This is a genomic window from Microcoleus sp. D3_18a_C4, from assembly GCF_036702415.1.
Lineage (GTDB): Bacteria > Cyanobacteriota > Cyanobacteriia > Cyanobacteriales > Microcoleaceae > Microcoleus.
Genome location: NZ_JAUBTI010000045.1, coordinates 1 through 50889 on the forward strand (window position 1 = coordinate 1; position 50889 = coordinate 50889).

At 44.4% G+C, this 50889-nt stretch carries 46 protein-coding genes and 1 pseudogene; 10 read left to right on the top strand and 37 right to left on the bottom strand.

The genetic code is table 11. From position 1 onward, the window contains the following. Nucleotides 1-257: 257 nt before the first annotated feature. From QUB16_RS19190 to QUB16_RS19295, 23 genes and pseudogenes are all read right to left on the bottom strand, one after another. Complete coding sequence (locus QUB16_RS19190) at nucleotides 258-845, bottom strand: zf-HC2 domain-containing protein (RefSeq protein ID WP_333318483.1); 588 nt, start codon at nucleotides 843-845, stop codon at nucleotides 258-260. Between the two features lie 140 nt (nucleotides 846-985). Beyond that, entirely contained in the window at nucleotides 986-1645 is a 660-nt protein-coding gene (locus QUB16_RS19195; protein ID WP_333318484.1) for a sigma-70 family RNA polymerase sigma factor, read from the bottom strand. A 163-nt stretch (nucleotides 1646-1808) separates the two neighbouring features. Beyond that, the gene (locus tag QUB16_RS19200; protein ID WP_333318485.1) at nucleotides 1809-2237 is read right to left on the bottom strand and encodes a hypothetical protein; all 429 of its coding nucleotides are present in this window, start codon (nucleotides 2235-2237) and stop codon (nucleotides 1809-1811) included. Nucleotides 2238-2260: 23 nt separating this feature from the next. Further along, the gene (locus QUB16_RS19205; RefSeq protein WP_333318487.1) at nucleotides 2261-4153 is read right to left on the bottom strand and encodes a phage tail protein; all 1893 of its coding nucleotides are present in this window, start codon (nucleotides 4151-4153) and stop codon (nucleotides 2261-2263) included. Continuing rightward, complete coding sequence (locus tag QUB16_RS19210) at nucleotides 4135-5127, bottom strand: hypothetical protein (RefSeq protein WP_333318490.1); 993 nt, start codon at nucleotides 5125-5127, stop codon at nucleotides 4135-4137. Before QUB16_RS19210 ends, QUB16_RS19205 begins: the two co-directional genes overlap by 19 nt. Before the next feature lie 3 nt (nucleotides 5128-5130). After that, nucleotides 5131-8730: a baseplate J/gp47 family protein gene (locus QUB16_RS19215; protein WP_333318492.1), complete on the bottom strand. Its 3600-nt coding sequence runs from the start codon at nucleotides 8728-8730 to the stop codon at nucleotides 5131-5133. Nucleotides 8731-8736: 6 nt separating this feature from the next. After that, on the bottom strand, nucleotides 8737-9123 hold the full coding sequence (locus QUB16_RS19220) for a GPW/gp25 family protein (RefSeq protein ID WP_333318494.1): 387 nt from the start codon (nucleotides 9121-9123) through the stop codon (nucleotides 8737-8739). Continuing rightward, nucleotides 9123-9830 (bottom strand): phage baseplate assembly protein V, encoded by a 708-nt coding sequence (locus tag QUB16_RS19225; RefSeq protein ID WP_333318495.1) that lies wholly within the window; start codon nucleotides 9828-9830, stop codon nucleotides 9123-9125. The genes QUB16_RS19220 and QUB16_RS19225 overlap by 1 nt, the downstream gene beginning before the upstream one ends. Beyond that, complete coding sequence (locus QUB16_RS19230) at nucleotides 9827-10894, bottom strand: hypothetical protein (RefSeq protein ID WP_333318498.1); 1068 nt, start codon at nucleotides 10892-10894, stop codon at nucleotides 9827-9829. The genes QUB16_RS19225 and QUB16_RS19230 overlap by 4 nt, the downstream gene beginning before the upstream one ends. Nucleotides 10895-10906: 12 nt before the next feature. Further along, nucleotides 10907-11560, bottom strand: a complete 654-nt coding sequence (locus tag QUB16_RS19235) for a CIS tube protein (RefSeq protein ID WP_333318500.1) — start codon at nucleotides 11558-11560, stop codon at nucleotides 10907-10909. Further along, a complete protein-coding gene (locus tag QUB16_RS19240; protein WP_333318502.1) occupies nucleotides 11551-13833 on the bottom strand; it encodes a hypothetical protein in 2283 nt (760 codons plus the stop codon). The genes QUB16_RS19235 and QUB16_RS19240 overlap by 10 nt, the downstream gene beginning before the upstream one ends. A gap of 15 nt (nucleotides 13834-13848) precedes the next feature. Beyond that, nucleotides 13849-14316: a phage tail protein gene (locus QUB16_RS19245; protein ID WP_333318503.1), complete on the bottom strand. Its 468-nt coding sequence runs from the start codon at nucleotides 14314-14316 to the stop codon at nucleotides 13849-13851. 47 nt (nucleotides 14317-14363) lie between these two features. Further along, nucleotides 14364-14510 (bottom strand): annotated as a pseudogene (locus QUB16_RS33625) (DUF6760 family protein); the annotation flags it as partial. A gap of 17 nt (nucleotides 14511-14527) precedes the next feature. Beyond that, nucleotides 14528-14890, bottom strand: a complete 363-nt coding sequence (locus tag QUB16_RS19250) for a phage tail assembly protein (protein ID WP_333318506.1) — start codon at nucleotides 14888-14890, stop codon at nucleotides 14528-14530. Between the two features lie 11 nt (nucleotides 14891-14901). After that, nucleotides 14902-15345, bottom strand: coding sequence for a phage tail protein (locus tag QUB16_RS19255; RefSeq protein WP_333318509.1), 444 nt, complete (start codon nucleotides 15343-15345; stop codon nucleotides 14902-14904). 2 nt (nucleotides 15346-15347) lie between these two features. Beyond that, nucleotides 15348-16520, bottom strand: a complete 1173-nt coding sequence (locus tag QUB16_RS19260) for a phage tail sheath subtilisin-like domain-containing protein (protein ID WP_333318511.1) — start codon at nucleotides 16518-16520, stop codon at nucleotides 15348-15350. A 30-nt stretch (nucleotides 16521-16550) separates the two neighbouring features. Continuing rightward, nucleotides 16551-17843, bottom strand: coding sequence for a phage tail sheath C-terminal domain-containing protein (locus QUB16_RS19265; RefSeq protein WP_333318513.1), 1293 nt, complete (start codon nucleotides 17841-17843; stop codon nucleotides 16551-16553). 41 nt (nucleotides 17844-17884) lie between these two features. Further along, nucleotides 17885-18799, bottom strand: a complete 915-nt coding sequence (locus QUB16_RS19270) for a carboxypeptidase regulatory-like domain-containing protein (protein ID WP_333318516.1) — start codon at nucleotides 18797-18799, stop codon at nucleotides 17885-17887. 20 nt (nucleotides 18800-18819) lie between these two features. Then, complete coding sequence (locus QUB16_RS19275; protein WP_333318519.1) at nucleotides 18820-19395, bottom strand: DUF4255 domain-containing protein; 576 nt, start codon at nucleotides 19393-19395, stop codon at nucleotides 18820-18822. Nucleotides 19396-19587: 192 nt separating this feature from the next. Next, entirely contained in the window at nucleotides 19588-19830 is a 243-nt protein-coding gene (locus tag QUB16_RS19280) for a hypothetical protein (protein WP_333318520.1), read from the bottom strand. After that, nucleotides 19827-20996: a hypothetical protein gene (locus QUB16_RS19285; RefSeq protein WP_333318522.1), complete on the bottom strand. Its 1170-nt coding sequence runs from the start codon at nucleotides 20994-20996 to the stop codon at nucleotides 19827-19829. The genes QUB16_RS19280 and QUB16_RS19285 overlap by 4 nt, the downstream gene beginning before the upstream one ends. 106 nt (nucleotides 20997-21102) lie before the next feature. Then, a complete protein-coding gene (locus QUB16_RS19290) occupies nucleotides 21103-23055 on the bottom strand; it encodes a hypothetical protein (RefSeq protein WP_333318524.1) in 1953 nt (650 codons plus the stop codon). 795 nt (nucleotides 23056-23850) lie between these two features. Then, complete coding sequence (locus QUB16_RS19295) at nucleotides 23851-26004, bottom strand: ATP-binding protein (protein WP_333318525.1); 2154 nt, start codon at nucleotides 26002-26004, stop codon at nucleotides 23851-23853. Nucleotides 26005-26070: 66 nt separating this feature from the next. Between QUB16_RS19295 and QUB16_RS19300 the strand changes: the two genes are divergently transcribed. Beyond that, nucleotides 26071-26553, top strand: a complete 483-nt coding sequence (locus QUB16_RS19300; protein ID WP_333318527.1) for a hypothetical protein — start codon at nucleotides 26071-26073, stop codon at nucleotides 26551-26553. Nucleotides 26554-26738: 185 nt separating this feature from the next. Here QUB16_RS19300 and QUB16_RS19305 read toward each other — a convergent pair whose 3' ends face one another. Together QUB16_RS19305 and QUB16_RS19310 are read right to left on the bottom strand one after the other, a co-directional pair. Further along, nucleotides 26739-29201 (bottom strand): DUF4157 domain-containing protein, encoded by a 2463-nt coding sequence (locus QUB16_RS19305; RefSeq protein WP_333318528.1) that lies wholly within the window; start codon nucleotides 29199-29201, stop codon nucleotides 26739-26741. 423 nt (nucleotides 29202-29624) lie between these two features. Then, complete coding sequence (locus QUB16_RS19310) at nucleotides 29625-30116, bottom strand: molybdenum cofactor biosynthesis protein MoaE (protein ID WP_333318530.1); 492 nt, start codon at nucleotides 30114-30116, stop codon at nucleotides 29625-29627. A 636-nt stretch (nucleotides 30117-30752) separates the two neighbouring features. On the opposite strand from QUB16_RS19310, the gene QUB16_RS19315 reads away from it, so the two are divergent. Beyond that, nucleotides 30753-31157 (top strand): SH3 domain-containing protein, encoded by a 405-nt coding sequence (locus tag QUB16_RS19315; RefSeq protein WP_333318531.1) that lies wholly within the window; start codon nucleotides 30753-30755, stop codon nucleotides 31155-31157. 137 nt (nucleotides 31158-31294) lie between these two features. Here QUB16_RS19315 and QUB16_RS19320 read toward each other — a convergent pair whose 3' ends face one another. Continuing rightward, the gene (locus tag QUB16_RS19320; RefSeq protein WP_333318533.1) at nucleotides 31295-32275 is read right to left on the bottom strand and encodes an aspartate carbamoyltransferase catalytic subunit; all 981 of its coding nucleotides are present in this window, start codon (nucleotides 32273-32275) and stop codon (nucleotides 31295-31297) included. A 32-nt stretch (nucleotides 32276-32307) separates the two neighbouring features. On the opposite strand from QUB16_RS19320, the gene QUB16_RS19325 reads away from it, so the two are divergent. Together QUB16_RS19325 and QUB16_RS19330 are read left to right on the top strand one after the other, a co-directional pair. Further along, nucleotides 32308-32466 carry a hypothetical protein gene (locus QUB16_RS19325; protein WP_333318535.1) on the top strand — a complete coding sequence of 53 codons (159 nt, stop codon included), beginning with the start codon at nucleotides 32308-32310 and terminating at the stop codon, nucleotides 32464-32466. A gap of 461 nt (nucleotides 32467-32927) precedes the next feature. Beyond that, entirely contained in the window at nucleotides 32928-33146 is a 219-nt protein-coding gene (locus tag QUB16_RS19330; RefSeq protein WP_006631282.1) for a DUF4327 family protein, read from the top strand. A 179-nt stretch (nucleotides 33147-33325) separates the two neighbouring features. Here QUB16_RS19330 and QUB16_RS19335 read toward each other — a convergent pair whose 3' ends face one another. From QUB16_RS19335 to QUB16_RS19370, 8 genes are all read right to left on the bottom strand, one after another. Further along, complete coding sequence (locus tag QUB16_RS19335; RefSeq protein WP_333318537.1) at nucleotides 33326-34567, bottom strand: protein kinase domain-containing protein; 1242 nt, start codon at nucleotides 34565-34567, stop codon at nucleotides 33326-33328. A gap of 937 nt (nucleotides 34568-35504) precedes the next feature. After that, on the bottom strand, nucleotides 35505-37808 hold the full coding sequence (locus tag QUB16_RS19340; RefSeq protein ID WP_333318539.1) for a serine/threonine phosphatase: 2304 nt from the start codon (nucleotides 37806-37808) through the stop codon (nucleotides 35505-35507). A 481-nt stretch (nucleotides 37809-38289) separates the two neighbouring features. Next, nucleotides 38290-40845: a DHH family phosphoesterase gene (locus QUB16_RS19345; RefSeq protein ID WP_333318541.1), complete on the bottom strand. Its 2556-nt coding sequence runs from the start codon at nucleotides 40843-40845 to the stop codon at nucleotides 38290-38292. 118 nt (nucleotides 40846-40963) lie between these two features. Then, nucleotides 40964-41779: a PD-(D/E)XK nuclease family protein gene (locus QUB16_RS19350; RefSeq protein WP_333318543.1), complete on the bottom strand. Its 816-nt coding sequence runs from the start codon at nucleotides 41777-41779 to the stop codon at nucleotides 40964-40966. Between the two features lie 15 nt (nucleotides 41780-41794). Beyond that, complete coding sequence (locus QUB16_RS19355; protein ID WP_445251140.1) at nucleotides 41795-42163, bottom strand: DUF433 domain-containing protein; 369 nt, start codon at nucleotides 42161-42163, stop codon at nucleotides 41795-41797. A gap of 139 nt (nucleotides 42164-42302) precedes the next feature. Then, entirely contained in the window at nucleotides 42303-42608 is a 306-nt protein-coding gene (locus tag QUB16_RS19360; RefSeq protein WP_333318545.1) for a type II toxin-antitoxin system RelE/ParE family toxin, read from the bottom strand. A gap of 8 nt (nucleotides 42609-42616) precedes the next feature. After that, the gene (locus QUB16_RS19365) at nucleotides 42617-42859 is read right to left on the bottom strand and encodes a type II toxin-antitoxin system ParD family antitoxin (protein WP_333318547.1); all 243 of its coding nucleotides are present in this window, start codon (nucleotides 42857-42859) and stop codon (nucleotides 42617-42619) included. A gap of 185 nt (nucleotides 42860-43044) precedes the next feature. Continuing rightward, the gene (locus QUB16_RS19370) at nucleotides 43045-43713 is read right to left on the bottom strand and encodes a Uma2 family endonuclease (RefSeq protein ID WP_333318548.1); all 669 of its coding nucleotides are present in this window, start codon (nucleotides 43711-43713) and stop codon (nucleotides 43045-43047) included. Here QUB16_RS19370 and QUB16_RS19375 point away from each other — a divergent pair. After that, the gene (locus tag QUB16_RS19375; protein WP_333318550.1) at nucleotides 43712-43846 is read left to right on the top strand and encodes a hypothetical protein; all 135 of its coding nucleotides are present in this window, start codon (nucleotides 43712-43714) and stop codon (nucleotides 43844-43846) included. The two genes, QUB16_RS19370 and QUB16_RS19375, sit on opposite strands and share 2 nt — an antisense overlap. Before the next feature lie 14 nt (nucleotides 43847-43860). Here the strand turns inward: QUB16_RS19375 and QUB16_RS19380 are convergent, their stop codons facing one another. Next, nucleotides 43861-44121, bottom strand: a complete 261-nt coding sequence (locus tag QUB16_RS19380; RefSeq protein ID WP_333318552.1) for a hypothetical protein — start codon at nucleotides 44119-44121, stop codon at nucleotides 43861-43863. 163 nt (nucleotides 44122-44284) lie between these two features. Between QUB16_RS19380 and QUB16_RS19385 the strand changes: the two genes are divergently transcribed. Then, nucleotides 44285-44524: a helix-turn-helix transcriptional regulator gene (locus QUB16_RS19385; RefSeq protein WP_333318553.1), complete on the top strand. Its 240-nt coding sequence runs from the start codon at nucleotides 44285-44287 to the stop codon at nucleotides 44522-44524. 429 nt (nucleotides 44525-44953) lie between these two features. Here the strand turns inward: QUB16_RS19385 and QUB16_RS19390 are convergent, their stop codons facing one another. Together QUB16_RS19390 and QUB16_RS19395 are read right to left on the bottom strand one after the other, a co-directional pair. Continuing rightward, nucleotides 44954-45538, bottom strand: a complete 585-nt coding sequence (locus tag QUB16_RS19390) for a PAP/fibrillin family protein (RefSeq protein ID WP_333283136.1) — start codon at nucleotides 45536-45538, stop codon at nucleotides 44954-44956. Nucleotides 45539-45857: 319 nt separating this feature from the next. Beyond that, a complete protein-coding gene (locus QUB16_RS19395; protein ID WP_333318555.1) occupies nucleotides 45858-47534 on the bottom strand; it encodes a glycosyltransferase family 4 protein in 1677 nt (558 codons plus the stop codon). A 413-nt stretch (nucleotides 47535-47947) separates the two neighbouring features. Here QUB16_RS19395 and QUB16_RS19400 point away from each other — a divergent pair, with 413 nt between their 5' ends. The 4 genes from QUB16_RS19400 to QUB16_RS19415 all read left to right on the top strand — a co-directional run. After that, nucleotides 47948-48187, top strand: coding sequence for a DUF3134 domain-containing protein (locus QUB16_RS19400; RefSeq protein WP_006631296.1), 240 nt, complete (start codon nucleotides 47948-47950; stop codon nucleotides 48185-48187). A gap of 129 nt (nucleotides 48188-48316) precedes the next feature. After that, nucleotides 48317-49432 carry a phospho-N-acetylmuramoyl-pentapeptide-transferase gene (gene mraY / locus QUB16_RS19405; RefSeq protein ID WP_333318558.1) on the top strand — a complete coding sequence of 372 codons (1116 nt, stop codon included), beginning with the start codon at nucleotides 48317-48319 and terminating at the stop codon, nucleotides 49430-49432. A 325-nt stretch (nucleotides 49433-49757) separates the two neighbouring features. Continuing rightward, on the top strand, nucleotides 49758-50465 hold the full coding sequence (locus QUB16_RS19410) for a L,D-transpeptidase (RefSeq protein ID WP_333318560.1): 708 nt from the start codon (nucleotides 49758-49760) through the stop codon (nucleotides 50463-50465). An 82-nt stretch (nucleotides 50466-50547) separates the two neighbouring features. Continuing rightward, nucleotides 50548-50889 (top strand): glycosyltransferase (locus tag QUB16_RS19415; RefSeq protein ID WP_333318562.1); only part of this gene is annotated, 342 nt, incomplete at its 3' end.

Here is a 50889-nt window from a genome sequence, read left to right on the forward strand (position 1 = left end):
GTCTGACCAATTCTTTTTTAAGAACTCTCCGAAAGCCTCTTGACAAAAGACTTACAGCCTTAACTTGTCACCAATGCTCGCTACCTACTAGGATATTAAGATGCGATCGCCCCACAATTCGTCATTCAAAGCCGAGAAAGCGTCAAAGGATATATCCACCTTGAAAAACTGGGAAAAACGGCAAAAAGCCCCCTTTTTTAGGGAGCTGAGCAACTTCAGTTATGCTCAAAACAGAAATCCTACTGCGCCTTTGGCAATTACTTTTGAGGGGTTGCTACACCAACTTTGGGAATCTCCATTATCGGTGCATTCACCCCAAGCATCAAATCGTTAGGATTAACCATCTCCACCAGAGGCTCGTTCAAAGCCATAATCAAACCGTCTGATTCAGCAGGAACGGGCGATCGAGCAAACTGAGGAGCAAACAATTGGCGGCCGCCACCGACACCAGACACCACCGCAACCAACAAAGCTGCGATCGCACTGCCACCCAAAATCCAAGTTCGTTTCGGCTTGCGTTCCACCCGCTGCAAAACCTTCGCCGCCAACTCCTCGGCAGATTGTTCCGCAGCCGGCACCGGCATTGCCTGAAAACTCTGCTGCATCATCAGCAGTCGCGAGTACAAACGTTTCGTAGTGGGGTCATTTGTCAGCCACTCCTCAACTTGCCGGCGTTCTGTCGCCGTCACTTCACCGTCGAGATAGGCACTTAGCAATTCAAAGCGATCGCGCATCATAGTAGTTACATTGCCCTGGGCATAATTGTTGTTAACTTCAGTTTCAGCGAGTGCATCCCCCACGCCTTGCTGATTCTGATTTTTATCGGATTCAAAGTTACCACTCATAATTTCAGACTTGCTCTAATTGGGGAATCACGCACTCGGTATTAGAATGATTTACTGCTTACTTATATTTTAAAAGAGAAGTTTTGATGTCACAGCAAACTTCACCAAATCTTCTTAACCCGCCTCTGAAATTACTCTTGCTAATTACCATCGAGATATTTTTGCAATTCCAACTGCAATCTTTGGCGAGCTCTAGCAATTCTCGACTTGACAGTTCCCAGAGAAACTCCGGTCATTTCGGCTATTTCCTCATAGGCTAAACCTTCTATTTCTCTCAAAACAATTGTCGTGCGGAATACTTCCGGCAAATCTGCGATCGCCACCCGCAACTGGTCGTAAAATTCTCTAGTCGTCAAATCTTCATCAGGCCCCGGACTGTCGGCCGGAATTTCCCAATCAACCTCGCCATCTTCCAGAGTACGGGGTACGTCGAGCGACAGCGGAGTTCGCACCCGCTTGCGCTTCCGCAACTCATCGTAAAACAAATTAGTGGCGATGCGGCTCAGCCAGCCCCGAAATTTAACAGGCTCTTGCAAGCGGTTAATATTGCGGTAGACCCGAATCCACACTTCCTGAGCCAAGTCTGCTCGGTCTTGCCAGTCAGGGGCCAAGTGATAGAGAACCCTGTCTACGTGGGACTGATACCGCTTCAACAGTTCTGAAAAGGCCGTGGTCTCAGGTCGATTTCCTTCCTGACACCGCAACACCAAGTCATAATTAGAGAGTTTTTCGGCTGGCAATTGCACTCTTTGAACGGTCGCCACAACCGCAGACCAGGACACGGAAATAAATTCGCTCATAGGTGGAACTGGCTCATCGAACATTCCACTGTTTATGACGCAGGGCGATCGGTAGAAGTTCCCCTCAGTATGTAACAAAAGTATGTAACAAAACATTAAGTAGGGTGATTCGAGTTAAATTGAACACGTTATATAGTATAGTCCATCTTCCTTAAATTATGTTTTAAGTTCCCTTGACTTGGAAGTTCGTAGTAATAAAAGAACCAGTTCCCGAATATTGAGGAGTAGCGTCGGGAATCGGCCCTGCTGGAGTCGGTTGCTGCGCTGGAGCTGAAACTTGAAATTTCGCCTTAAACGTACCTCCTTTCAATAAAACTGGTTTACCGTTAGCTTTCGTTTTTTGCGCTTTCTGATTAGCGGCTAAAGATTCAATAGAAAGGATACCAACACCGGGAATGTTATGTGTTGAAGTAATGTAGGCACAACCGGGAACGATGACGGTTTTCTCATCACCATCAACGCAGACTATTTTTTTGTTAACCATGTCTTTACTAGACCCGGTTATATTGCCAGGAAGTACGGTGACAATTGCTTGTCCAAATACGGGGTTGAACACAGCTATATCACCTGTAATTAAGATAAAATCCGCCATAGCGATCGCCCTTCATAATTTAATCAATCTACCCAAGCTTCTTCCTGAATTGTCAAAGACCTTAGCATTTGTGGAGTAACTCTACCAATAATGGTATTGCCTTTTACTTTTTCCCTGTTATCCCTCCAACAAATCTCTAAAACATTTACTCTCGGACTCAAATTAAACTCTGTTTCTACAATCGCTTGAGAAACGGGAAGCTGATTGAGATTAAAGTTAAGGTTGATAGTAATTTTACCTGCTACGGGGCAATCATTGATATTAGATAAAACCACATAAAAACCTTTGGAATTATCCAAAAACCGCTGATAGCTAACCTTGTGTTTCCCTCGCATTCCTTTAGAGAAAAATTCCATTTTTGGCATCAGAGGACTAAAGGGTGAGGAACAGGACTGCATTCGCAACGTTAACAGCCTTGCTATTTTTTCTCCTTCATTCTCAGCCACTCCCTCCAGTTCAACAATTGCTTCTATTTCTATTTTATTTTCAGCCGGAGCATCAAATAATTTAAACCCATAAATCCTCTCCAACCATTGCGAGTTAGGACTCAAACGCATCGTTGCACCCAGTTGTGACCCCAGACGAGTATTCCCGATCTTGTATTCTTGATTTTGAGAGTAAATTTTTAATTGGGAATTATCCGCACCTGTGGGAAGTTGAATCGTCTCACCAACTCTAGAACCGAGGCGAGTATTACCTTGCATTCCTTCAAAAATGGTTCTGGGTTTATAAATTCTCAGTCGTGCATCGTGTACTAAACGCATAGTTTCACCTACTCTAGAACCGAGACGAGTATTTCCATCTATCGACTTCATTTTAGCCTGATAAATGCTTAAAGCTGGATATTGGCGGAGGCGAAGGGTTTGCTCTATATCGGAGTCAATGCGAGTATTTCCTGGCATTAATTCTAATTGATTAAGGGGGCGATAAATCCTTAAGTTAGGTTCTAAATCGAAGGGAAGAGAATCGAATATAATCAGAGAATATTGTTGATGATTGAGATGAAAGTCAACTTTAACTTTAATGGTTCCTGTAAGTTGGCGATCGCTCAAATTGGCAAGAGCAATAAAAAAACCATCAGGATTCCCTAAAAACTGCTCATAAAAAACAGTTTGCTTGACATTTGGACCGAGTTGACCTCCATTCGGTTCTAGAGGTAAATTTTTCCCCTGAATTCGGATCAGTATTTGTTGTTCTAGATTATCTTCTGGTACTGCGTTATTGAGTTTAATTACTGCCTCAATCTGAAATTTTTGCTGAGGCGGCGCATCAAACATCACAAACGGATAACAACATCCCCATGCTTGAGTAATCTGCATGGTGAGCGTCAATATTCTCAGCGCGTAATAAGTATGAGCAGGTTTTTCTTGGTCAATAATGCCTTTAGCAATGCGGTATTCTCGCCAATATCTCTCCGGGTGAATCACCTGATTGCTGGGTAAGACAAGTTGAATTTGAAAGTAATGGGGTTTGTTGTCAAATTCAAATATAGAAATCGTCCGTCCTGGATAGCTTAACCCGGAACTTTCCATATAAATTTGCAACATTTTCTTCATTCCGAAAACAGTGCCTCGGATTTGGTAAAGCGGCACCATTTGGCTAATAAATTGCTTCTTGACTTCCTCATCCCAATCATCTCGCAAACTCAATGCTACCCATCCCGCCAACCAAGGTAAAAATTCGGTTGGGGTTTGGTGCGGATCGAAATAATTATGGATCTGAGAGATGAGGGTTTCTAAACCTAAAATCTTCTCTGTATTTCCACCCGCGATCGCGCGGTTAATAGTTGCTTCTTTCTCTTTAGAAAAACCGCTGAGAATACCCTCAAAAGCCAGTAACAGCCGATCCAAAAACAGATCGGTTTGCAGGTAAGCGGGTAGATATTCTGTATAACTACTTAGTTGTTGCTTTTCCATGTGTCTCCTTGACGTTGCATTGTGACAATTGTAATGCGATCGATCTCCATTGCGACTAATTCATGGGGTTGCAAGGAAATACCGATCGGTTTGCCTTGTTCGTTGACTAGCTCTCGGTGTTCTTCAAAATCGGTGAGTTTAACCTCCTCGACATAATCCACTCCCGGCACATCGTCGAATAATTGATACAGCTCGGAAATATAGATATCCGCGCCAAATGGATAGCCTTTACCTTGCCAGTAATCTTGGGAATCTAGGGGAGAAAAAAAAGCTTTAATTCGGCGGGTAGCTTCGGTTTCGACTTTCTGAAAATCTGCACTATCGTGTAAATATAAAATAGCGGAAACTTTTCCTTTCACGTAGTTGGGATCGATAACGTGGAGACGAGTAGAAATCAGCCGTCGTTGATTGAGAAATCTTTTGATTGTTTGTCGGAGATTTTCAGTATTTGTATTGGGTTCGCGCGGTAACACTACTAAGGTAATATGTCCTTCCACAATCTCATTAATATTTGAGTTTTCCAGATCGCGTTCCGCCAAGCAGTTTACCCGCGCAATGATGCCAGCCTTTCCGAACTCTCTTTGAATAGTGTTAGTTTTTGACCAGTCTGATAAAATTAGTTGCTCAAAATCTTTCGCGGTAACGGCTCGATATGGTCGTCGCAGTTGTGCTAATGTTTTTTGAATTTCTGCTTGCAAGATGGCATTTTGCTCGGCGGGAGATTTGTCGGCGGGTAGCGTCCAAGGTTGTCCTTTGAGCAGAGTTAAAAAGGCGGCTTGGTTGCAATCGGGGATTTGATTTACGCGATACAACACCATTTCTGTTAACCACGCTAATAATTCAATTAGTACAATACCTGTATCGGAAGGATTGCGATCTGTCCATTCAGGGGCTTCGATGGGAATGAGAGAAATGGCTTCTTCTACTAAGTCTGCGTAGGTGCGATCGTCGAGATTTGGTAATGGTAATGGCATGGTTTAATCTGTGCCTCCGGGTAATTTCAAAGTGACGATATGTTGACCTGAGTAAATGAGGGTTTGAATATCGATCGCAGCAGCGGCAAATTGGATATTTAAAGCGCGAACGTATTTCACCCCCGGCACCTTTTCTAGGACAGCATAGAGGTCGGAATTGTGAGGTTGGCGCCCAAAACTCCATCCGAGTCCGCGATCGCCACCTGTGAGAGGATGGAGAAAGCTGTGTATGCGATCGAGTGCGGCTACTCTGACAGCATCAGCACTTTCCACAGCAACAGGCACAATTTCAGTAGTAACTACGATCTCTTGCCATTTAGGACCAGTTACTAACAGTTTCATTGTGGGAACAAAACGCGCTTGTAAATAAGTTTCTACGCGATTGAGTAATGCTAAATTGGGGGTTGGTTGGCGTTCCTGACTGTGGGGAACGACGATGGCTAAAACTCGACCTGCTCGAATTTTGCGCTCGAAAATTTGGAGGCGATTTCTTTCGATGACTTGCACGTTGGTAGCACTAGGCGTACCGTCAGGATTTAGCCATAGTCCTTCTAGCAAGGGATTGTAATTGGCAACCATCATTTCCGGGGTGATTATTTTCACTCTGGCGATATCTACAGAAGATTCATAAATTAAATCTTCAAAATCTTGGGCGGTTACGGCGCGATCGCGGTGGCGCAATCGTTGAGGCGATCGCTCTTTTAGCTTCTCTAAAGATTCTTCATCGTTTCCTCCAGTGGCGGATTCCCAGTTAATTACGCTGTCAATGTAAGGAATAGTTGTTTTGAGTTCGGCGATTGTTTCGGCGGCGCGATCGCCTTTAATACCGCCTCCAGTGCAATATTTACTCAGACGAATATTGTTACGTCCGCGCGGTGGAATCATCCCTGCTTGTCCGTCACCGAAATAAATTTTTCCAGTTTGGCGATCGACAACATAGTGACGATCTTTAGGTTCAGAACTATAAAAGTCTGGCACTTCTTGCCACCTTACCCAAACTTCTACTAACTTACCTGTTTCATCTTCAACAGGCGCGATCGCATCTGCACCCAATCGCTGTTCGATGATTTGTCGTTCCTCATCGGCGGGTATTCTACCTTCTTGAATGTCTAATTTTTGTCCTTGGAGAATAGGGAAATTAGTGGTGGAATATACTTGTTTCGGATCGTTATTGCTAGAACCTAAAACTTCATTTTCTAAAGTAATAGTTTGACTCGCCCAAGTTGTATTCGTTCGCACGGTTAGCAGGCGGGGATGTACGGAAAAATCAACAGAACCTGCTAATTTCAGAGCCAGATAGCGGATCGAACTGTACAAGTTTAATTGTTGAAATCCTAAAGCCCACTTCAAAACATAGAGCAATCCAAAAGGAATGTTTTCCCAATCATTGGGTTTTTTCCTAGCACGCAGCCAATAAAATTCCTTGCCAAAGTAGGGCGATGGAATCGAGTCGGTCGGCCCGATAAATTTAATTAAGCCTTTCTCAGCAAAGGCTTGGGTTTCATCTTCTACAACTAGGGTTTGCCATCCGTTGGAACTCGCATATTCCCAAGCAATTCGCTGTAGGTTAATGTCGCTTTGTCCCCGGTTCGCATGAGGTGCAATTTCTTCCTGTTGCGGAGGTTCTACTTGCAAGTAAAGAGTATTTGGGCGATTTGGAAATGGTTTGTTAAATCCCAAATAAAGTGCAGACTCGGGGTTGATTTGAGGAGTTAAGGGGTGAAAAGAACGAATTACTCTACTTCCTCCGTGATGATAGTAATTTAGCGCTTTTGTGAAGATGACTAGATTGCGATCGCGATCGATTAGTTCAATTTGCTGTTTTTCTTGCTTCCAATCGTCGAACTTTACCAATTCACCTACTGTTAACTGATTGACATCATTAAGATGAACAATCGTTTCCCCTGGTTTAGCTGGCTGGAGCAATCTCACCGATAAAGGACTGCCTTCACAATAGATAAAGTCATTGTAAGCATAATAAAAAGCAGGCTTTTCATGGACAAATTTGTAATTTATTGTCACCGATTGAACGCAGGGCGGATCGAAAGTATCCGCACCTTTTTCTCCCATAATAAATTTGCTCATAATTCTACTACCAGCAGCATATTCATTGCGAGTAGCGGTGTCGAGAGTCAGCTTCTTTTGGGCAGCAGCTTTCCGGCTAACTTTCATTTCTTCTTGTAGAATTTGACTGACTGACGACTGAAGGCGAATTGAGTCCCCAATCTCCACTTCATCTATGCTATCAACGAATATTTGTGATTGTCCAACAGCGATGTTTTGGGCAACTAAGGTGACATCGTTGTAAACAACATATTTCCTTTCTCTCCCTTTTGTACCGTAAAAACCGTTGGTAATCCTGCCGCGAACCCAATAATGATTTTCTACGCGATCGCGCGCTAAATTAAGTTCGGGTAAAGTTTGGGGAAACTGAAAGGTAGCTGATGTGCTATTTTCTATAAACTTAATAGGTGATGAATTTCTCTGCCATCGGAATTTGTTTTTACTGGTGGTTTTTTCAATGATGTGCCACTGCTGCCCGTCACTTATTTCCCAAGTAACTTCTAAATCTTCTGTATAACTGGGTAAACGGCTCAAATCAATGTTAATTGATACAGTAACTCCTGGTTTAATCAATTCATCATCAAGGGGAATAGAGAAAGTATCGTTATGCTGAGGTGTGACACCAAAGGGATAAAAGTCTTTGCTCAAATCGAGGGAAGTAGTATTAAATAAACATAATTTGGGAGTTTGAGTTTGATTAATACTGATAACAGTATTAATTTGGGTGATTTCTGGCAAATTATCTCGACTGTAAGGTTTTAAACTGGTTCGCAACCATTTAGCGGTTTTTCCGTTAATTTCGACAGGCATCAATTTAGGTAACTGAGTCAATGTTACAGTTAATTCTGCCTCATTTTCTGCGGTTTCGACCTGGGATAAAGGTTGCCATTTCTTGTTATCCCAATACGCCCAACTATGAAGTATTTTTTTGAGCGCGATCGCACTTTCTGGACTGTCGGTGTTAATCGCGATCGCCGCAGTTCTTACTTCCGGTAGATTAAAATTTTCTTCACAACATATATAAAGATAATGCTCGACGGGGCGATCGCCTTTAAAGGCTAAAAATGCTCGATCTTGGTTAGTAGTTGCTGCAACGGTGCGATCGCTGTAGTAATCTCGATCTTCAACTACAAACATCGCTTCCAATTTTGTCCCTACCACCAACAAATCTTGTTCGGTTTCAAAGACAATTTCTTCTTTTTCCCCGACTAAAGGAGGTGCGGAAACTTGCGTGCGAGCTGGGACTAGCGCATCGACAGGACTGCCTTCAGCTAAACTAAAAGTCAGAGGAACTCTCGCGGGTTGGGGAGGAGTTTGTTGAGTACCAATTAAGTTAATAAATGCCAGCAAATTGCGATCGTTTGCGCGATTGAGGCGATCGCTCACCACTGTTGCCATGTGGCTGAAAATCCGAATTAGTGCTAAACTTGCGCCTGGCTGAGAGCAATCTTTCCCAGTATATTGCTCTGTCAGTTTTTGCGTTTGCTTAACAATATCTTCATAGCTGCGTGGGTCAATTTTGGGTGCAGGTATAAGCATGATTAGCTACTGTAAATAGAATGGATAAACGAGATTAAACAAATTGTTCGTAGTGCGAACTTGATAATTAATAGAAATGTGCAGCACGTTAGGCTGAGATGGATTAGAGAGCATATCAATGTCTAAAACATCAATGCGCGGTTCCCACTCCATCAAAGCCTCTCGCACATCGCTAATTATCTCACCAACTGTACCCGAATTGTTAGGAGCAAAAACGCGATCGTGAATGCGACAACCAAAATCGGGACGCATCACCCGTTCCCCTCTAGCGGTATTAACGATCGCCCAAATCGACTGACGAACGCAATCTTCATACTTCGCCATTAAAACCTGCTCTCCTTTGTCCAATTGCACGGGCAAAGTCCAACCTACGCCTAAAAAATCAATATCCATTACATCACCTCCAACGTTCCATTATTTACTTTTACCCCCGCCGCACTGGTAATTTCTATACCTGATTGCGCCGCGAATTCACCTTTAGATTTAGCCTTGATACTGCAATTCGATCCAGCTTCAATTTTACACTCTTGTTGAGTTTTAATTTCTAAATTTTTACAGTCTATGGAAATATCTTTGTCCGTGCTTTTTATGGTAATTTTACCTTTAGCTTCAATGTTTAAATCTTCCTCCACCTGAATGCTCATACTATTCTTTTCGCAATCAATAGTAATTTTGTTTTTTCCACTTTTATCTTCGATGATAATTTGTTCTTTATCTTTAGTATCATCCAAAATAATCTTATGACCGCTACGGGATTTAATCATGCGTTTATCATTTTTACCATCGTCATTTTTTAAAGGCGGTTTATCCTTGCCATTCCACAAACTCCCGATAATATAAGGAAAAGCAATATCGCCATGTTCAAAAGCAACCAAAACTTCGTCATCAACTTCTGGCAAAAAGTAAAATCCCCGATCTTCGCCCGCCATGGGAGTAACCACCCTCGCCCAAGCACTTTCATCTTCTGTTGACAACCAGGGAAATTTAACCTTAATTCTCCCCACTCCATCAGGATCTTTAATGTTAGTCACTACGGCAATGCTAACTCCATAAAAGCGAACGCTTGGATCTTCAGGCATCAACAAATCTATTCCAATCATGACGCAGTTCTCCTAGCAATAAATAAGGTACTATAACCGCGATTTTGCGAGTAATTATGTTCGGTTGAGGTAACATAATACAATCCGCTGAATCGTTTACCCACTCCAGTAACTTCGATTACTTTAGCAACTCGCAAAGTGGGAATACCTCCACAAGTGCCTTCAGCAGTGATATACGCGATCGCCATATCTTTCAACTGTCCCAAAGCTATTTGATCGGCTTCTGCTTTACTCGCTACAGGTTGAGTGACTACCGTAGAAACAGATTTTCCAAAAGTTTCAACAGCCTTTGGTCCTGTCGTCTTACCGCCCATTTTACTACCTTCTTTCCCAGCAGCAGCTTTACTTATAACCTCTTCTTTATCTTTCGGAATCCAGCCGCGAACTTCTACTTCTTGCACCTGATTCATGCTACTCAACCGAGGTAAAAAAGACTTCAAATTTTCTTCAAATTTTAAAGTTAAAACTTTAGCGCTGTCGTTCTGTGGGGGTTGAAAATATAAAGTCTTATTATCAATAACAACATCATAGCCGATCCGCTCTGCACGACTTTGTAGAAAGTCCCAATCAGTTTGATTGTGTTGCAAAACGTATTCATGTTTAACCTCGCTATCCTTAACTTTTGGTGTTAGCCCCCTAGCTCTAGCAATCTGACTAGCGATATCGCTATCTTTCATTTTTACATAAGATTTTGTCTTAGAACCCCGCAACAAACGGTGACGCAGATCGTGTCCTCGCACCACTAAAACAGGAGGCGAACCAGGATTAAACTCTGGTTCCAAACCTGTAATTTCTCCTACTATCAATGTTTTTAATTTATTCTCATAACCCATTTGAATTTCTACTTCGTTCCCAACTTCAAACATATCGTCATCAATCCAAGTTAATTTGTTCTTGGCTAAATCCCAACTTGTCAATTCTAAAGTAAACATACTTGGTACTTCCACATCTTCAGATACGCTTACTGAAATTAAATCAGCATTAGCTTCAGCAGAAAGCTTTTTACCTTGAATGAGAACTCTAATATTAGGAGAAAGCGTTTGCACGCCACTGTAATCAGACATCGTTTATCTCCTCTAAGTTTGACTGGGAATCCGCAGAGGTGGAATCGTCAGAACTAATCCCGGCGTTATTTGACGTGGATTATCCAGTCGATTTTCTTCAGCAATTATGCGCCATAAACCGCAATCTCCATATTCTTCATTGGCAATGCTGCTAAGGGTTTCTCCTCGTTTGACAATGCGAACCGGATCGTCAATTGGATTTTCGGCTTTTTTCTTTTTAGTTGCATCTGCCCATTCCCTAAACGTACAGTTAAGAGTAGCACGCACGGGAGTACCATCTTCTAAAAAATGCGTCAGGGTTTTTGTTACACTTTCTAGAAAACCATCGGGTAATAAAATACTATCTTTTCCTCCTATTGTTCCCCAAACGAGCTTACAGCGAGGCGGTCTTTTCTTGTCTGTACCAATTTTTGGTTGAGTCAAATTAAAAACTTTTTTGGTATATTGCTGAACGTTTTCGGGCGGAGATCCTTTGAGAGTTGTATCAAAGAATAACTCTATTGTTAAAGTCGCTAATTCATTAGCAGGAATTGGGCCATCTGTGGTCATAATCCAACCAGTTTTGTTAATTTGTACCTGATTGGGATTAAACAATACTTCAAATTCGTCAGCAAAATCTCCTTCGTTACTTTTTTCTGCTTTGATTTTGAGTTTTTCTAGTGCCATTGTTTCTTACCTCTTCGTTCGCTTTCTACAACTAATCTTCGCATGATTTTGCGCTCTACTTTGTCTGCTAAAGCATCTACATCAATTTGAGGTGGTATATTAACTCCTGCAATTGAGTTGTGAGTAGTTTGATTTACTTGAGACAGTTGAGAATTGGACGATGAAGTAGACGCAATTGTAGCTCGCTCTGAGGTAGTTGTATGGGTTATAAATGTTTCTTGATGAGTGGATGACGTGCCATTGTTAGCTGGTGCAATCAATTTTTTATCAATATTTAGTTCCTTGCCATTTAAGCTGCTTACTTTTTGCTTAGCAATAGGTGAAGCAGAAAATATTAAGGGTTGAAGTTCAGGTGGCGATCGCTCAGAATCAACTTGTACAACTGGTAAATTATAAGAGTGAGAATTAGAAATAGGGCTTTGGGTAATTTTTTCGCTTTCTTTACTAACAACTGAAGGGTGGTTTCTCTCAAACTGTTTAATTAAGATCGGTGGCTCGTTTAAAGTTAATTTTGGGCTTAGTGGTTGAGAGTAAACGAATGCTGAGTTATCGGATCTGCGCTGAATTGAAGGGGTAGAAATCGGGCTAATAGGGACGACGGGCCCAGACGGAGAAGTTTGATTGTTAAGATCGTCGGTGGAAGTTTCTCTCGTATTAGAAATATTATTTGATAAGCTAACTAAAGGTTGTTCGGGAAGAAAGTTTGATAATTTTGGGTGCGATCGCTCGTAAACCAAAGAAGTTTCTGGCTCTAATTTTACCCATTCACTTTGAGGCGATATTTGCTCTGAATGCACTTGTACAACTGGTAAATTCAAATTATCAGAGCCATCTACCCGCCGTTGAATTGGGTTAGCTGATACCGCGTCAATTGGTGTTATTGAGATTGATGGAGAAGTTTGACGCTCGATATTAGTTGATGAACTTTCCATCAAAGCTTCCCTCTTATTTGATAAATTCACTAAAGGTTGTTCGGAAATTTCCTCTGATAATTTTGGGTGCGATCGCTCGTAAACTAAAGAAGTTTCTGGCTCTAATTTTACCCATTCACTTTGAGACGATAATTGCTCTGACTTCACTTGCACAACTGGTAAATTCAAATTATCAGAGCCATCTACCCGCCGTTGAATTGGGTTAGCTGATACCGCGTCGATTGGTGTTATTGAGATTGATGGAGAAGTTTGACGCTCGATATTATTTAATGAACTTTCCATCAAAGCTTCCCTATTATTTGATAAATTAACTAAAGGTTGTTCGCAAATTTCCTCTGATAATTTTGGGTGCGATCGCTCGTAAACCAAAGCAGGTTCTGGCTCTAATTTTACCCATTCACTTTGAGACGATAATTGCTCTGACTTCACTTGCACAACTGGTAAATTCACGTTGTCAGAACTCTCTCCCCGCCTTTGAGTTGGGTTAACTGTACTTTCGCCAATTGGTGTTAGGGAAATTGCAGAAAAAATGTGATTGTTAATATCGTCGGCGGAAGTTTCTCTCGTCTTAGAAATATTATTTGATAATTTACCTAAAGGTTGTTCTGACCTTTCGGCGGCTGAACTTTCTCTAGTCGGAAAAATATTATTTGACAAATTATTAACTAAAGGTTTTTCGGGAGTTTCATCTGATAATCTTGGCTGCGATCGCTCGTAAACCACTGGAATTTCTGGCTCTAACTTTATCGATTCATTCTGAGGCGATAATTGCTCGTTATCCAACTTGCGTTGAATCGAGTTAACTGAATCTGCGCTAATAGGTGTTATTGAAATTGATGGATTAGAAATATAACTTGTATTGTTAATACTATTTTTTGGGGAAGTTTCAGTTTCAGACGAACTATTATTTGGTAAATTAGGTAAAGAATTATCTGGTGTTAAAACTGATGCTGTTGGCTGCGATCGCGCGTCAACTAAAGGGTATTCTTTATTTTGAAGTGCCGAATCTGCCTTAACTTGCACCAACTTAGCTTTTACTACGGGAACTTGTTTTTTGCCTTCGTTAGGATCGGAAGATAGCAAGCTAGAATCATTGATCTGCTGCTGATGTTCAACATACACAATAGGCATTTGTTCCGACTCAAGATCCACAATTGTTGACCAACGCTGCATCTGTTGCGCCAATAAAGGTAGACGATCGAGCAGATCCGGCGATCGCTCAATAATCTTTCTTGCCATTTCATTATTAATAATACCAGGTTCAGTCAACGGATTGTTAAGCCGCCGCACAAGTTTTTGGTTGAGAGATTGTTGCCATGTTGGTAAACTATTAGATGTCATATATTTTTAGATTAACTAAGCTTTATAAACTCCTCGATGAACTAATTCTAGACGCTCAAAAGCAACTTCAGTACCCTTACTCGCATTCAGTTGCGGCCCATCCCAAGCCACAGGGTAAGCTTTTTTGAAGTTCCATCCTATCAGTTTAGATTGCTGGCTGTCTCGCACCATAATTGTGCCATTTAACAGACGAATCTTGCCTCTCGTAGCATCTTCATACCATTTCCATATATCATCTCTTTCTGTTAATCCTCGAATTAAAACCAAATTAGGATAAGTCATCTGCTTAGGAAATTGATGAACGCGGTGATTAACCCCACCTTCGACATAAGTTTCCAGCTCCATTTTGCTGCTTAAACCCGTAACTTCCGAAAAACCCCCTACAGTTAATCCTTCAATTTCTACAATAAAATTGAAAGCCATATAAGGATCGCGGGGTTTTTCTTGAGAATTACCTCCCCCTTTTTTTTTAGATTTTACCACAAAATTCTCCTTCTAACTAATTGAGAAAAATCTCAAAACTAACATCACTAACTACCTGATTGCTGATTAATCTGCTGATTAATTCGAGCTAGTTGACCCACCCACTGTTGTCTTTCCCAGTGTTCCATATTCATAACTTGCTGATAAGACCAGTGAAAGTGATAAGAAAGATAAGCTACCTCCTCCAGCAGGCGTTCTGGGGGGTAGCGAACTACTCCCCCAAGGGAGAAGTTTCTACTTCAAACTCTCCGCCACAATGGGGACAGGCTACCTGAAAGCGAGTATTACCACTTTGATTAATTCGCTGGTAAAAATCTTGCAGGTAAACCAAGTCCCCAGAAAATAGTTCCTCAATAATTTTGGTATTGAGCTGATCTAAAGTACCTAGCTTAGTAATCACCCGCGCTAGCAGAATAATCACCAGATAACCTGCATTTCTTTGTACTCTAGGGTCGCGCAGAGGAGCTATTTCATCATAGGCTGTCGATAACCGCATAATTCCTTCACGATGAAGGTTTCCTTCTGCATCAACATAACCGTGAGGTAGGGTAAAAAGAAATTCAGTCTGGTGCATTTTTCCTCACTTTAACCAACAGCTAATCCTTCGTGAACCAGTTCTAGCGATTCGATCGCCACTTCGCCAGCAGTAGCATTAAAATCTGGGCCAGTCCAAGTTGTAGGCCAACAATTTTCTAAGTTCCAGCGGATTTTTTCTTCGCCTTTATCATCGGCTAGGATAATCGAAACGTTACGGCGCTCGATCTTCTCACCATCTGTCAGTTGTTTGTGCCATTTCCAAAGTTCATCGTTATCGGTAATTCCTCGTTTGAGATTAATATTACCAAAAGTATTTAAACCGGGAACTTGTCTTTGACCCAGGTTTTTGTCAGTTCCTTCTCGATAGGTAGCGGCGGCTCTGGTAGCAGTTAATCCGCTGCATTCTCTGAAGCCTGCATGGACGATTCCATCCCATTCTACCCAGAAATTATAACCGTTAAATGGATCGTGGTTATCTTTGATATTAGGCACGGTTAATTCTCCTTAAATGAATTAGATTCGACAAATTTAACGTCGCTACTGCGGTGAACTAAGGAAATCACAATAAATTCACCCGGAGCAGTCGGTGCTAAACCAATTTCCGTTACTACCTGTCCGGTTTTGCGGAGTTCGAGGGGGTTAGTTTCTGCGTCACACTTGACATAGAAAGCTTCGTCAACAGTATCGCCTTGCAAAGCTCCTTGTCGCCAAAGAGATTCGCAGTAAACTGTTAGTTCTCGCTCGATACGCCCCCACAAAGTGCTGTTATTGGGTTCAAACACTGCATCGGCTAAATTGCGCTCCGTCCAGCGCAGGAGTGTTATTTTTAAGCGACGAATATTGACGTATTGCCAATCTGGATTTTGGCTTAAAGTCCGCGCTCCCCAAACGCGAATTCCCCGACTTCGGAAACTGCGGATGCAGTTAACTCCAGCTCCAGTTTCTGAATTTAAGATTTCCCAATCAGGATCGGAAAGTAATAGGCTTAAATCCAAAACTCCTTCGAGTAAGTAGTTAGCAGGAGCGCGATGCACTCCGACGGCGCGATCGCTACGCGCATAAATTCCCGCAATATGACCGCAAGGAGGAATGTAACAGGGAGCGTTTTCTATCTTCAGCCAGGGAGCGTAGATAGCACCGTTATTACCAATTAATCCTTGTTGTTGTGCTTTTAGCGCTTGTATGCCTTCAACTTCGGTAATATTGAAGGCATCAAGAATGGCAAAGCGATCGCCCATTAAATCGCAATGTTCCAGTACGGATGCCTGCATCGCCTTCGCCACTAATTGAGAGTTTTGCATAATGTCAGGCGCGCATACTAGATCGATCGCATCTAGTGATTCTATTGCCTCTAATCCATTTTGCAATTCTAAAAGCGTGTTATCTTTCAACGCCACCACATAACACACTCGACCGCCATTTTCAAAAAAACCCCGTACCGCATGAGCTAAATAGCTATTATGTAATGGCTTGCCAAAATGCTGACCGAACTGAGTCCATAATGTCAGCATTTTCGGTACGGGCAGATTGTTTTTCTGAAAATTGTTAACCTCCGCCGTCCCCAGAAACACCGGAACACCCGTTAGTAAATCCTTACCTGGTAGAGCAGGAATATTCTGCAAGTATACACCAGGAGCTATTAAGTTTAGGTGCGTGGATGTCAGCATAGGTTAAACATTTTTGAATTAGCGATCGCATTATCGGGTTTCTTCAGTCACAATTTGGCTCAGGCGGAAAATCACAAATTCAGCAGGTTCGATTACTGCTACCCCAATTTCAGTCACCACCTGACCTAGTTTGCGACTGTCTAAAGGATTGGTTTCAGCATCGCACTTAACGAAAAATGCTTCTTGGGGAGTTGTACCAAATAATGCACCCTTGCGCCATTCATTGGTCAGGAATGCGGTGACATTCCGGCGGATCTTTGCCCAAAGTTCTGCGTTATTGGGTTCAAATACTACCCATTGGGTTCCTTCGTCAATCGACTCGCGCAGGTAGTTGAACTGACGGCGAATATTAATGTATTTGAAATCGGGATTGTCTTTCCCCGCTCCTAGAGTGCGCGCTCCCCAAATACGGATATTACCATTGAGATTGCGGATGCAATTAATGCCGTCGGCGTTAAGAGGGCCTTGTTTGATTTTGCTGATTTCTTGCTTTAAGCCTATAGCTCCTAGAATTGACTCGTTGGCGGGAGCTTTATGAACTCCCCTTATATTATCTACGCGAGCGTAGATACCTGCAACGTGACCGCTAGGAGGAACGAATTTTAACTCGTTGCTTGTAGGATCGAAAACTTGAATCCAAGGATGGTATAAAGCTGCATAATCTGAGTTGCCTAACAGTTTGTCGCTTCCTGGTTTTAGCTCTTCTAAGGTGATGTCTTCGTCAGCATCGAAAATTGCGAAGCGATCGCCTAAAAGTCGGCAGTGAGCGTTGATTTTATCCAAGGATGACTTGCTAGTTAATCCTGGAGCAGCTACGATCGCAATTTCATCAATAGCTTCAAACCTATCCAAAGCCGCCTCAAGTTCGTTTTCTGCTTTCACCCATACCACAAAACATCTTGTTCCTCCATTTCTGAAGAAACCATAAACAGCATGAGCTAGGATATTTTGACCGCGATCGCCTGAGAAGTCGCCAAAAAAATTCTTAAATTCAGTGAAGTTTGTACAGAGTTTAACTTCTCCACTGTTTACTGAAGGTGAAAGTTGAACTTCTTCACCTTCTTTTTGATCGCGGACTACAATTGAGTAGCGATCCTCACTAGCAATAAAAGTATTTTTCTTGGCTAGGGCTACAGCTAATGCTAACTTGGCCGATTCTTTAGGTGCCGTTTTTTCCGCACCGCCCTCGCCTTTAGCAGCAGTCGTCGCCGCAATATCGATGATACCAATGAATCCAGCCGTACTCGTTCCTACACCAGCAATAGGCGCTAGTCCTGAAGAAATTTCTTCAACATAAACACCGGGAGTTAAATAAGTGGGCATGATTTTTTATTTGCTAAATAACTGCGATAGTGGAACAATTTTTACGGATTAAGAAGCGATCGCGCGGGAACTAACTGAAAGTCTAGCGATTTAACTTCTCCTGTTTGCAGACTGATTTCTTTTTGTTGTGTAGGATGTCCTCTAGCCGAAACGATGACTGTTAGGGGTGTATTTCCGGCTTCTATGCCGACAAGTCGATAGTTCCACTCACCTTGTTGTTGCTTAGTGAGTTCGCTAGCGCTAAAAGTGTAATCTCTCTTCCCCTGAATCTGCACTTTAGCCATACCGATCGCTTCTTCGTCATCGTAGTTTGTTACTTTGCCTAAAAGCGTTGTCGGCTTCAGTTTTAATTCTACCCTAATCTTATCAAACAGAGAAACATTTGGATCGGGATTGTCAATATTTTCCCCATCTTTTTGGCCGATCTCGATTTGACCTTGGGCGGCACTATAGCGCCCGATCGCATTGGGTAAAAATGCCTGTAATTGATAAATTCCAGGTGGCAAATCTCTAAAATAGAACCAACCGTCGGCGGCTGTTTGGGTACGTTCTGGTTGAGAGATTTTGTGCTTTGGGCTGAATGGAAGATAGTCAAGAATTTCTTGCAATCCTTGAAATTTCTGCCGATCGCTTAGCTTTGGTTCTTCCAGAAAACTCTGAAACAATTTTAGCTTATCGGCACTGTTAGAGTTGGGATTTTTCAGAGATTGCTGAAAGTCTTGGAACTCTTGAGGCAGAGTTTTGTTTGCGGGATTGAGTTCGCCAATTAACGAGCGCCAATGAATTTGCAAACCGGGCAATCCCAGCAGTTTAGCTTTGAAAATTGCGCTTTTAATAAACTCGTCGGGAGCATCAACAATTTTGACTATAGCATCTGGAATCCCCCGATTTGCGATCGCGTCTTTAACTTGTCCGACTATTGATATTTTATAACGCGATCGTTCTCTTTTTAACATTTTTTTAGTTCCTTGTCAAACTAAATACCTTGCCTAATTTGAATTCGGTTATCGAGGACGAGCGGAAATTCTTCTGACTCTTCATCAACTGGTACATCAATTGTCACCATATAATTGAGTGCAGGCTTTGGTCTCCCGCCAATTGCTTGCCAAAATTCACCCAAACTTTGCAAGTAGCTAGGACGTAAACCAACCGCGATCGGCAGCCGTTCTTGTCCCTTCAAACTGCCTTGCAAAATTGCTTCTGGTAGCGTCCGATAACGCAGCAATAATTTCATTACTTCCCCTAAAATGTGATGTTCTTGTTGGGGGTCATCGGCATTTGCCCAAGCAGTAATCAAATAGGAACAATCCACCCTAGCTGGAGGACGTTTTTTTACTGCAGTACCGTTGGCGCGACGCTGCAATGACCACTCATTACTTCGCAATTCCATATTTTCTCGCACGTCGTAGAGAAAGAGATTAATCGCAGGCTTTTGTTTGATATCGATCGGCATCTCAAAACTAATTGCCACATGAGTCTCTGTTGAGCTTTGTAAATCTGGCAATTCGCGAGTTAGTAGTTGTTCTAGGCTGCTGTCTAAGTCGTCTAACATTACTTAGTTCCTATTTGAAAAAGCTGGATGCTGATTTGCTAATCGCGATCGCACGCATGATGCGAACTCTGAGGGCGGGCACGGGGGCACCGCCCCTACAGAAACCTGTTTTTTTACCGAATTTGCGGGCCCTCACGAAATATTTTCGCAAACACCCGGTTTCTCAGTCCCGATGCGTAAGTCCTAAAAAGATTAATTCTCGGAAATAACTTCCAGGATAGATGGCGATGGTTCAGCTACTTTGCGATTTTGTTGGCTGTTAATCGCCAACTCTTCTTCTAGGACTTGAATGGCACCGCTAATGCGGAGTAAAGTTTCGCGCAAGCTGGTTTTTTGAGCTTCTAAATTAGCTAAAGCTTTTTGCCCCGCTGCGTATTCTGTTTGCAAAGCATGGAGGCGTTGTTGCAGTTGTTCTTTCATTCTTAGGTCACTCACAGCTTCATGATATAGGCGAGCGCATAGTAAGGAGGTCTATTTTCGTGAGGCATTCCTCCGCCAGCAGGTTGAATTTCATCCGCATTCTTAAGATTTGGTTCGCCTACAGTACGGTCATCTTTACCTGAGTAGCTATTCCTGCCATCCGGGTGCTTTTGCAACAGTTGTTTGAATTCGCCAGCATCGTGATTGTGTGAAGGAATTTGATCGATCGTTAGCGTGACTTCTTTACTGCCACCAGTTTCACCGACATCGTATGTGCCGCCTGCCCCGACAATGAACCGACCCTTGAGGTTAGGTGTATTATTTTCACCGTCACAAAGTGCCCAACCGGATGGAATGTTAGCAATAGACCCGCTCCACATTATAATCATGCCAGTAATAACAGGTTCTTTCCGATTTTGTTTTTCTTCTTCTATTTGCCTGTTTAGCTTTGCCAGTCTGTCGGTAATTTCTTGGTTGATGCGATCTTTTACTGCTTTTTCTGATGGTACTACTGTGGTTCGATCGCGCTGTACATCAATAACTTCTGAGACTGCAGTTAAGCTAGAGCGATCGCTCAGTTGCAAAGTACCTGCTAGATGTAAATTGCCCCCTAGATGTAAATTGCCTGCGATCGCTAAAGCCTCACCGTTGCTTCTGATGGCGATTCCTTCAGTTTTACTGCTAGGTAGACGGACTCCTGAATATTTCCGCACCTCTGTATTGATTGTAACCTGCCCCTTTTCTGGCGTGACTTGAGCCAGGATTACCGTTTTGTTATCTCTGGTTTCGATCGCTTCCAAAGTCAATTCGGGTATTTCAGCAATGCGCGTGAAGCTATCCGGAATTTCCAGTTGCTGCAATACGTCAGATTCTTGATGATACCGCAGACATAGCCAGACTTTTGTAGTGATTTTGCGGCTGGTTGCTTCGGGCAAAATAATTAGGTTTCCTTCACCATCGATCGCAGTGCCGGATTTGATAGTAACTTCGCTTTTACCTGCTATTTCTTCTACTTCTAATCCTTCTACTATTCCTGCTAGATGCAGTCTGCTGTTGATGTAACGTTGGCGATCGCTTAAATATTTGTGACCTAACTCAAAATCTTCATCTAACAGATATTGCCCTGAAAAATAGTTAGGTCGCTGTAGCGAAAAATTCGTCCAATCTGGTTGCTGTACCATAAGTTTTCGGATTTTCTGTTTTCAACTGAAACTGAAGGTTTGGCATGGAAGCCGAATCGCTTCAGTGCTGGGTCGTTGACTTTGCGTTCAAAAGTCTGAAGTGCCATCAAAAATTATAGGGAAGTTCCAGATCGTGAGTCCCCATTTCGCGGAAATGAAGGTGACTAGTTTGCTTGCTCATATCGATTTTGACCTTAATATAGGTCGTGGGACTAATGCGACTGTTCGTATCGGATTTGGGTTGGGGAATCAAATTAGCCGGGATGCGAGCAGCGATATAGCGGTTATGGAATTTGCTATTCCAATGGCGGGCGAAGGGATTATCGTAAGTTGACAGGAACCGTTCTTCAAGAAGCTGACCGTTGACGGTAATACCATTGTGCATGCAACCATTCCAGCTTTCGTTAAACTCGACCATGTAGAGCAACTTATCCCGTCCAGACCACACAACAGGAACGGTCACTTCCCCATTAGTTTTGGACTGAATCTTTGTCAAAGAGTCTCCGTGGTAACTGTGATAGTTGTCTTCCCATCCTGTTGAGATGCCATCGTTGACTTGGCAGTGATATCCAATAGCTGATTGAGTTGCATGAGCCCAAGGGTTTTTGCTGAATCCCAACCCCGACACCCAAAACTGATCGTTAGTATGTAACTTGGAAATCAGCGCTAGCCTTCCAGCTCTTCCTGCTGGAATCGGTACCCATTGATGCCGATCGTAATGGGTATCAGCAAGCGAACCGTCAGGACAATAGCAGTTACCGTTTCTACGTCCACCTGTCCAGCGTCTGAGGTTTTCTTTGTCATAGTCTAAGAAGAACGCCTTGATGACATTCCATCGATCGCCGCATACTCTTACCCAGACAGTATCGTATCCTGGGGGAATGGTAACTACTGCGCCGTTATCATCTTCCTCGTTATTGCCTCCAAACTTAATCATTTTACGGTCGTTCCACAGGTTAGTTGCGTGGCTTGTATCGTCATAAGATGGTGAACCCATTTTAGCGATCGCCCCTTCCTCTTTCGCCACAAAAATATCTTGATAGACCTTGATCGGATTGCTGGGATACATCCGGTGTCTCATCGGATTTGTAGACTCGATATGCTTGGCGCGGATGACACCTTCAACATCCAGCGTTCTCTCTGGAGTAGTTGTCCCGATACCGATGTTACCTGTATGTCTTTCAATCGTTAGCCTGGGGCGTTCCTCTCCCTCTTCATAAGATAGAAACTTTAACACTGACGTGGGATCTGATGCCTCACCGCCTTCTGTTTTCCAACCGTATATTTTCCCATCCGGTCGAGTTGAGAGGGAAATCGCTTGTCTTTCTTCTGTTGGCGCATTTAACGTCGCTAGTCTCTCGGCTATTCGCTTGTTAATGTGGTCTTTGACTGCTTTTTCCGAGGGGACTACTGTGGTGCGATCGCTTTCTGTTTCAATGCTTTCTGATACGCCGCTGATTGCCGATTCTCCTAATTGCAATGTCCCCAATACACTCAGGTTTCCTTTTATTGTTAACGATTTTCCATCACTTTGGAGAGCTATTTCTTCACTTTCTCCGCTTGGCAAACGTACTCCAGAATATTGCCGCACGCTGCTGTCTATCTTGACTGCTCCGTTTTCTACACTCAGTTTTGCTAATGTAACTGTTTTAGTATCTTGAGAAGCGAGCGCTTCTAATGTTAGTAGCGGTTCTTCTGCAAAGCGGGTGAAACTATCTGGAATTTCCGGTTGCTGTAATATTTTTGGTTCTTGATGGTATCTCAGGCATAGCCAACAGTCTGAATTAATTTTGATGTTGCTCTTTTCTGTTGACAGAATTATTAAGTTTCCTTCACCGTCGATCGCAGTGCCTGATTTTATGGTAACTTCCGCTTCACCTGCGATCGCTTCTACCTCTAGCCCTTCTACTATTCCCGCTAGATGCAGTCTGCTGTTGATGTAACGCTGGCGATCGCTTAAATACTTGTGCGCTAACTCGAAGTCTTCATCTAGGAGATATTGCCCTGCAAAATAGTTAGGCCGCTGTAGCGAAAATTTAGTCCAATCTTGTTGCTGCATACTTTTTCCTGTTTTCGATTTGGGATTAACCCTAAGTTAAAACTAGCGGTCAAGCCAATTTTGGCTTGGGGATTTTAGATTAATGCACGCGGCATTATCATAGGCTCGCGATGAGCATAAATATCTAAAATCTGGATCTCATCCAAAATTTCAGATTGATGCTTAGCTGCGCCCCTCTTGATTGTTTTATTTGAAATAACTCGATGACCTGATTGACTTCCCGCACATTCAGTGGACTGACGCCGAAGCGATGAAAAATAGATGCTGCAATTGCTTCGCTTTCGCTCGCGATGACCGAAACACATTACTTGTCTGTAAGCCCTGATTTATTTTGTGCGCTTTGACTTAGTGTACCTGGTCAGCAGTCAATTCACACTACCACTTTCACAATCTTTACAATTCTTTACAATCTCTTATCCTCGAACAGAAGATCGACTTTTTTCCGTAGAGTTGGTACTTGACAAATAAAACTGGATATGCAAAGCATATGGAGTGGAACAAACGCTGTTGGCACGCGAATCATCTGGCTTGGGGGGAGCGAGGTATTGCGGTCAAACTTCTTTTGAGACATTGTTATATGATTAATATCTAGCAGGTATAGCGCTCCTAAATGATTCGCAAAATATGTAGGGGTAGTGCCAAGAGTGCCTACCCCGATCAAAGCGGGCAACCACGGGGGGTTTGCCCCTACAAGTAAAGTAGGGTGCGTCGCTACCGACAATCCCGACTATTGACAGCAATTCAGTAGCGACGCACCATACCATCATATAGGCGGTGAGTAACCCGGATTTGGTCTTATTTATCTAATTCTTTATCCTTGAAAATTTTACCCATTTTCTGATATTCGCGACGCGCTGCTTGCATCAAATGCGCCATCTCAATTCGATCGCGATCGTCGGCGGCGATAAAGGCAGCAGTTAAAGCAATATTGCGAATACTTGCCCCGGTAAGTTCAAAGTTGCGGGCTAGGAAATTGAAGTCTATTTCAGAACTGCAAGGTGCGCTTTGCGGAAAAATTTGTTGCCAAATTTGATACCGTTGCTTTTCATTAGGAAATGGGAAGTCAACAATAAACCGCAGCCGCCGCACAAAAGCATCATCCATATTGTTGCGGAGGTTGGTGGTGAGAATCGCTAACCCTTCATATTCCTCCATTTTCTGCAACAGGTAGCTGATTTCCAAATTAGCATAGCGATCGCGAGCATCTTTAACTTCACTGCGCTTGCCAAATAGGGCATCTGCTTCATCAAATAACAGAATAGCATTGGCGTTAGTAGCGGCCGCAAAAATCAGGTTGAGGTTCTTTTCTGTTTCGCCAATATACTTGCTAACTACTTGAGACAAATCAATTTTATACAGATCGAGATGCAATTCTCTGGCGATGATTTCTGCCGACATAGTTTTCCCAGTGCCGGGAGTTCCCGAAAACATCACATTCAATCCTCTTCCCAGGGAAAACTTGCTTTCAAATCCCCATTTTTCCCAAACTAAATGTTGGTACTTAACTTGATTGCAGATTTCTCGCAATAGAGTTTTTTGGTTGGCTGGCAGCACCAAGTCATCCCAACTATACTTAGGCTGAACCTGCTGCGATAAGGTTGATAAATTCTGTGCGGATAATCCCCGCGCCGCCGCAAATAGATCGGTTACTTTTACAGAATTTTTCAGGTGAATTTGGGTTTCGGGAATCTCGGATACTGCAAGTTGCCAGCGCACTCTATCGACTGCGGTTGCTACAGCAGCGGCAATTTGTTCGGAGGTGAGGCGAAAGCGATCGCTCAAACTATCCAATTCTATAGCATCTAAGAAAAGACCTGCCGCTTGCAAGGATTTTTCCCAGTAAAATCGCCGCTGCTCAAAATCTGGCATCGGAAAAGAAATCGCGATCGTTTCTATGGGTTTAGTTGCTGTTTTCACCCAAGGTTTAATGCCGGCTAGGATGGTAATTCCGGGATATTCTGTTAATTGATTCAGCAACTGTCGCTCTAAAATAGTATTTTCTTTAGTTTGCCCAGCGTCTAAATCTTCTATGTAGAGCAAGGCGTTTTTAAACCAAGCTTCGCGAAATAACAATTTGATGGTGGATTCAAACTCTGATTTAGCATCCGAAATTAGCGCCAACTCCGCTATTAACAAAGGAACTTGCAATGAGTTAGCGATCGCTTCGGCGGCCTGACTTTTGCCAGATTTATCCTCACCTTGAAAATATAAATTTAGTGGCTGCTTTGGGAGCCGCTCGGCAGTTACTAAATATCTTAAACCTTGCTTAATTTCTGACTTTAAAGGCAAACCATCAAACTGAAGTTGAGGCGTAATTAATTGACAAAAAGAGACGAGTCGCTCATCAAGTCCTCGTTCTCCTAATAGCAGTTGAATAACTTGTCGGTCGAGCTTAATATTATGGGCGAGTAGAGGGGGCTGTGTTCGATCGGAATCGGGGAAAACGTGCAGCAAACCGTGACGGACCAGAGGCGCCGCAGCACTAAAATGCACCCGCCGCGTCAGTTTTTCCACTGCTGAAGTACAGAGTAAATTTAGAGCAAGGTCTACTGTAGGTCGCTTGCAGCGAACGTCATCTTGGAGATAGGCGTAAAGTCGTTCGTAACGGCGATCCAGTTCCGGGGCGAGGGCGATCGCGATAATATCTATATCGAAATTTGACAAGCTAAAAGTTTCCTGAAGCCATGCTAATCGGGAGTTTTTTTGAATAGTATGAGAAGGTAATTCCTCAAATGCGGCTTCTGTCATCTCCAACGCGGGCATTCCCGGCGTGCGATCGAGCAGCCTTTCTACTTCCTCTTCATCGATCTGTATCCCCCGATAAGCGTCATTTGCCGCATCTGAACCGTAAGCAGATTGAGCGGCAGTAACAGCGGCTTCTAATAGTTGGTCTAACTGTTGCAATAAGAGTAACAGTTGGTTGATATCGGCTTCAGTGCGATCGAGCATGAGATTGCAATTAAAATTTTTTGTGTTACGATCCGAATGTTAACAGGTTGACAAATAAAATTTTGTATGCAGCTTCAAGAAATTCAACAGTTACTTCGCTCGGAAAAATTTACAACTTCCTTGAAACCAGCAGATGAAAACATCCCTATAGATCAACTCTTTGTAGCTTTGAATGGCGAGGAAGCTGAGTATGTATTGGAACTTGTTTACGTTCCCAATCTTGAGAACCAACTGGAAAATGTTAAACTGCTGCAATTTTTTGTTCGCCTTCCCTGTGAAGTTGAACTCTCTGCGACAGAGGAAATCAAAAATTTAGTTTTGCATCTAAATGTTAATACTCCTTTAATGGGATGGGGTTTTCAGGAAGACTTGGAATTATTATATTTCCGTCATATCCTAGTTGTTCCTAACTTATCTGGGGCTAATACTCAAACCGTTATTACCCAAACGGTATGGCTAATTTTTTACTTGCTTGAGACTTTTTATCCTGTCATTGCCAGTATTGCCACAGGCGAAAAGAGTTTTGAAGAACTACAGGATACTGTCTAACGATGGTATATATTTTGACCCGTGGGGGGGTTTTACCATTAATAATTGCTTCGCTCGATTAACTCCAATAAACCGCTAGCCACCTGCAATACCGATTGCATAGGACACGATATAGCCAGGGTTTTGAAGTGGAGCTTTCAAATGTTATAAATTCGATTTATAACATTTGAAAGCCCCAACAAGCTCTAGTTAATATCCTTCAATTTTTTAATTACCAACTTCTTGACTGCTTCGGCAACTTCACCTTGGATTGATGATTCTTTGTCTTCTTCAGCCAAATCATTATATTCTTCAGTGGAATATTTCTCTTCTGCCTCTTTTTTGGCTTTTTCGGCAGCTTTCTTTATCTCTGCTGGATTCAGGTTTAAAATTGTATAAACCTCATCCAACTTCATACTCAATATTGTTTCCGCAGTCAAGGCGTATTTAGCCTCTTTTTGCTTGGTAGATTTCAAGCGGTTATTAATTCCAGTGAATGAACGCAACAAAGGATTTTTGCTGTCAATCCTGGCTAATTCTGCCTCTTCAGTTATTTGAACCAGTCTAATCATCTCGCTCTCTTCAGAGGGAATAGGTTTTCCTTTATCAACATAGTTTTCCTTGATAAATAGCAAATGTTTTTTAGTATGTCCTCCGTGTTTAGTTTTTCCTTCAGAAATTTTTGAGAGCAAGTCATCTATGAAAAGCTTCTGAGTTTTAGAGTTGTATTTGGCAGTTTGTTTAAGGATGTCAATTGTCCACTTATACTCTCGTCGCGCCATAAACATAGAAATCTGCAAATCGTTGAGTAAAGGCAATTCATCATTTTTGACATCCTCAAGAACTGATTCTAAAACTTTCTTCGTTTTTTTGTCCTTGATGTTGCCAATTCTTTCCTTAATCGCTTTTTGGTACTCTGCCGTCATTAGTGGTAAAAAGTCTGCTGTTCCTGTTTCATCTTCATTTGGGTTTGTTGTTTTAGATTTTACTTCTTCAGCAACTTCTGTTAGAATTGTCACTGCCTCATCATATTCTGTCTGAGCTTTATCGCGCATGTATTGCTTAAATTTTTTGAATCCTACCCGACTTATCTTAAACCCAGCCGCAATTCCGGCTATGATTGCCCCTGGTAGCGCTCCAACACCACTGACTGCCAAACTTCCACTGACTATCCCAGCAGCACCAAGTACCATATTAATTCCAGCATTAGCTTGCTGTTTTGTCAGTCGATCTTTAATTAACATTAGGGCTTTTTGCTCTTCCTCGCTGCGCCCTTCTGCTAAAATGTCAAGCTTTTCTTTTTTCGCAGCAGCACGACCAATTTTGTACGTACTCTGGAGAATCTGGATCGAACCAGTTACAATCTCCATAGCACTTGTACCAACTCCTAAAGCAACTTTTGCTGCATCGTTACCAACTACTTTTGCTATGGCTTTCCCCAAGCCCAGCGCCCCGGAAGTTATGGTTTGTAAGGTAGTAACGCTCTGAAAAACAAGCTCTACAATTCTGTGACTTTTGAGATCTCCTTTATCAAATTTGCCTTCTTGATAATCTTTAACAAATGTGGCAAACTGTTCTATCCCTTTTGCCATTGACTCAAATAAAGTAACGCTTTCTCCTATTACTGAACTCGTGTTACTACTTACTTGAGCCTGTGCATCCTTAGCATCTTTTAGCTTTTGGATCTTGCCTGCAGCAGCCGCTCCTGCTTTAGCAGTTTTACCCATATTAGTAAGAGTGCTGTATGCGGCTTTCCATATTTCGGTTTTGGAAATACTTTTATCACTTGTAATTTTCTCTAACAACCCTTTCGCTTCTTGCAATACCCCGAAGAGGCTTGAAACCCCACCAGATACTTCTGAAACAACATCTACAACACCAGCATCTATGCTATCAGGCGTCATACGTTTTGATGTTATTGAAGTCGCACTTGACAACGCCCCAGTATACCCTTTGCCGAGAGCCAACAACTGGTCTGTCGTAGTATTTTTTTCCTTATTTCGGAACTCTTCCATGCCCTTGCCAATATTACTGGCAATGTCTGCGCTAGAAATTCCTGTAGATGTATTCACATTAATTTCTAGATCGCCGAATGCGGCTTTAACAGCTTTGCCACCAGGGCCAGTTTCTTTCAATACTTCTTGGAATATGTCTCTTTTCTTGGTTTTTGTAACACGCTGTATAATCTGTCGCTGAGAACCCTGCTGCACTACATGGGTCAATTCGTGGATCAGTAGTTTTTGACCTTCACGATTTCTAGGTTGATAAGTTCCGCGCTTGAAAAAGATGTCCTGTCCTCTGGTGAAAGCAACCGATTGAAGGGAATGATTCAATTTGTCTGACTGGTCATCTGTATGTACCCTGACGCCACTAAAATCATGATTCAATGACTGTTCGATCGGTTCTCGAATATCCTGGGATATGGGCTGTCCGTTACCTTGTTTCTGTTTAATAGATGTTTCCAAGTCGGGAGTGGCAGCCATCCCCCCGGCTACAGCCCCAGGAGATGACACGGATTTCCGCATCAATTTTTCGGTTTGGATAGCTTCGGCCTTAACTAATCGATCGGATGCGGGGGCGTTAATCTGCTTAACTACCTGTTCGGCAACTTCGTCGGCTTCCTGTTCGTACTTATCCCCTGGTTGATTAACTGTCAGTTTCGCCTGCACCGGATAACTCTGCAGTCGTCCATTTGTTAACTCGCGGGACAAACCTCTAAACAAAGGCTTGCGTTGGATTGAGGAGTTAGCAGCCGTAGAGATTTGTCTCAAAAGTGCGTTTGGGGAGCTATCTGCTGGCATATCTTGGTGACTTGGCGACTCAATCAAGCGACCGAATGCTTGGTTGCCAACCATCTCTTGCAGTTCTTCTGCCGGATGGAGATGAGTGTTTTTGCTAGATGCAGCTTGCTCTTTGACGGAATCTGTAGCTTGTTTGGTTGATTTTTGCCGCAACATACCCATAATATTACTCCCCAGTTCCTAATTTTTTGACTTTTTGAAGCTCGATCAATGTTAACTTGTGCGATCGCACTTATCAGGTTCTCTATCAATCCTAAATAACTTTTGACCCAAAAGTCTAAAATCGATTGACTAATGCCCGACAACCTCGCACGCTCCAATACTAACCCAACTGCTAGAACCGTCGGCCCAATGTTCCTTTTTCCAAATCGGTACATTGTGTTTGAGCGTATCTATGGCGTACTGGCAAGCTGCAAAGGCTGAGTCCCGGTGGGGACAGCCAACAGCCACCAATACGCTGATTTCTCCCACCTGCAAGTGTCCGACGCGGTGGTGAATAGCGACCCGATTGACATCAGTCCACTGGCGGCGGATTTCAGTAGCAATTTGCTGGAATACTCGCACGGCCATCGGTTCGTAGGCTTGATATTCTAGGGAAACTACAGCTTGACCGTTAGTTTGGTTGCGGACTGTACCGCTCATCATTACCACGGCTCCGTTGGCGGGGTCATCTGCCAAAGCGTATATTTCCTCTACAGACAGCGGCGCTAAGGTAATGGCGAAGCTGTCGGATTCATGGCGTTGAGGAATTGTGCCGAGAGAAAGTGCAGCGAAGGAGTTCATTGCGAAAGAAGTGGTGCTGGAGAACTCGATCGATCTTGACACAAATCAAGTCGCGATGGATTTGTCTTGCATTCTTGTCGGGGACACTGGGAGGCTAATCTTGAGACCCATCTTGTAGCACGGGTGAGGGCCCGACGCCATCGCCCCGAACTTCTGCACCAGTGCGATCGGCTACAATATAACTCGCCCGAACCTAATGAAGACCGTGATTGAAGACGAGCAGGATGCTTTTTTATCTAATTAACTGCCGATATTGCTGTAGCAACTCAATAAATAAGCACACCCCATAAGTAGTGTCATTCGTAACTCAGTACAAGCAATTCCCCACCCCAATCCATAACTTCGTTCCCTTTTTAATGACACAGTTAAGTTTAATTCTGCCCGGAGTTCTGATCCGCGTCGGCAAAATTTTTAACAGCCGATGTAAACTTTATTTATTTTTTTGTTCCGGAAAGCTACATCAATGACATGATATACCTGTGCATGGTTCAGGAACATTAGCCAATACTCGGCAACAGCAAGACCTTAACGCCCTTTTGTGGCTTTTATGAAACATAAGTTAATAATTTGGGCTGTTAATTGAGGTTTTGACCTGAGTCTGCACCAAGAAAGGTTAACAACAATCACGAGGAAACTATGGAAGCACTAGCATTGAGCCACTCTTTTGTTGCTTATGAATCTCCAGAGTCCGAACTCCAACTCAAGTCGTTAGACCAACTGGGCTTGAAAATTCCTAATTCTGCATGGATAGGCGTTGCAGGTATGGCAGTAGCCCTATCTGTTCTGAGTGTCGGTGGCGAAGCCCAGGCGGCAAGTTGCTACCGCAAACACTGTGGCCATCGCGCTCATCACAGCCATCACAGCTACGCCAAAGTTGTCACGAATGGCGGCCGACTGAATATCCGCCACCGCCCCAGTAGCTGTTCTGGTGTAATCGGCAAGTTATATTATGGAGACCACGTAAAATTGACCGGTCGTTACAAAAACGGCTGGGCCCAACTCAAAGGTGGTGGCTGGGTGTCTGCGTCCTGGCTTTCCTAACTCTTAACTAGAGCAATTTACATTTCTAGAAAGAGTTTTAATCGTTACCCGGCTATACTGGGTAACGATTATTTTAAATATGCGATCGATCCTGAAAATCAGGGAATATCCGAAATTCATGACTAACAACTAACAGCCTAAACTTTACCCCCGCCGATTAGATAAAGTAATGCCATCCGCACCGCCACGCCGCTGGTAACTTGCTGAGAAATCAGGCTAAACTGGGCATCGTCCATCAAATCCGAACTAATTTCCACGCCACGGTTAACCGGGCCAGGGTGCAACACCTTCACATCCGGCTTGCAGAGTTTCAGTCGATCGCGCGTAATCCCGTACAAAGAATGGTACTCTCGTAAACTCGGCAGCAAATGGTCGCTCATCCGTTCCTTTTGCAGCCGCAAAGTCATCACAAAATCAGCATCGGCCAAAGCAGGTTCCAGATGCCAGTGCAAAAATAACTTGCCTTCCCTACCATCGCCACACTCAGCAAACAACAGCGGTAGCAAAGTCGGCGGCCCGGCCAAATGAACCTCTGCCCCAGAAGCCGTTAGACTCCAAATATTAGACCTAGCCACCCGCGAATGCAAAATATCCCCCACCACAGCAATTTTTTTGCCCGCTAAAAGTTCCAGCCGCGGACGTTCGGTATCTAACAGAGCACAAATAGTAAATAAGTCTAGCAAACCTTGCGACGGGTGTTCGTGCTGGCCGTCTCCAGCATTGAGAACGCTGACTCTTGACCCCAAGCGATCCATTTCCGAAGCAATCGTGCTGGGAACTCCAGCTTGTTCGTGCCGGATCACCATCAAATCCGTTCCCATCGCCAGATAAGTCTTAGCCGTATCCAGAATAGTCTCCCCCTTCGTCAGAGAAGAACTTCCCGGGGTAAAATTTAGCGTATCCGCCGACAGCCGTTTCGCCGCCAACTCAAAACTATTGCGAGTCCGGGTAGAAGGTTCAAAAAACAAATTCGCGACCACTTGACCCTGCAGGGCCGGCACTTTCTTCGTGCGGCGGCCGAGTACCTCCCGAAAACTGGCTGCTGTTTGCAGCACCGTATCGTATTCGTTCGAGGTAAAATCAGCCAGAGTGAGAATGTGTCGCCTTGTCCAAGTCATACAATTTTAGATTTTAGATTTGAGATTTTAGATTGACTCAATCAGGACGGACGATGGGTTGGGAACTTGCTTGTACGCCCGCCCTGCTGTCGCCTTTGAATGTTCGATCGACATTTAGGGGTGGCGATCAACAGTATCCAACAATTTTCGATCGCTTTTGCGGTGAGTGGAGTTATAATCAGTTTATGTAGCTCCGACCCCACTCTCACAGCGAACCCAGCGTCGAAGGTGAAACAGGTGTGGTTTACCCGCAGGAAAGCGGAAATTACGCTGTAGCAGCCAAAGCGCAGTAGTTGCAGTTTCTCCTACGCAAACTCAGCCTTGTCAAGAACAAGCCGAACGCAGCCCTTGCATCTGCCACTATGTGGAAACAACAATGTGGAAACAATCGAGGCGGCAAACCTCCCACTGTCGATCGACAGCATATAACGGGACATTTTAAAGATGATTAATTCTTTGAAGTCGGTCTTGACTCTTCAGTCCTGCTTATAGGGCCTTGTCAAAACGAACTCTGTTAAGATACAAGTTAAATATGTAGCTTCCCGACAAAAATCTACACGTATCTTGGCGAGACTGTTCTTGGCGAAACTGCGGTAAAAAGTGTGAGATCGGAAGTGGTAATTCACAAAATTTAAACAATTCAAGAGGTATTATGAGCCAGCAGGTTATACAGCCGATGGTTAAGTTCCAGCGTCAGGTGCATTCTCTCGTCACGTCTGACATTATCAAGCCCACAGACAGTATTTGGAAAATTGCTCTGCTTTACGGCGACGAATGGCCGTACTGGAAACAGCAATTGCTAGAGTTTGATTTTTCTATGCAAGACCCCGTGAGCGAGTTGATAGCTGTAGAAGCTTGGGACGAGGAATAACAGAGGAGACGGAGGACTGGGGTGTCGGAGAGAAATTCCGAGGCGATCGGGTAAATTTTCTTTCATAAATTCCCCTTGCTAGCTTATTCCCTCTTCCCTCTTCCCTTTGCCTTCTGACTAATGACTTTTTCCTTCTGACTAATCACTAATGACCAATGACTAATGACTTCTGCCTTCTATTAAAGCGAAGCTGCTAAAGCTCGAGCTAATTGTTGAGCAGTTTGAAAGCGATCGCCAGGCTTAGCTGCCGTGGTTCGCAAAATGGTGTCCCGCAGCTTGGGGGCGATCGTCGGAATATTATCGAGCTTAAACCCGTAACCTCCAGGTATTTTCCCGTAAAAGTTTTGAGGGCTTTGGGCCGTCAGCAAAAAAATCAAAGTAGGCCCAATAGCATATAAATCCGACTGAGGGAGAGGCTGTCCCCGGTCTTGTTCTGGTGCGGTGTAGCCTTCAACGCCGATGCGAGTGCCCGGAGGAGTGCCGATTTCTTTAACGGCTCCAAAATCCAGCACTGTAATGCGATTGTCCCGGTGCCGCACCAGCAAATTAGCAGGTTTAATATCCCGGTGGACGATCGGGGGTTTTTGAGAGTGAATGTAGTCCAAAACCTCACAGGTTTGGATCATCCACTCTATTGCTTGTTGGGGAGCAACAGGCCCGCGGCTGTAGATGCGTTTTTCTAAATCCTCGCCGTGGAGCATTTCCATCACCAAGTATTTTTTGCCCCCTTCCACAAAAAAGTCAAAAAACTGAGGAATTCCCGGATGGTGGAGGGCCTTGAGAGTTTTAGCTTCACGTTCAAACAGTTCTTGAGCTTTGACTATTTGAGCCATGTCAGCATTCATTTCCTTGAGGACTACCAGAGAAGCTGCGGGGGAACTTCCGGGTTTTTGAGCTTTTGCTTTCTCTCGATCCCAGGCTAAAGTCGTTGTCCCCATACCGCCTTGGCCCAAAGTTCGCAGCACTTGGTAGTGTCGGACAGTGCGATCGACTTTAATCGGTTCGCCGCAGTGGATGCAGAATAAATTCCCCGGCGGGTTTCCCGCGTGGCTGCACCGTGGGGCGGCGAGATTGACGGTGGGGTTCGCCTTAATTTGGCCGCCGAGTTCAATAGTAATCACTTGGAAATGCAGAATTGGGCCGCCCCGCGCCAACTGGATCAGGGCACCGTCGGATATCCAACCCTGAGACATGAGAATACCGTTAACCAAAGTGCCATTTGTCCCGGAATTGACTAAGTACCACTGGCTGGATCTCCCGCTATTAACTCTTTGCAATTCCAGATGCTGCCGCGACACTAGAGCATTGGGGATCACAACGTGATTTTCAGGAGAGCGGCCGATGCGAATAATGGATTCGCTCTCGAAACTCCACTGTTGCAGGGGGGCCTGTTTTTCTGGATCTAAAAGAGTCAGCAGCATTTTCGATTGATGTGGTTGAACTCCCTGATTTGGCAGTGAGAGTGGGCGGGAATTTACAGATTAGGGGCGTAGGGCTTTAAAAAATTAGAAATTAAAAATTACTTATGAGCTTCACAGGTGAGTTTTACTAAAACTTTATAATATCCTGATTATAATTAAAGATTTCATAAACAATAAGTTATAAATAGTTTTTTGGAAACAATTATTCGTAAAATTTGTGAGGAGTCGATCGCTCCTTAAAACACAGTCGAGCGATTTAACACTTGAAACTACAAAAAGTACGTAAACAATCGCTAAACTTTTACGTAAATTTGCTGTAGCAGCAGGTTGTGATTTACCCCCCACATCTATAGGTAGGGCGGGAACTTCCTGCCTAGGCCCCAATTGCCCCAAGAGCGATCGAGTATAAAACAGATTTCGCATCAGCCCGCCTGCAGAGTCACTTCATTTTAGTTGAATTTTTTTTCAGTAGACTAACTATTTTTGTAAGTGAAAGCTCTTTCAGCTATGATGAATCCACTTACTATCAAGCCACTTTTTCCGGTAGATTCCCTGAACAGAGTCTCAAAATAAAAGCGACTGATAAATGGTTAGTCCTCCACAGCTTTTCTGGAATAGTATGGGTCTGCAATCAGTAGACCTCTTGCAAAAATCCTTTCATCAATTGATGGGACGGGCTCTCCGGCCCGTCCCACAAGAGTTATTTTTTCTTGTGGGATGGGCATCTTGCCCGTCCTAATTATTTTTGCAATAGGTCTAGTTTTGGAACACTCAAACCGAAGCTGTTTTAACACCGGATACCTAATAACAGAGCCAGCAGTAAAGCCTTGCCCGGAAACGGCAGAAGCTGTTTCCTTTCCCTGCAACAATTGCAGGTTTAACCCAAGCCGTCACGGGGGAAAGCGCCACCTTTGAACAAGTTGGCAGCATCGAAAGTCTAAAATCGAAATGCGCCTACCTGCGCCCGAATGATAATTGCCGTGATATTGTCGTGACCGTTGCGTTTGTTGCCCAGTTCAATCAATTGGGCAACTCCCTGGTCGAGATCGGCTTGGGGATTGAAAAGGGGTTCGAGAGTGTTCTGCCAGTGAGTTTCCAACAAATCATTATCTGTCAGGCCGTCAGAAGCCAAAATTAATAAGGTATCTTCGCACAAGTCTAAAAACTGCACCTCTGGCTTGAGAAAATTACTGTCTCGCGGGCCGATGGCTTGAGTTAGTTGATAGGCGTCGGGACGGGCATAAGCAGTTTCCGGGTCAACCCCGCGCTTAATTTCGCGCTGACCTACTTCGTGGTCTGAGGTGATTTTTTCTAGGGTTTGTCCCTTTCTCAGTCGGTAGAGGCGGCTGTCGCCGACGTGGGCAACAGCGAATTGGGTGTCTTGAACTAAGACTGCGACTAGAGTTGTACCCATGCGGGCGCTGCCGGAGCGTCCGTCCTTTTGATTGATTTCAAAGATGGCTTTGTTGGCTAGCAGCACTCCCTCGCGGATGGTGTCTGCCGGAGGTAGTTGATTTTCCCAACAGGTTTGAAAGAATTCTCTGAGGGTTTCAGCGGCTAGTTGGCTGGCTACTTCTCCGCTGTCGTGTCCGCCCATGCCGTCGCAGAGAATGTAAAGCCCTTTGGTTTGAAAGATGCGACCGAACGAGCTTTCGAGTTTGTTGAGCTGAGTCCAGATGCTGAAGAAGTCTTCGTTGTGGTCGCGCGTGCGGCCGACATCGGTGAGGCCTGCGTCTTCTAAGCTGTAAATCTGGAGTGGCATCGGCTGGGTTAAGACCTCGCCAACCTCGGGAGGCGACTCGTCGGGGCTGCGGTAATGCCTGCGCGTCGGGGTTGAGCTTGGTGAAGGTGCGGGTTGGAGTTCGAGAGGAACAGTTTCTAGGCGCGATCGCAATTCTTCGATCGTGTTAATCTCGCCTCTGTACATTTGTTGCAGCAGTTCGAGCAATGCGCCAAACTGAGTGCGATGATCGGACTGGCTAAATATCACCTGCCACAATTGCCCCAAATCTACCAGTTGCAGGTTTGAGCCGGCGGGTTCGGGATAGAGGTATTGCAGCCGCAAAGAAGCCAAGGAAAAGGAAGAGTCGGGGTTGACTCGCAAATTTGTCAGTTCCAACAAGCTTTGCCGACAGCGCCAGGGTTCTAGGGCAGCCCAGAGTTCTGTCATTTCGTGCAGCCAGTATAAAATTTGCTGGGTGGAAGTTTCGGATTGACTCCAGCGTTCTACCAGCAGCGGCCATTGGGAGCAGTCTTCTAGCAGCAGCACTGCCTGTTCGTTGTCTGACCAGCTATCGTGAATGACTGGCAGGTTTTGAGAGAATTGCCACCGGAGTGCCAGATAAGGTTCAGCTATGCCTTGGCAAAGCTCTGCTAAGGCGGGATTGGTTGAATTTTCTCCGCCTTTGATTGCTGCGGTATAGGGGGATGTTCGTCGGGCGACGCTGGCAGAGTTGGCTGCTAGCATGGCTTTGAGGGGTGACATTTCCAGTGGCTGACAGTCCAATACTGTTACTGCTACTGTGTCTGAGCGTTTTCTCGGCGGCACGGTTTCTAGGAGTTGGTAGCGCTGCTGAGTGTCTAAATAAGCTCCTGCTGGCTGGGAAGGGATTAAATATTCTGAATTGGGGATGGGGAATTCTGGAGATTGGGGGGAGATGTCAGCTATGTTTGGGCTGTCTGGGTTTTCTGTTGCTTCCTGGATTTGTTTAGGCTGTGGTGCGGTTGTAAAAGTCTGCTCAGATGCGGTTATTTCGCGCTCTGGTGCTGTAGTAGAGCTTTTTTCGGTTGTTTGAAAGGATGCTGGTACGATCGCCCCCACGGCTACCACAGGGTCAATTTCTGTGCTGCTGAATTCGCCGTCGCTTGGCTGTGGAGAAGTTGGTTCGACTGCTGTTGGGGGTTCGGGTGGGGTGGTTATTTCTGTTTTAATGCTGTCTGTGATTGGTTCAGCAGAGTTTTGGCGCGATGCGATTTCTGGAACAATCTCTGGTTTTTGGGGAAACTCGGCTGGGGGTAGGGTTGACTCGTCTGGTTCGACTGCTGGAAAATTCGATCGACCGCAGATAATCGCCCGCCACACTTGACCTGTTGCAACGCCGCAATTCTGACATAATGCGGCGCTAAAAGCGACTTGGGCACCGCATTCGTGGCAAGGTTTGTAAATTAGGGAATTTCCGCATTGTTGACAAAACTTGTTTGGATTGGGATTTTCAAATTGGCAGCGGGGACAGAGAAGCATAGGGGTTTTAAATTGGAGATGGGCGATCGAGTGAAAGCGGTGGGGAGTTTTGGGTTGTGGCCTGTGAGTTAGGAATTATGAGTTTTGGGTCTGACTGGCAACGGATAACTCTCATTGTCCTATGCCTTATTTTATCGGCATGAATTCAGAAGTAAGATATTTCTTAGAACTGAGATGTTGCATCCGTGTCAGGAATAGGCCTCTTGAGCCCGATCCACAAAAATTTCTCTCGCTTCAGGGCCCCAAAAGCCAGCCCCATCTGTGGTAACAGCGTGCGTACCCCATAAGAAAAGTTATCTGATGAGTGGAACGGGCCGGAGAGCCCGTTCTTGACAATAGTGCAATATCTCAGTTAGAACTGATATCTTGCACGATTGTCAGCAACAGGCAAGATGCCTGTTCCACAAAAGATAAATTTTCTTGTGGAACAGGCATCTTGCCTGTTCAGAAAAGGCTTATTGACAATAGTCCAATATCTCAGTTAGAAGGGAATTGCTGTAGAATCTTCTTGGAAAACGGTTTCTCGGGCGATCGACACAATGGTGGAAAGGGGTACTTCACAGAAATATTTCCGCCGGAATTGTTCTTCGGAGACTGCTGCTAGAAATTGCGCTGCAAAACGGGCGGCGATGGGGGAATTTGGCACTGAGAAGTTGATGGATTGGCTATCTAATAACGGTTGCGGGATTTGATCGGGCGCGTCTTGCTGCTGTGCGGTTTCGAGTTGTCTGGTGATGTGGAAAGCTCGATCGCGATAATTGATTTTAAAACCGAGATATGTTAGGGTTTTGAACCCCAGTTGCAGGGAGGTGTCGCTGATGCCGAGTTTCTGGCGGAGTTGCTGTCTGGTGACGGGTTTTTTGGTGCGGCTGAGGTATTTGGCGATGCCGATTAGCTGTTGGCAGATTTGCTGTGGGGGTACGAGTGGGGGTAAAGTATAGGCGATCGCGAGTTTTTTCTGAGTGTGCTGTGCTTGCCGAAACCAGATCCGCAGTTCGTCCCAGCTTGCGGGGCATTCTTTGAGGACGATCGAGTTTTCGCGATCGACCATTTCGGAATTGTAAACTAGATTGTCGATCGACATTGGAGATTCTAAGTTTGTGCTGGCTGCTAACAACTCTTCATCATTATTTCTCTTGCGCCAGTCTACGATCCAATCTATTTTAGTCGGCGAATTGATTGGGTTGTCTGCCGTGCGTTCCCGCACTGCTACGAGGCGCACTTCATACCGCGATTTGTAAGTATTAAAATCGAGTTCAACGGTGGCATCGCAGCGGCCTTGGGGAACTTCATTTTGATTGTGTCCCCACCAAATGCCGGGAAATCCCGTATCGCTAGATTCATCCCTAATTGTAAATTCTGTTTTAAGATATTCTACTTTTTGCCCTTTCAAATCCTTGATTTTTTGATTCCACAGATTGTCAAACCAGCAGTTTTCAATCAGCAATTTGGGGGCGGGGTTGCCCATACCGCACGGTTCGAGCAATTTTAGTTCTTGAAATAAGTCCTTGCCTAATTCGGAGACAGTAATTTTTAGGTCGGCTTGAACGGGGGCGGCTGTTAAACTATCTGTACTGTATTGTTGCCGCAGTTGCTGATTTACCGCATCGGTAAATAGGGGGATATTTTCAACGGGGAGACTCAATCCGGCAGCGAAGGGATGACCACCAAATCTGTCCAATAAATGCGCTTGGTCTTTGACTAATTGGTAAAGGTCAATTTGATTGGCGGAACGGGCGGAACCCCTGGCAATTTTGGATGGGGAAAGTGTTGGTGATTCTGAATCTAAGAAAGAGGTAAATTGCGTTTCCGGGGTATTTTCGTTAATTTCTTCGCTTCCTTCTGTGCTGAATAAAATCACGGGGCGGCCGTATTCTTGGGCGATTTGTCCCGCTACTAATCCTAATACTCCTACGGGCCATTGGGGGTCGCTGAGGACGATGACGCTAGTAGTTGAGAGGTCGAGTTTGGCTAATTTGGCGGCGGCATCTTTGGCAACATCTTTTTGTAAAGATTTGCGCCGGGAGTTGGCAATTTCGGTTAAATTTGCTAGTTCTTCGCAGCGTTTTTTGTCGCGGCTGGTGAGGAGTTCTACGCAGAAGCTGGCGTCACCTTGAATGCGGCTGACGGCGTTGATTCGGGGGCCGAGGCCGAAGGAAATGTCGGTTGGGCGATCGCCCGTTCTTTTGCACAGTTCGAGCAATTTTGCAACTCCTGGGCGGGTGGGATTTGCGATTTGTTTTTGCAGTTGTTGGATGCCGATTTGTGCTAGGTAGCGGCTGTCTCCTGTAAGTTGGACTAAATCGGCAATTAAGCCGATCGCTACTAATTCTAATAAATCTGCGAGCGGGCGCTGCGGAATATCCGGTAATGTGTGATATAATGCTTCAATTAATTTGTAAGCTACTCCAACTCCTGAGAGGTTAAATAGTTGGTGGTTTGGGGGAAAGTAGCGGGGATTGATAATGGCTGTAGCTGGCGGGCGATCGTCTGGTAATGTATGATGGTCGGTGACAATTGTATCGATGTTTAAGCTGGTGGCGTATTCGATTTCGGCGATATTTGTACTGCCGGTATCGCAGGTAATAATTAAGCTAATTCCCGCTTTTGCTAAGGCATCTATTCCTGTGATATTGAGTCCGTGAGATTCGGTTAAGCGGTTGGGAATGTAATAAGTTAGTTGGTCGTTTTGAGTAAAAAATTCTCCCAGTCCGTCCCAAAGTACGGAGGTTGAGGTAATGCCGTCGGCGTCGAAGTCTCCCCAAATTGCGACTTTTTCTGCGCTGTTTCGTGCTTGCTGGATTCTTTCTATCGCCCAGTTCATTTCTAGTCCGAATTCAAAGGGACTTGCTGGTTGATAAAGTTGGGGATTTAAAAAACCTGGTATTTGTTCTGGGTTGTGAATTCCTCTATACCAGAGAAGTGCAGCGGCATAGTGTCCGGGGAGTTCTGGTGCATGGTTTCTGACAGCTTGGATCAGCCAAGCTGGGGGCTGGGATAGGGGTTGAGTTGGCAAATTTTGAAGTAGTTCTGTCATAAGTTATTTCATTAATTCCTGTAGGGGCGGGTTCACCAACAATCTTTCATTCACATCCACAATATCTATAAACCCGCCCCCACCGGGCGACTAATAGTTGCATAGTACAACATTTGAATTAAATATATATTTCCTCAATGATAGCAAGATTTGGCAGCCAATCTGTGGGAGTTTCTGCGGTCAGATTTGGTGAGGAAGCTGTGTTGTCTGTTGTGCGGTTGCAGCGAGTGGCAAATTGACAGGAATCGCAAAGATTGGAACTAATTTCTACTTGGGGTAAGAAGTCGCCGGCTTCGGTATAGCGCTGTCGCCAGTCGGTTAGCTGCTGCAATAGGTGGGTTAAATCTTGTTTTGTGCGATCGTGTTCTGTTTGGTTGTAATAAAACGTGAGTTTTTGCGGCGGTTCTTCTCCTTGCAATTGTACGAACCAGTATGTCATGGAAACTTGTTCGGGGGAATAGTCGCTGGTTTCTACTAAGACGTATAAATAGAGGCGAGTTTGCCAACTTTCGGCTATCCATTTTGATTTTTGAGGGCGGGGATAGGTTTTCCAGTCGAGAATTTGCGCGGCGTTTGGTTCTGCTATTAGCAAGTCATAGATAACGGTGAATAGGTAGTCTTGGAAAATTAGGGTGCGGGGGTGTTCGGCTTGGCGGAAAATGCGATCGCTATTTTCTGAATTAGCGAAAAGTTCGGGTGCGGTGTTGATAAATGCTGCTACACAGCGTCCCAGTTCGGGGTCTTGTTGGATGATGAATTCAATGGGAAGTCCGAGTTCTCGCTGCTGCATTAATAGGTGAAAGTGGCTTCCCCATGTGAGTTTTTCTTTGTGTTCTGGGGAGGCGGTGGTGGCGAGTAGTTCGAGGTAGCTGTGTTGGAATTTGCGGGGGCATTCTTCGAGGATTTTGAGTTGGGTTTGGGATAGTCGGAGCATTTTATTTAGGGATATTCATATTGTTTGTTGCTGCTGCTTGTAGTTAGAATCTTCGTCGCAGTCAATAGTACCGAACAATTCCAATACTTTCAGTTGTTTTCTCATTGCAGCTTTAACAGCAGGATGAATCAAGTCTTCAGGAATTCGATTGCGCTCTATATAAGTATTTATTTCTTCCTGGTTATCCAAATAAAAGCTCAGCGCGTCAAAAATTTGAGCTAATTTCAGGTGAGGTAAGTGCATCGGGATTTCTTCAGGAGTAATCCCCAAACGCCACAATTCCACGATCGCCCGAACGGAAGTCCTGGTTCCTGCGATAATTGGTTCGCTTTGCAAGATTTCAGGGTGACGTGCGACATAACGCGAAACAGATTGTACAGTCATGGCAAATTTACACGACAGATATATTTTTATTATATGTTATGATTTAAGCTAAAAGTGCGTCAAAAATTGAGAAGCATTAAGCGCGATCGCCCTTTGCTTCCCCAAGTGCGATCGCCTGTTCAGATCGATCCAACGCTAATTAATCTTCCCCTAACTCTGAAAACAATAATTCCAAGTCTCGATCGCCCCGCAGCACGCGAGCAATATCAATCCCGTCCGATCTGGGGTAATAAAAAATTAAATAATCCCTAACACTAAATCCGCGCAAGTTGGGGGATAACCTCTCATAGCGTTTGCCCATATTGGGAAATTCGGCGACAAGTTTACATTTTTGACGAATTGCATCAAAAAGCTCGCTGGCTGCCCTGGAACTATTGCGAGCAATGTACTCACAAATCTCATTCAAGTCTCGGACGGCTTCATCTGAAAATGTATAACTGTTCATGCCCCTGACTATTCTCTTCGATCGATCTTTTCTTGAATTTTGGCAAACACAAGTTCTCCATCTGTCACTTGTCCCTTAGCAATTTGTGCAGTTCCCACTGCTATTTTTTGGCGAAGTTCTTCGATGCGTTGTTTTCGTTCTCTTAAAAGTGCGATCGCTTCTCCAATTAGTTCTTCAGCGCTGCCATATTTTCCGCTTTGAATTTGCGATCGAATAAACTCTTCGTATTCCGGCTTTAAGACAATATTCATTGACCTGCTCCTTTAAATCACAGAAAGGTTACTGCACGAGCGTGACATCTTTTGTAGATTAGCGTAGCACAAATATTAATATTCTCAGAGATTGTGGCAGCCCTAGAGTCGAGCTTGAAAAAATTATTGTGAATCGCGTGCGATCCTCTTCGAGGGCTTCGCTAACGCACTTTTGGCCAACCTCTCTACAAATTCCCAACTTGTTGAGCAAACCACATCGCCGCCGTCCCATTTCCCTCACCCAAAAGTTTTAAAGTCTCCGATAGTAAAGCAATTGGCAATCCCTCAAGCGCACCGGAAATTTCGCATTCCTGATATTTCCCGTTTTCCTGCAAGCGAAATGCCAAAACTCTCTCGCCCTTAATATCTACTACCCAATACTCAGGAATTCCCAAAGCAGCATACAACCGCTTTTTTTCATCTAAATCGCTGGCCAAAGTAGTATCGGAAGTTTCTATAACTAAATCGGGGATTCGCGATTTATTCAGATTGACTCGGCGCGGTTCACCTTTTTGCCACTGGATGAATTCTCCGCCGACATATAAAATGCGATCGGGCGCACCTCCTCCCACCTTTGGCTTTTCAATTACACATCCACCCAAATCATCGAAAGCTTGTCCTCCTTTGTTGACAAACCAAAATCCAAACACCAGAGTCAAGAGGTTGTTAAATCTAGCGTGATTAATTCCTTCATTACCCATGTCTATCCAAAGATATCCTTCATAAAAAAATATTCTGGCTTCCTCCAAAGATGGATCTTCGCAAGCCGCTACATAATCTTCCCACGTCGCGGCTTGCCATTGGGGGATTTCACCCACTTGAGACACGATGAATTTTGGAGTTGTATAAGTCATGATTCAAAAGCAAATTGAGGATAATTTTATCCTAACTGAAGTTGATATTTATCTGCTGGATGCCCAGAAACCGGGTTTTTGCGAAAATACTCGTTACAGCCCGCAAAAACCGCAAAAAACCCGGTTTCTTTGATTTTGATGCGGTGCTTATCGCATTGCTGTGGGCGCCGCAATTGGTACTTCTAAGTCTGGTTGCAAGTCAAAGACTACGACAAGTGTTGCTTGAGGCATCAGTTGACGCCGACACAGCAAGTGCCCGTCAGCATCCGATCGACTGCGAAATCGCCCCACAATCGCCCGCTGCATACTGGGCATGAGTTTGGCGATCGCCCAAGGGTAAAGGCGTTTTTGGTACGCGATCGCCCGATGATTCGCACAGAATCCCTGTTGATAACCGTTTTGTGTCATAATCGTCTGGTATTCGTAAGCAGTACAGGAAAGGGCGTTAGTAAGTCTCTTGGCGGAAATCGACTAACGCCTCTACTACTATGATTAAACACCAAATAGGTCATATCCGTCAACTATTCACGGTAAAACTTAACGTTTTGTCCATCAAAAGGTTCTGTCAGCTATGGATCTGAGAGCCTTAAGAGAACGTGCGGGGCTAAAAATTATAGACGTAGCACATATACTAGAATGTGCGGAATCTTCTATTCGCAACTGGGAAAAGGGTCGAACATTGCCAAAAATGGAAGTTTGGCAAGTATTCCGAATGCGGGACTTGTATCGATGTACCGAAGCGGAGTTAGTGCTAGCTGTCAGAAAGTCAATGCCGATGGAAAAGAAAGAACAGACAAAACTGACAGAGTAAGAATCCTCTGGATTTATTAGAGAATGTAAAGTATTGTAGGGGCGGGTTTTACAGACAATAATTGTCTAAAATCGATCATCTTTTAAACCCGCACCCACGAACAGGGCAAATTGATTTATTAGAGAATGTAAAGTATTGTAGGGGCGGGTTTTACAGACAATAATTGTCTAAAATCGATCATCTTTTAAACCCGCACCCACCCAACGGCAAATCCCCATCTACCTGTAGGATCAGCTTGATGAAACTGTGGGCTTTGCAATTAGGTCGGGGCGGGTTTTTGAGATTGTGGGTCTTAGGCTGAGATTTTTCGTAAAACCCGCCCCTACATCAAATCATAACTTGGTAATTAGGTCGGGGCGGGTTTAAAAGATTGTGGGTCTTAGGCTGAGATTTTTGGTAAAACCCGCCCCGATATCAAATAATAACAAATCACTCTTTTGTCAAGACAAAAACACTGTCTTTATTCCCCCGTCCAATCCGCAAATCCTTATCCAAATAAGTAATATCCAGCCATCCCTGCTGTTCGCGAGTATCCAGCCCGAAATCTACAGCAGCGAACTTTTTCCCCGACTCAATCTCATCGATAAACTTCCCCGGATATTCATAGCCAATCAACCTGCTTAAACCTACTATAGACCGCTCAAACTTCACCTGCACTCGCCGTTCCGAAGTTGGCTCAAATCTCGCCGCTACACTGACAATTCCTTCCAAATAAGGCAAGCCGTAAAGTTCGCCAATGTTGTAAATTTTAGATTCTTTGACGCGGATAGATTGATAAATTTGACCCAATTTTACCAAGGGAAAACTGTCAAGATTCAGCAGTTCGCGGCTGGTGGTGTACAATAACCGCCAATCACCATTTAAAAGCTCTGCAGCTTCGACAGGGCGAGGCGTGGGGTTGTAATCTTCCAATTGGGCGATCGCACTTAAAATCGCTTGTTTGTCGCTGGGAGTCGCCAGCAAACCGCGATTCTTACCAGCAATTATCTCTAAGAGTGCAGATTTTCTAAGCATGATTTTTTAAGAAGGAAGAACACTGATTTTGACACGAATACACGGATTAATTCAGGGCTGTTTCATTCTTTTGTAGGGGCAATCCCACGCCCGGTTGCCCCGATATCTGAAACCCCTACCCGCTCGTCTATGGGCTGGGCGGGCACGGGGAGTAGGGGTCGCACCGCCCCTACAAAACCCTGGTTTTTCTGAGAATGAAACAGCCCTGGGATTAATTATCGAAGGTGAGGCAAAAGTCAGACCGCTCTTTTCTTCTGTCTCAAGCGAGAGGGACGAAATTTTGTGTAGTAGCGCTTTTAATCGCCGAGTCCGCAGAGTATTAACAACTAATAACTAAGATACCAAATTTCACCAGATAGAGCAGAGTCCGATACAGGGATGCTAATTCTTGCTCGTTTTTGGTATAACGCCTGAGAACTTCACCGACACTGACAGCACCTTCCTGCTCGATCGCATCCAATATCTCCATCTGAATGCTAACAGATATTCTCCTATCCTCACCAAAACTGGTAAACCTAATTGTCTGTACCTGCTTTAAAAGTTCTGGTGTGGCGATCGCACCCAGACTCAGCATCATCTCATTGCTTAAACTTCTAGTCGCATAATGGCCCAATACCCGAAACGGATCGTCGCCTAGGGGATAAGGCGGCTTCCCAGGTTTTAAAGGTGCTGACTCCGGTGCCTCCATGCGAATTTCTGCTAATTCCCGCCACAATTGTTCGTAAGCAGCAATTACTACTTTCCAATCATAAATTTCCCTCGCCCTTTGTCTGGCATTTTCCCCCATCCGCTTTCTCAATTCGGGGTTTTCAATTAATTCACACAACGCCAGGGTGCAAGCATCAATGTCTACTGCTGTCGCGAGGGAAGTGTGACCCATGTAAGTCGGCCAATTTAAGCTGTCGTCAAGATAATTTAGCGCTAAATCTAAACAAGATTCGGGGGGCGGGATGAGTGTGGGAATGCGGAAGCCGTCTATTTCGTGGCGTACAGATTCTTTGTATCCGTTCCAATCGGAGACTATGGCCGGCAGTCCGTTTGCCATTGCTTCAATTGGCGTCAGCCCAAAGGATTCTTGAACGTTGTCCGAAAGCGAAATGAAAATGTCGGCGGCCGACCAAATATTTATTCTAACTTCCGGCTTTCTCCCATCTAAAAAAATAGCATTCACGGAGGGACAAAATATTTGCGCGCTATTTTTAAAGTCGGGTTCTTCTCTCGGATCTTCGATCCAACCTGCTTGAATTAAGTGGATTTTGGCTTTTGTCTGTTGTGCCGCGCCCTCTAGGGCGATGTACATCGGTACCGGATGAGCTTTTGCAGAAAAAATCAATCGACCGACAAATAACACAACAATATCTTCGGGAGAAATGCCGAGTTCTTGTCGCAGTTGGCGACGACTATTAACTGCTTCCACACCCTGCGGAAACGCGCTGCAATCCACTCCTAGGGGAATAACCGGCAATTTGACTAAAATTTCCGGTTTACCGCCGTTGCGCTGGGCTAAATATTCAGACCACTCCGTCATAACTCCTTCTACTGCTGTTTTCACCGCTGCAGAGGTGCAGATCAGGGCGTCCCAAGGCTGCATGGGTGCGGTTATCAAATCGCCGATCGCCCCCATGATGTATTTTGTACCGATCGTGTGAGTAACGCCGCAAACGCTGTAGGCCCGCTGATCGACAAATCTGCGCGCCCAAACCATCTGCGACAGAAGCGGATCGGGTCGGTAAATTGTGCCCGGTTGAGATAGAAAATCCGGTCGTTCCATCGGAATCCAGCGCACTTTCCGAGGTTTTTGCAGCCAAGGTTGGATGTGCGAACAAAACTCCTTAAAGGTTATTTCGCTATCGGCGTAACAGTAGAGAGAGTCAGCGGTTCCGTGTTGGACTAAGCTTTTGAGAAACCCTTCTCCGGCTGAATGACGCCCCAGAAGTTTTTGCCCTCCGGTGTCGTAACCCTCTTTGTTGTATAAAACCGCTGCCGTTGTATCCATTCTGAGATTTATTGCTTGAGAGTTGACTGAAGAAGCCAGAGGGCATTCGAGCTCAGGCTTTGATGAAAAACCAGGAGACTGTTGTGAATCAAACCCTTGCCGTTAGCGAAGCTTGCAGAATACGATCGCCACTTGTCCCGCGATATCTTAAAGACGATCGTCTTAGATTACAATGCTTACGGCTAAAGAAGGATTGGCAAGAGCGGATTTTAGTGTTATCCTCATGCCCATGCTTGGGGGCGATCGCCTTTTCGGTCTCCCATCTTATCCCGATCCGGAACCAAACAGTGCCTGTGGTATAATGCTTTAGCCTTGCTAAATGCCCGATTTACAAGTGCTCGATCAAAGGAGCAGTTCGTCGGCAAAACGTTACCTCTACTCGATCGCGTCTTTGTCTTTAAAAACCGATAATCATGTACAACCCATCTCTGCGTCAAATTCCTCGCCACTTACCTGCGGATGTAATTCCATTAAAACAGCAATCTTCTCTTTTAGACTGGTTGGAATCTAACAATCGCCTGTTAGCAAGGGATGTTCAAGAACCCGACTATCTGCACGAAGAAGAAATTTCTGAACTTATGGCAGTTGACGACAGTCCTTACGATGATTTAGAAGAGGAAGTAGAAGAGGATGTGAGTGTAGGCGAAGAATAACGGGTAGAAGGGTGAAGAAATCAACTGGAAACAGGGAAGAAAAACTAAGAGATTTCTCAATCTCCTGTATCGCACCCTATTCCCCATTGTCAATTGCTTATTCTCAAATAGTGTGTGGTGAGGAGTGTTATGGATAACTTTTTGGATGAGAAAATCCCTTTAAGTCTGCCTTTCAAACTTACAGGCAAGAATTTATTCCTGCTGCTGGGTTTGGGGCTAGGCACTGTAGCGATCGGTTTAGATGTAGCAGCGGATAGATTTTTGAATTTACCTGCATCGCTATTTATGCCGCTAGTTGTTTGTGCTTTAGTTGCGTCGGGGTTGGGCTATGCAGTTGTACCCCTACTCCAGCAACTAAAAGCAGGACAAATAATTCGCGAAGACGGCCCCCAAGCCCATTTGAAAAAAGCGGGAACGCCCACAATGGGAGGCATCTTTTTTGTACCTGCTGGGGTAGCAGTCGCTGTACTTTGGTCTAAGTTTAACTCAGATGTTGTTGCCGTATCGGCTTTAACTTTAGCTTACGGTTTCATTGGCTGGATTGATGACTGGCAAATTCTGCGACGCAAGTCGAACAAAGGTATTTCACCTCGGATGAAATTGGCTTTGCAAATAAGTTTTGCTGCTCTATTTTGTCTGTGGCTGATGTTTCATCAACCGGCAATTTCTACGAATGTTGCTTTGCCTTTCGGTTGGGTATTGCCATTAGGTTTGCTGTTCTGGCCGCTGGCGGGTTTTGTGCTAGTTGCCGAAAGCAATGCTACTAATATTACCGATGGTGTTGACGGGTTGATGGGAGGTTTGGGGGCGATCGCACTTTTGGGATTAGGCGCATCTGTAGCCTCAACTTCGCCAGAATTAATGATATTTTGCGCTTGCATCAGTGGCAGTTGTTTCGGTTTCTTAGCACACAACCGCAATCCAGCCAAGGTGTTTATGGGCGATACAGGTGCTTTAGCTTTGGGCGGTGCGTTGGGTGCGGTAGCTTTATTAACAAATAGCCTTTGGATATTATTAATTATCAGCGGGATTTTCTTTATTGAAACGCTGTCAGTAATTGCTCAAGTAGGTTATTACAAAGCTACAAAAGGGCCGGATGGAATCGGCAAGCGTCTGTTAAGAATGGCTCCACTGCACCATCATTTAGAGTTGTGCGGCTGGTTGGAAACTCAGGTTGTTGGGATATTTTATTTAACAAACGGGGTGTTAGTGTTAATGATTTTGATGTTTACTAGCAACAGTTAACAGCGGATTTGGTAACGGATTGTGCAGGGGATGCAAGAGATATTTTCTCCTATTTCAAAGAAACAGGCTTTCCGGCCTGTTCCACAATAACTGAATGCAGTTGTGGAACAGGCCGGAAAGCCTGTTTAAGGGAAAGAAACAGGCTTTCCGGCCTGTTCCACAATAACTCAATGCAGTTGTGGAACGGGCATCTTGCCCGTTTAAAGCTAAAGCAACACGCTTTTGGGCTGTTCCACATTTCTTAGCCTCTTAGAGAGGGACTTCGTTTCTGTAGTAAGTAGCAGTTTCAACCGCCGAACAATCTATAATATCCCTAGTTAATGCAATGGAAATAAAAAAAATCAGGGGCAATATTGGAAGAACTGTTTCATCTACAAGCCTTCTATTGCTGGCTGCTAGCTTAGTTTTTTACTGGAACCTCGTTAGGCTGGGTTATGCTGTTCCAATTCCCTACATTTTAGACGTTTTCTGCTTAAATAACTGTCCGGCTGATGATTTAAATATTTGGCATACCCAATTACCGCCCGATAATTTATTAAACTACGACAAGCCGCTAAGACAAATTTTAGGCGAACCAGATAAGTTAGATAAAAACAGAATTTCCATCCTAGTTGAAAAATCAAAATACAGGCTGACTCTATACGATAGCAAAAAGCCAGTAAAATCTTATCCTGTAGTATTTGGTGGCAACCCCACAGGTGATAAATTAAAAGCAGGGGATTTGCGGACGCCGGAAGGTGTGTTTAGGATTAAAGATATGTATCCTCACGAAAGTTGGTCAAAGTTTCTGTGGCTGGATTATCCAACCAAACAATCTTGGCGAAAACATATAAAAGCTAAGCAAAATGGTACAATTGGCTGGGGCGATAGTGTAGGGAGCGAAGTCGGGATTCACGGCGTTCCTCCTAATTCGGATAATATTATAAAATATCGATCGAACTGGACTTTGGGCTGCGTTTCCCTGGAAAATAAGGATGTTGAGGAGTTGTATCAGTTTGTGCAGAAGGGAACGGCAGTAGAAATTAGTCCGTAGTCAGCAGTCAGTAGTCATTAGGAGGAAGTACAAACATTAATCCGTGTATCCGTGTCATAATCCGTGTTGTGCCTCCTTCCCCATGAACAACAAAATGTTTTTACCGGAAGTTTCGGTGGTAGTGCCAGTTTACAATGGCGAGGCAGATTTGCCGGATTTGATCGAGTGTTTACGATCGCAAACTTATCCGCCACACAGTGTAGAATATCTCTTAGTAGACAACAACAGTCGCGATCGCACTTCAGCAATCCTCGCAACAGCAGCCTCTAACCCCCCCTCACTCCCAGGGCTGTTTCGGGGCAACCACGGGGGGTTGGGCGGGCACGGGGGCACCGCCCCTACAAAACCTTCCGTAGGGGCGGTGCCCCCGTGCCCGCCCCCACCCACAGATTTTTTCATGGGCATTTCAGGCATCGGGACTCTT

What these genes read in the sequence shown, in the direction of transcription:
- QUB16_RS19220 (WP_333318494.1), bottom strand. Translation starts at nt 9,123, where the DNA reads ATGGATATTGATTTTTTAGGCGTAGGTTGGACTTTGCCCGTGCAATTG.
- QUB16_RS19295 (WP_333318525.1), bottom strand. Translation starts at nt 26,004, where the DNA reads ATGCTCGATCGCACTGAAGCCGATATCAACCAACTGTTACTCTTATTG.
- QUB16_RS19205 (WP_333318487.1), bottom strand. Translation starts at nt 4,153, where the DNA reads ATGGAAAAGCAACAACTAAGTAGTTATACAGAATATCTACCCGCTTAC.
- mraY (WP_333318558.1), top strand. Translation starts at nt 48,317, where the DNA reads ATGGATAACTTTTTGGATGAGAAAATCCCTTTAAGTCTGCCTTTCAAA.
- QUB16_RS19310 (WP_333318530.1), bottom strand. Translation starts at nt 30,116, where the DNA reads ATGAACTCCTTCGCTGCACTTTCTCTCGGCACAATTCCTCAACGCCAT.
- QUB16_RS19370 (WP_333318548.1), bottom strand. Translation starts at nt 43,713, where the DNA reads ATGACTTATACAACTCCAAAATTCATCGTGTCTCAAGTGGGTGAAATC.
- QUB16_RS19375 (WP_333318550.1), top strand. Translation starts at nt 43,712, where the DNA reads ATGATTCAAAAGCAAATTGAGGATAATTTTATCCTAACTGAAGTTGAT.
- QUB16_RS19380 (WP_333318552.1), bottom strand. Translation starts at nt 44,121, where the DNA reads ATGACACAAAACGGTTATCAACAGGGATTCTGTGCGAATCATCGGGCG.
- QUB16_RS19395 (WP_333318555.1), bottom strand. Translation starts at nt 47,534, where the DNA reads ATGGATACAACGGCAGCGGTTTTATACAACAAAGAGGGTTACGACACC.
- QUB16_RS19390 (WP_333283136.1), bottom strand. Translation starts at nt 45,538, where the DNA reads ATGCTTAGAAAATCTGCACTCTTAGAGATAATTGCTGGTAAGAATCGC.
- QUB16_RS19300 (WP_333318527.1), top strand. Translation starts at nt 26,071, where the DNA reads ATGCAGCTTCAAGAAATTCAACAGTTACTTCGCTCGGAAAAATTTACA.
- QUB16_RS19320 (WP_333318533.1), bottom strand. Translation starts at nt 32,275, where the DNA reads ATGACTTGGACAAGGCGACACATTCTCACTCTGGCTGATTTTACCTCG.
- QUB16_RS19200 (WP_333318485.1), bottom strand. Translation starts at nt 2,237, where the DNA reads ATGGCGGATTTTATCTTAATTACAGGTGATATAGCTGTGTTCAACCCC.
- QUB16_RS19335 (WP_333318537.1), bottom strand. Translation starts at nt 34,567, where the DNA reads ATGCTGCTGACTCTTTTAGATCCAGAAAAACAGGCCCCCCTGCAACAG.
- QUB16_RS19385 (WP_333318553.1), top strand. Translation starts at nt 44,285, where the DNA reads ATGGATCTGAGAGCCTTAAGAGAACGTGCGGGGCTAAAAATTATAGAC.
- QUB16_RS19290 (WP_333318524.1), bottom strand. Translation starts at nt 23,055, where the DNA reads ATGCAGCAACAAGATTGGACTAAATTTTCGCTACAGCGGCCTAACTAT.
- QUB16_RS19345 (WP_333318541.1), bottom strand. Translation starts at nt 40,845, where the DNA reads ATGACAGAACTACTTCAAAATTTGCCAACTCAACCCCTATCCCAGCCC.
- QUB16_RS19410 (WP_333318560.1), top strand. Translation starts at nt 49,758, where the DNA reads ATGGAAATAAAAAAAATCAGGGGCAATATTGGAAGAACTGTTTCATCT.
- QUB16_RS19190 (WP_333318483.1), bottom strand. Translation starts at nt 845, where the DNA reads ATGAGTGGTAACTTTGAATCCGATAAAAATCAGAATCAGCAAGGCGTG.
- QUB16_RS19210 (WP_333318490.1), bottom strand. Translation starts at nt 5,127, where the DNA reads ATGCCATTACCATTACCAAATCTCGACGATCGCACCTACGCAGACTTA.
- QUB16_RS19195 (WP_333318484.1), bottom strand. Translation starts at nt 1,645, where the DNA reads ATGAGCGAATTTATTTCCGTGTCCTGGTCTGCGGTTGTGGCGACCGTT.
- QUB16_RS19315 (WP_333318531.1), top strand. Translation starts at nt 30,753, where the DNA reads ATGGAAGCACTAGCATTGAGCCACTCTTTTGTTGCTTATGAATCTCCA.
- QUB16_RS19270 (WP_333318516.1), bottom strand. Translation starts at nt 18,799, where the DNA reads ATGTTAAAAAGAGAACGATCGCGTTATAAAATATCAATAGTCGGACAA.
- QUB16_RS19350 (WP_333318543.1), bottom strand. Translation starts at nt 41,779, where the DNA reads ATGCTCCGACTATCCCAAACCCAACTCAAAATCCTCGAAGAATGCCCC.
- QUB16_RS19260 (WP_333318511.1), bottom strand. Translation starts at nt 16,520, where the DNA reads ATGCTGACATCCACGCACCTAAACTTAATAGCTCCTGGTGTATACTTG.
- QUB16_RS19340 (WP_333318539.1), bottom strand. Translation starts at nt 37,808, where the DNA reads ATGCTTCTCTGTCCCCGCTGCCAATTTGAAAATCCCAATCCAAACAAG.
- QUB16_RS19365 (WP_333318547.1), bottom strand. Translation starts at nt 42,859, where the DNA reads ATGAATATTGTCTTAAAGCCGGAATACGAAGAGTTTATTCGATCGCAA.
- QUB16_RS19285 (WP_333318522.1), bottom strand. Translation starts at nt 20,996, where the DNA reads ATGGTACAGCAACCAGATTGGACGAATTTTTCGCTACAGCGACCTAAC.
- QUB16_RS19275 (WP_333318519.1), bottom strand. Translation starts at nt 19,395, where the DNA reads ATGTTAGACGACTTAGACAGCAGCCTAGAACAACTACTAACTCGCGAA.
- QUB16_RS19330 (WP_006631282.1), top strand. Translation starts at nt 32,928, where the DNA reads ATGAGCCAGCAGGTTATACAGCCGATGGTTAAGTTCCAGCGTCAGGTG.
- QUB16_RS19230 (WP_333318498.1), bottom strand. Translation starts at nt 10,894, where the DNA reads ATGTCTGATTACAGTGGCGTGCAAACGCTTTCTCCTAATATTAGAGTT.
- QUB16_RS19215 (WP_333318492.1), bottom strand. Translation starts at nt 8,730, where the DNA reads ATGCTTATACCTGCACCCAAAATTGACCCACGCAGCTATGAAGATATT.
- QUB16_RS19400 (WP_006631296.1), top strand. Translation starts at nt 47,948, where the DNA reads ATGTACAACCCATCTCTGCGTCAAATTCCTCGCCACTTACCTGCGGAT.
- QUB16_RS19360 (WP_333318545.1), bottom strand. Translation starts at nt 42,608, where the DNA reads ATGAACAGTTATACATTTTCAGATGAAGCCGTCCGAGACTTGAATGAG.
- QUB16_RS19355 (WP_445251140.1), bottom strand. Translation starts at nt 42,163, where the DNA reads ATGACTGTACAATCTGTTTCGCGTTATGTCGCACGTCACCCTGAAATC.
- QUB16_RS19235 (WP_333318500.1), bottom strand. Translation starts at nt 11,560, where the DNA reads ATGGCACTAGAAAAACTCAAAATCAAAGCAGAAAAAAGTAACGAAGGA.
- QUB16_RS19250 (WP_333318506.1), bottom strand. Translation starts at nt 14,890, where the DNA reads ATGCACCAGACTGAATTTCTTTTTACCCTACCTCACGGTTATGTTGAT.
- QUB16_RS19225 (WP_333318495.1), bottom strand. Translation starts at nt 9,830, where the DNA reads ATGATTGGAATAGATTTGTTGATGCCTGAAGATCCAAGCGTTCGCTTT.
- QUB16_RS19240 (WP_333318502.1), bottom strand. Translation starts at nt 13,833, where the DNA reads ATGACATCTAATAGTTTACCAACATGGCAACAATCTCTCAACCAAAAA.
- QUB16_RS19265 (WP_333318513.1), bottom strand. Translation starts at nt 17,843, where the DNA reads ATGCCCACTTATTTAACTCCCGGTGTTTATGTTGAAGAAATTTCTTCA.